General features: G+C 60.5%; 56 protein-coding genes (2 of these 56 only partly in view). 35 read left to right on the top strand and 21 right to left on the bottom strand.

Features of this window, described 5'->3' with window-relative positions; genetic code table 11:
• Positions 1-814, top strand: the 3' portion of a protein-coding gene (locus CLR77_RS04055) for an ATP-binding protein (RefSeq protein WP_097459281.1). Its footprint begins 647 nt before the window's first position; only the last 814 of its 1,461 coding nucleotides appear in the window; its start codon lies beyond the left edge, outside the window; its stop codon occupies positions 812-814.
• Positions 815-872: 58 nt separating this feature from the next.
• Here CLR77_RS04055 and CLR77_RS04050 read toward each other — a convergent pair whose 3' ends face one another.
• A complete protein-coding gene (locus tag CLR77_RS04050; protein WP_097459280.1) occupies positions 873-1,172 on the bottom strand; it encodes a hypothetical protein in 300 nt (99 codons plus the stop codon).
• A 439-nt stretch (positions 1,173-1,611) separates the two neighbouring features.
• Here CLR77_RS04050 and greB point away from each other — a divergent pair, with 439 nt between their 5' ends.
• The gene (greB, locus tag CLR77_RS04045) at positions 1,612-2,112 is read left to right on the top strand and encodes a transcription elongation factor GreB (RefSeq protein ID WP_097459279.1); all 501 of its coding nucleotides are present in this window, start codon (positions 1,612-1,614) and stop codon (positions 2,110-2,112) included.
• Between the two features lie 268 nt (positions 2,113-2,380).
• The gene (locus tag CLR77_RS04040; protein WP_097459278.1) at positions 2,381-2,833 is read left to right on the top strand and encodes a hypothetical protein; all 453 of its coding nucleotides are present in this window, start codon (positions 2,381-2,383) and stop codon (positions 2,831-2,833) included.
• A gap of 7 nt (positions 2,834-2,840) precedes the next feature.
• Here CLR77_RS04040 and CLR77_RS04035 read toward each other — a convergent pair whose 3' ends face one another.
• Positions 2,841-3,155 (bottom strand): site-specific integrase, encoded by a 315-nt coding sequence (locus tag CLR77_RS04035; protein ID WP_097459277.1) that lies wholly within the window; start codon positions 3,153-3,155, stop codon positions 2,841-2,843.
• Positions 3,156-3,296: 141 nt separating this feature from the next.
• A complete protein-coding gene (locus tag CLR77_RS04030) occupies positions 3,297-3,569 on the bottom strand; it encodes an acyl-CoA-binding protein (protein ID WP_097459276.1) in 273 nt (90 codons plus the stop codon).
• 219 nt (positions 3,570-3,788) lie between these two features.
• Here CLR77_RS04030 and CLR77_RS04025 point away from each other — a divergent pair, with 219 nt between their 5' ends.
• Positions 3,789-4,283, top strand: coding sequence for a DUF4442 domain-containing protein (locus CLR77_RS04025; RefSeq protein ID WP_097459275.1), 495 nt, complete (start codon positions 3,789-3,791; stop codon positions 4,281-4,283).
• Between the two features lie 19 nt (positions 4,284-4,302).
• On the opposite strand, the gene mdoH is transcribed toward CLR77_RS04025, so the two are convergent.
• The 5 genes from mdoH to pdsR all read right to left on the bottom strand — a co-directional run bounded on the left by mdoH (position 4,303) and on the right by pdsR (position 11,317).
• Positions 4,303-6,414, bottom strand: coding sequence for a glucans biosynthesis glucosyltransferase MdoH (gene mdoH / locus CLR77_RS04020; protein WP_097459274.1), 2,112 nt, complete (start codon positions 6,412-6,414; stop codon positions 4,303-4,305).
• Positions 6,414-6,662, bottom strand: a complete 249-nt coding sequence (locus CLR77_RS04015) for a hypothetical protein (RefSeq protein ID WP_097459273.1) — start codon at positions 6,660-6,662, stop codon at positions 6,414-6,416. The genes mdoH and CLR77_RS04015 overlap by 1 nt, the downstream gene beginning before the upstream one ends.
• Position 6,663: 1 nt before the next feature.
• Positions 6,664-8,205: a glucan biosynthesis protein G gene (locus CLR77_RS04010; protein WP_097459272.1), complete on the bottom strand. Its 1,542-nt coding sequence runs from the start codon at positions 8,203-8,205 to the stop codon at positions 6,664-6,666.
• 352 nt (positions 8,206-8,557) lie between these two features.
• The gene (locus CLR77_RS04005; RefSeq protein ID WP_097459271.1) at positions 8,558-10,606 is read right to left on the bottom strand and encodes an ATP-binding protein; all 2,049 of its coding nucleotides are present in this window, start codon (positions 10,604-10,606) and stop codon (positions 8,558-8,560) included.
• Between the two features lie 9 nt (positions 10,607-10,615).
• A complete protein-coding gene (gene pdsR / locus CLR77_RS04000) occupies positions 10,616-11,317 on the bottom strand; it encodes a proteobacterial dedicated sortase system response regulator (protein WP_097459270.1) in 702 nt (233 codons plus the stop codon).
• A 195-nt stretch (positions 11,318-11,512) separates the two neighbouring features.
• On the opposite strand from pdsR, the gene CLR77_RS03995 reads away from it, so the two are divergent.
• Genes CLR77_RS03995 through CLR77_RS03985 form a run of 3 tightly spaced genes read left to right on the top strand, consistent with a single transcriptional unit; the run spans position 11,513 to position 14,530 of the window.
• Complete coding sequence (locus CLR77_RS03995) at positions 11,513-13,639, top strand: marine proteobacterial sortase target protein (RefSeq protein WP_227519794.1); 2,127 nt, start codon at positions 11,513-11,515, stop codon at positions 13,637-13,639.
• On the top strand, positions 13,636-14,301 hold the full coding sequence (locus CLR77_RS03990) for a class GN sortase (protein ID WP_227519793.1): 666 nt from the start codon (positions 13,636-13,638) through the stop codon (positions 14,299-14,301). Before CLR77_RS03995 ends, CLR77_RS03990 begins: the two co-directional genes overlap by 4 nt.
• Entirely contained in the window at positions 14,279-14,530 is a 252-nt protein-coding gene (locus CLR77_RS03985; protein WP_097459268.1) for a YkoF family thiamine/hydroxymethylpyrimidine-binding protein, read from the top strand. The genes CLR77_RS03990 and CLR77_RS03985 overlap by 23 nt, the downstream gene beginning before the upstream one ends.
• An 8-nt stretch (positions 14,531-14,538) precedes the next feature.
• On the opposite strand, the gene CLR77_RS03980 is transcribed toward CLR77_RS03985, so the two are convergent.
• Positions 14,539-15,135 (bottom strand): TetR/AcrR family transcriptional regulator, encoded by a 597-nt coding sequence (locus tag CLR77_RS03980; RefSeq protein WP_097459267.1) that lies wholly within the window; start codon positions 15,133-15,135, stop codon positions 14,539-14,541.
• A gap of 110 nt (positions 15,136-15,245) precedes the next feature.
• On the opposite strand from CLR77_RS03980, the gene CLR77_RS03975 reads away from it, so the two are divergent.
• Positions 15,246-15,665 (top strand): PaaI family thioesterase, encoded by a 420-nt coding sequence (locus CLR77_RS03975; RefSeq protein ID WP_097459266.1) that lies wholly within the window; start codon positions 15,246-15,248, stop codon positions 15,663-15,665.
• 171 nt (positions 15,666-15,836) lie between these two features.
• Positions 15,837-16,517 carry a hypothetical protein gene (locus tag CLR77_RS03970; RefSeq protein WP_097459265.1) on the top strand — a complete coding sequence of 227 codons (681 nt, stop codon included), beginning with the start codon at positions 15,837-15,839 and terminating at the stop codon, positions 16,515-16,517.
• 35 nt (positions 16,518-16,552) lie between these two features.
• Here the strand turns inward: CLR77_RS03970 and mprF are convergent, their stop codons facing one another.
• A complete protein-coding gene (gene mprF, locus CLR77_RS03965; protein WP_097459264.1) occupies positions 16,553-19,201 on the bottom strand; it encodes a bifunctional lysylphosphatidylglycerol flippase/synthetase MprF in 2,649 nt (882 codons plus the stop codon).
• A 143-nt stretch (positions 19,202-19,344) separates the two neighbouring features.
• Between mprF and CLR77_RS03960 the strand changes: the two genes are divergently transcribed.
• The 3 genes from CLR77_RS03960 to CLR77_RS03950 all read left to right on the top strand — a co-directional run bounded on the left by CLR77_RS03960 (position 19,345) and on the right by CLR77_RS03950 (position 21,335).
• Complete coding sequence (locus tag CLR77_RS03960; RefSeq protein ID WP_097459263.1) at positions 19,345-20,781, top strand: AcvB/VirJ family lysyl-phosphatidylglycerol hydrolase; 1,437 nt, start codon at positions 19,345-19,347, stop codon at positions 20,779-20,781.
• Positions 20,782-20,803: 22 nt separating this feature from the next.
• On the top strand, positions 20,804-21,016 hold the full coding sequence (locus CLR77_RS03955; RefSeq protein WP_097459262.1) for a hypothetical protein: 213 nt from the start codon (positions 20,804-20,806) through the stop codon (positions 21,014-21,016).
• 79 nt (positions 21,017-21,095) lie between these two features.
• Positions 21,096-21,335 (top strand): YdcH family protein, encoded by a 240-nt coding sequence (locus CLR77_RS03950; RefSeq protein ID WP_097459261.1) that lies wholly within the window; start codon positions 21,096-21,098, stop codon positions 21,333-21,335.
• Here CLR77_RS03950 and CLR77_RS03945 read toward each other — a convergent pair.
• On the bottom strand, positions 21,332-21,676 hold the full coding sequence (locus CLR77_RS03945; RefSeq protein WP_227519792.1) for a DUF3301 domain-containing protein: 345 nt from the start codon (positions 21,674-21,676) through the stop codon (positions 21,332-21,334). The genes CLR77_RS03950 and CLR77_RS03945 overlap by 4 nt on opposite strands.
• A gap of 203 nt (positions 21,677-21,879) precedes the next feature.
• Here CLR77_RS03945 and CLR77_RS03940 point away from each other — a divergent pair, with 203 nt between their 5' ends.
• Positions 21,880-22,122, top strand: a complete 243-nt coding sequence (locus tag CLR77_RS03940) for a GlsB/YeaQ/YmgE family stress response membrane protein (RefSeq protein ID WP_097459260.1) — start codon at positions 21,880-21,882, stop codon at positions 22,120-22,122.
• 71 nt (positions 22,123-22,193) lie between these two features.
• The gene (locus CLR77_RS03935; RefSeq protein WP_097459259.1) at positions 22,194-22,601 is read left to right on the top strand and encodes an MAPEG family protein; all 408 of its coding nucleotides are present in this window, start codon (positions 22,194-22,196) and stop codon (positions 22,599-22,601) included.
• 29 nt (positions 22,602-22,630) lie between these two features.
• Here the strand turns inward: CLR77_RS03935 and CLR77_RS03930 are convergent, their stop codons facing one another.
• Positions 22,631-23,083, bottom strand: a complete 453-nt coding sequence (locus CLR77_RS03930) for a copper resistance protein NlpE N-terminal domain-containing protein (protein WP_097459258.1) — start codon at positions 23,081-23,083, stop codon at positions 22,631-22,633.
• A gap of 135 nt (positions 23,084-23,218) precedes the next feature.
• Here CLR77_RS03930 and CLR77_RS03925 point away from each other — a divergent pair, with 135 nt between their 5' ends.
• Positions 23,219-23,602, top strand: coding sequence for an MAPEG family protein (locus CLR77_RS03925; protein ID WP_097459257.1), 384 nt, complete (start codon positions 23,219-23,221; stop codon positions 23,600-23,602).
• A gap of 86 nt (positions 23,603-23,688) precedes the next feature.
• On the opposite strand, the gene CLR77_RS03920 is transcribed toward CLR77_RS03925, so the two are convergent.
• Positions 23,689-24,117: an OmpA family protein gene (locus CLR77_RS03920; RefSeq protein WP_097459256.1), complete on the bottom strand. Its 429-nt coding sequence runs from the start codon at positions 24,115-24,117 to the stop codon at positions 23,689-23,691.
• A gap of 314 nt (positions 24,118-24,431) precedes the next feature.
• Here CLR77_RS03920 and CLR77_RS03915 point away from each other — a divergent pair, with 314 nt between their 5' ends.
• The 3 genes from CLR77_RS03915 to CLR77_RS03905 all read left to right on the top strand — a co-directional run bounded on the left by CLR77_RS03915 (position 24,432) and on the right by CLR77_RS03905 (position 28,633).
• Complete coding sequence (locus CLR77_RS03915) at positions 24,432-25,892, top strand: rhomboid family intramembrane serine protease (RefSeq protein WP_097459255.1); 1,461 nt, start codon at positions 24,432-24,434, stop codon at positions 25,890-25,892.
• Positions 25,893-25,933: 41 nt separating this feature from the next.
• Entirely contained in the window at positions 25,934-27,649 is a 1,716-nt protein-coding gene (locus tag CLR77_RS03910) for a sugar phosphorylase (protein ID WP_097459254.1), read from the top strand.
• A gap of 177 nt (positions 27,650-27,826) precedes the next feature.
• A complete protein-coding gene (locus CLR77_RS03905) occupies positions 27,827-28,633 on the top strand; it encodes a substrate-binding periplasmic protein (protein ID WP_097459253.1) in 807 nt (268 codons plus the stop codon).
• A gap of 10 nt (positions 28,634-28,643) precedes the next feature.
• Here the strand turns inward: CLR77_RS03905 and CLR77_RS03900 are convergent, their stop codons facing one another.
• A complete protein-coding gene (locus CLR77_RS03900) occupies positions 28,644-30,707 on the bottom strand; it encodes a dehydrogenase (protein WP_097459252.1) in 2,064 nt (687 codons plus the stop codon).
• Between the two features lie 196 nt (positions 30,708-30,903).
• Here CLR77_RS03900 and CLR77_RS03895 point away from each other — a divergent pair, with 196 nt between their 5' ends.
• Positions 30,904-31,215 (top strand): GIY-YIG nuclease family protein, encoded by a 312-nt coding sequence (locus tag CLR77_RS03895; protein ID WP_097459251.1) that lies wholly within the window; start codon positions 30,904-30,906, stop codon positions 31,213-31,215.
• A 7-nt stretch (positions 31,216-31,222) separates the two neighbouring features.
• Here the strand turns inward: CLR77_RS03895 and CLR77_RS20100 are convergent, their stop codons facing one another.
• From CLR77_RS20100 to CLR77_RS03885, 3 genes are read right to left on the bottom strand one after another with little or no spacing between them, the layout of a single operon-like run.
• On the bottom strand, positions 31,223-31,363 hold the full coding sequence (locus CLR77_RS20100; RefSeq protein WP_158227113.1) for a hypothetical protein: 141 nt from the start codon (positions 31,361-31,363) through the stop codon (positions 31,223-31,225).
• The gene (gene cydB / locus CLR77_RS03890) at positions 31,363-32,361 is read right to left on the bottom strand and encodes a cytochrome d ubiquinol oxidase subunit II (protein ID WP_097459250.1); all 999 of its coding nucleotides are present in this window, start codon (positions 32,359-32,361) and stop codon (positions 31,363-31,365) included. Before cydB ends, CLR77_RS20100 begins: the two co-directional genes overlap by 1 nt.
• Before the next feature lies 1 nt (position 32,362).
• On the bottom strand, positions 32,363-33,763 hold the full coding sequence (locus CLR77_RS03885) for a cytochrome ubiquinol oxidase subunit I (protein ID WP_097459249.1): 1,401 nt from the start codon (positions 33,761-33,763) through the stop codon (positions 32,363-32,365).
• Between the two features lie 304 nt (positions 33,764-34,067).
• Here CLR77_RS03885 and CLR77_RS03880 point away from each other — a divergent pair, with 304 nt between their 5' ends.
• The 4 genes from CLR77_RS03880 to fghA all read left to right on the top strand — a co-directional run bounded on the left by CLR77_RS03880 (position 34,068) and on the right by fghA (position 39,590).
• Positions 34,068-36,008: a sensor histidine kinase gene (locus tag CLR77_RS03880; protein ID WP_198962649.1), complete on the top strand. Its 1,941-nt coding sequence runs from the start codon at positions 34,068-34,070 to the stop codon at positions 36,006-36,008.
• On the top strand, positions 36,005-37,375 hold the full coding sequence (locus CLR77_RS03875) for a sigma-54-dependent transcriptional regulator (protein WP_097459248.1): 1,371 nt from the start codon (positions 36,005-36,007) through the stop codon (positions 37,373-37,375). Before CLR77_RS03880 ends, CLR77_RS03875 begins: the two co-directional genes overlap by 4 nt.
• Positions 37,376-37,438: 63 nt before the next feature.
• Entirely contained in the window at positions 37,439-38,548 is a 1,110-nt protein-coding gene (locus tag CLR77_RS03870) for an S-(hydroxymethyl)glutathione dehydrogenase/class III alcohol dehydrogenase (RefSeq protein ID WP_097459247.1), read from the top strand.
• A 205-nt stretch (positions 38,549-38,753) separates the two neighbouring features.
• Entirely contained in the window at positions 38,754-39,590 is an 837-nt protein-coding gene (fghA, locus tag CLR77_RS03865) for an S-formylglutathione hydrolase (RefSeq protein WP_097459246.1), read from the top strand.
• Here the strand turns inward: fghA and CLR77_RS03860 are convergent.
• From CLR77_RS03860 to CLR77_RS03850, 3 genes are all read right to left on the bottom strand, one after another.
• Positions 39,541-40,824: a glycosyltransferase family protein gene (locus CLR77_RS03860; protein WP_227519791.1), complete on the bottom strand. Its 1,284-nt coding sequence runs from the start codon at positions 40,822-40,824 to the stop codon at positions 39,541-39,543. The two genes, fghA and CLR77_RS03860, sit on opposite strands and share 50 nt — an antisense overlap.
• A gap of 20 nt (positions 40,825-40,844) precedes the next feature.
• Entirely contained in the window at positions 40,845-41,639 is a 795-nt protein-coding gene (locus CLR77_RS03855; protein WP_097459245.1) for an HAD-IIB family hydrolase, read from the bottom strand.
• Between the two features lie 189 nt (positions 41,640-41,828).
• Positions 41,829-43,286, bottom strand: a complete 1,458-nt coding sequence (locus CLR77_RS03850; RefSeq protein ID WP_227519790.1) for a hypothetical protein — start codon at positions 43,284-43,286, stop codon at positions 41,829-41,831.
• Positions 43,287-43,545: 259 nt separating this feature from the next.
• Between CLR77_RS03850 and CLR77_RS03845 the strand changes: the two genes are divergently transcribed.
• From CLR77_RS03845 to CLR77_RS03825, 5 genes are all read left to right on the top strand, one after another.
• Positions 43,546-44,553, top strand: coding sequence for a YheT family hydrolase (locus CLR77_RS03845; RefSeq protein WP_158227112.1), 1,008 nt, complete (start codon positions 43,546-43,548; stop codon positions 44,551-44,553).
• Positions 44,554-44,616: 63 nt separating this feature from the next.
• Positions 44,617-45,387, top strand: coding sequence for an SDR family oxidoreductase (locus CLR77_RS03840; protein ID WP_097459243.1), 771 nt, complete (start codon positions 44,617-44,619; stop codon positions 45,385-45,387).
• 56 nt (positions 45,388-45,443) lie between these two features.
• A complete protein-coding gene (gene acnA, locus CLR77_RS03835; protein WP_097459242.1) occupies positions 45,444-48,116 on the top strand; it encodes an aconitate hydratase AcnA in 2,673 nt (890 codons plus the stop codon).
• Positions 48,117-48,472: 356 nt separating this feature from the next.
• Positions 48,473-48,820 carry a DUF2288 domain-containing protein gene (locus CLR77_RS03830; RefSeq protein WP_227519789.1) on the top strand — a complete coding sequence of 116 codons (348 nt, stop codon included), beginning with the start codon at positions 48,473-48,475 and terminating at the stop codon, positions 48,818-48,820.
• The gene (locus tag CLR77_RS03825; RefSeq protein WP_097459240.1) at positions 48,817-49,185 is read left to right on the top strand and encodes a PA4575 family protein; all 369 of its coding nucleotides are present in this window, start codon (positions 48,817-48,819) and stop codon (positions 49,183-49,185) included. The genes CLR77_RS03830 and CLR77_RS03825 overlap by 4 nt, the downstream gene beginning before the upstream one ends.
• A 21-nt stretch (positions 49,186-49,206) precedes the next feature.
• On the opposite strand, the gene CLR77_RS03820 is transcribed toward CLR77_RS03825, so the two are convergent.
• Positions 49,207-50,013 carry a TatD family hydrolase gene (locus CLR77_RS03820; RefSeq protein WP_097459239.1) on the bottom strand — a complete coding sequence of 269 codons (807 nt, stop codon included), beginning with the start codon at positions 50,011-50,013 and terminating at the stop codon, positions 49,207-49,209.
• Positions 50,014-50,145: 132 nt separating this feature from the next.
• Between CLR77_RS03820 and CLR77_RS03815 the strand changes: the two genes are divergently transcribed.
• From CLR77_RS03815 to CLR77_RS03785, 7 genes are all read left to right on the top strand, one after another.
• Entirely contained in the window at positions 50,146-50,685 is a 540-nt protein-coding gene (locus CLR77_RS03815; protein ID WP_097459238.1) for a YaeQ family protein, read from the top strand.
• 25 nt (positions 50,686-50,710) lie between these two features.
• A complete protein-coding gene (locus tag CLR77_RS03810; RefSeq protein ID WP_097459237.1) occupies positions 50,711-51,373 on the top strand; it encodes an alpha/beta hydrolase in 663 nt (220 codons plus the stop codon).
• Between the two features lie 45 nt (positions 51,374-51,418).
• On the top strand, positions 51,419-52,231 hold the full coding sequence (locus CLR77_RS03805) for a crotonase/enoyl-CoA hydratase family protein (RefSeq protein WP_097459236.1): 813 nt from the start codon (positions 51,419-51,421) through the stop codon (positions 52,229-52,231).
• Positions 52,232-52,460: 229 nt separating this feature from the next.
• Entirely contained in the window at positions 52,461-53,279 is an 819-nt protein-coding gene (locus CLR77_RS03800) for a PaaX family transcriptional regulator C-terminal domain-containing protein (protein ID WP_097459235.1), read from the top strand.
• A 23-nt stretch (positions 53,280-53,302) separates the two neighbouring features.
• The gene (locus tag CLR77_RS03795; RefSeq protein WP_097459234.1) at positions 53,303-54,262 is read left to right on the top strand and encodes a fatty acid desaturase family protein; all 960 of its coding nucleotides are present in this window, start codon (positions 53,303-53,305) and stop codon (positions 54,260-54,262) included.
• Between the two features lie 105 nt (positions 54,263-54,367).
• Complete coding sequence (locus CLR77_RS03790; RefSeq protein WP_097459233.1) at positions 54,368-54,964, top strand: GNAT family N-acetyltransferase; 597 nt, start codon at positions 54,368-54,370, stop codon at positions 54,962-54,964.
• Between the two features lie 21 nt (positions 54,965-54,985).
• Positions 54,986-55,087, top strand: partial view of a methyltransferase family protein gene (locus CLR77_RS03785; RefSeq protein WP_227519788.1) — the 5' portion only. The gene runs 510 nt beyond the window's last position; the window shows 102 of its 612 coding nt (coding positions 1-102); it begins with the start codon at positions 54,986-54,988; the stop codon falls past the right edge of the window.

The following is a 55,087-nucleotide window of genomic DNA, read 5'->3' as shown; positions in this document are numbered from 1 at the left end:
TGACTTCGACCAGCTGGCAGAAAATCTCAACCAGATGCTGGATCGGATCGTTCACCTGATGGAAGGCGTTCGCCACGTTTCCGACAGTATTGCCCATGACCTGAGAACGCCGCTGACCCGGCTGCGGACCCAGTTGGAAAATACCCTGCTGACGGTGCAGGATGAAGGTGCCAGGGATCAGGTCGCGCGGGCGGTGTCGGAGGCAGACCAGTTGCTGGCGACATTCAATGCCCTGCTGCGTATTGCGCGTCTGGAGATGACCGGTCGCTCCAACGATAAGGCACCGCTGCAACTGGGCCCCCTGGTCAAGGATGCCTGTGAGCTGTACGAGGTGCTGGCAGAGGAGAAATCCCAGTCCCTGGTGTTGGATATCCGGCAGGACGTGATGGTGGAGGCGGACCGTGATCTGCTGTTCCAGGCAGTCAGCAACCTGATCGACAATGCCATCAAATATACGCCTGAAAACGGGACGATCGACATCATGGTCGGCCAGGAGGGCAATGATGCCCTGTTGGAGGTGGCGGATAGTGGTATCGGGGTGCCGGACAGCGAGAAAAGTAAGGTTTTCGAGCGCTTCTATCGGGTCGCCAAAAGCCGCTCCTTACCGGGTAACGGTCTCGGACTCAGTCTGGTCAGTGCGGTGGTAGACATGCATCAGGGCCGGATCGAGCTGGCGGATCACTATCCCGGGAAGCCGCAGCCAGGGCTCAGTATTACGGTCCGCCTGCCACGCTTCCGGCCGGCGCGAAAGCGGGACCTGCTCCTCCCCGATAAAAACGCATCGCCACAGGACACGGAAGCAGACCGGGCCTGATAAACGCAAAACGGAGCCTTTCGGCTCCGTTTTGCATCTTACCCGACAGGACGTCGATTTAGACTTTCAGGATGCCGCGTACGCTGGCCATGGTGGACCGTGCCGGTTGCAACACCAGGTCAACACCGCCCATCGCCAGGCTTTCAATTTTGTCGAAGGCCTGCGCAAGCTGGAATTTCCGGTTTTCGAAGCGGGCTTTCAGACTGTCCGCCTCGCCCTCGAAATACTTCTGCTCGTTCATCAGGTAGGCGATCACGGTGTGTCGGTTGACCTTGCTCGTGATACCGAGGGAATCCAGACGATAGCCGATATCGTCGAGCCCGATGAGTGCGCGCTCCAACAGCTTGTTCATATCCATAGCGACTCCCCTTTGTCGATGTGCTTGAAGTGGTGGATGACAGGCGTTGTGAAAAGGCGTCCGCCGTTGCCGCTAGCAGCCTGACATGCGATGGGCGCATCGTAAAAAGAAAAAATAGAGTGCACAACCTACTTCACCTGGCGAACGCCTTTTGTCCGATCAGCATCTTACTAAAGCGTAATCGTGTGGCCACCGGGAGGTAAGGCGTGATCCGTAAGATAGATACTGCAAGCAAGGTCGTCACTACTTCACGATTCTTGTTCTGTGCTCTCTGATTGTTATTTGCTCCCTCCAAGACAGCGCTAGCCTTACCCCGCTCCTGCGGGGTTTTTTTTTGCCAACCTGCGATACACTGGCGGGCCGAAGCCTGGTTGATGGCAAGGGCTGAGGGTGCAGAGCATGCGCCGAATTTTCCGTAGACCTGGTCGAAGAGTCCGCAATGAGCCGATACCGTCCTCCCCAACCGCGTAGTGCACGCTATATCACACCCGAAGGTGCCAAGCGCCTGCGCGAGGAACTGCAGTACCTTTGGAAGGAGGAGCGACCGAAGGTGACGCAGGCGGTGTCCGAAGCCGCGGCACTGGGCGACCGGTCCGAGAATGCGGAATATATCTACGGCAAGAAGCGGCTTCGCGAAATAGACCGGCGAGTGCGCTACCTGACGCGGCGTTTGGATGAACTGAGTGTGGTGGACACCTTGCCGGAAGATCGCTCCCGGGTTTATTTCGGCGCCTGGGTCACCGTGGAGGATGAGGAGGGTGAAACTGCTACCTGGCGCCTGGTGGGACCGGACGAATTCGATCTGGAGAAGGGCTATCTGAGCATCGATGCGCCAATGGCTCGAGCGCTTCTGGGCAAGCGGGTCGACGATGAAATTCGCGTGGCAACGCCGCAGGGTCAACAGCTCTGGTATCTTGTTGAGATTCGCTATGAGGGGTAGCGTTTGCGTCGTGCGGGCAAAGCGGCAAGGGCGGCGACTTTTGCTGGCTGGCTCGAAAGGACAAGCGGTGGGCATTGCAGGCGGAACTTCAAACTTTGATAATGGTCACATTCTGTAACATTTTCTAATGAACTTGCTTTAACCGGTTATAAAATGTTCAGACGGCTATTTTGGTGAGAGCGTACCAATTGGCGTGGTGGACGGTAGTGATGATCGGTTAAGCCGTGCTTGAGGATAGGTTCGAACATCGTAAAACAGGGATCAGGCCATGAAACCGTTTCGAAAAGCACTCCTTCTCACCTCGCTGGGGCTTATGCTGGCCAGCGCCTCCACCGCCACCCTGGCGGATAGCAAGTCGCAGGACGTGCAGAAAGATGGCCCTTTCAAGCATAAGAAACTGAGTACTCTCGATACGATTCCGTTCAAACCGATGGATAAGACGGCGCTTTCCAATGCGGTGATCGAAGGCGGGCTTGAAGCGCCGGCTGCGGGTCTGTCGCAAGAGCCTCGAATCGTGTCGGAAGATCAGCCAGGTGCCGATCCGCTGGCGTTCCAGAACAAGCAGCAACGAGACGGTTCTACGGCACCAACTTTTCCTGTGACCTTCAACTATCGCGATCCTCGCTCGGTCCCCGGGGTCACGTTCACCGATGAACACAGCCTGCAATTACCCTCCAACCGGGTTTACCAGACCTCGCATTACAACGTTATTTCGCGTTGATGCTTGATCAGCCGGCCTGGGCGGCCGGCTGATCAACTGGCTGTCCGAGTACGCGTTCATAGAAGAAAGCCAGCGCTTGCTGTGCCTGGTTTATTCGCGCCCTGGACGCACTGAGGCGTCTTTCCAGATAGTCGAGAAACTGTTGCCGGTGGCTGGGCGCAAGCTGGTTTGCGTCGATCAATCCGTGATAGAGGATAAAGCGCGTGATCCAGTGGAGGTAAGTCTGCTGGGTGCGCTGATTGAGATGCAGGGGTTGCAGCGCACCGTATACCTCAGCCAGGAGGCCAGAGCGGCTTTGCTCGAGGGCTTCTGTCATGTCCATGGAAATTGAGTCCTACTGCGTTGTTATTGTTATGCTGCCTGTCGTCCATGACAGTGCGCTTAAAATCCCTGTAAAACATCAAAAATAGTTGGGGCGGCCCGAAACGGCGGCCGCCAGGCATGAAGGTGCCCCCTACTGGGGTTACCGGTGCTTCTGGCGGAGTTCTTCCAGGCGGTGGACATAGCGTTGCATGGCCTCGTCTGCGGAGAGGCCCTTGACCTTGTCCCAGGCATTGTATTTGGCGCGTCCGACGATATCCATCATGCCGGGCTTCTTGCCGCTGACATCACCTTCGGTTGCCTGCTTGTAAAGCGCATAGAATTCCAGCTTCAGCTCGTTGGAAGGCTGAAAGTCGCCCTCGGCGGTTTGGATGTAACGGACGGCGTCTTCGAATTGCGCTTTAAGGTCGCTCATGTTTCTTTCCTTTTTTGCGAGAGGGGTTCCGTCAAACCTGTTTCGGGCATGTGGTGGCTGCCAATCCGTTCAAACAGGCAGCAGCGGACATCTAAGCCGAAAGTCGTATTATATCGGGGACTGTGGCACCCGTCATGGTCACAGTGACCGGCCATTCCGGTCATTCGGCAAATCGGTTAGGCTTGGCTCCCTTTTCCGATCCCTGAAAGAGTCCATCTCATGAGTCAGGATAACAAGCTCAATCGTATCGTCAGTAAAATCAATCTGTTGCCATCGCCAGCCAGAACCCGGGCCTTGTCGTTGTTCTTCGGCAAGATGGTGCCCTTTACCGGCACCGCAGGTATCCGGATCGAAGCGTTGACCGATCAGCGCTGCGTGATAAGCCTTGCCAACCGCCGACGCGTTCGCAACCACATCGGCAGTGTGCATGCGGTGGCCTCGTTGCTGATTGCGGAGTCGGCCACGGGATTTCTGGTCGGCATGAATGTACCGGACGACCGGGTGCCGGTGATCAAGACAATCAAGGCAGATTTCGTCAAACGGGCCGGCGGCGACATGCGGGTTACCGCGACCTTGAGCGACGAGCAGGTGCGTTTGATCCGCGAAACCGAGAAAGGTGAGACGCCGGTGCAGGTCGAAATTCAGGATGGTGACGGTCGTGAGCCCATTCTGATCGAGATGATCTGGGCCTGGACACCGAAGCGGCGCTCCTGACAGCGTTTACCCGGAACGATCAGTCGGTTTCGATCCGGGTAATTCGCCGTTCCAGCAGTTGCCCCCAATAGGTATCCGGTGCCGCCCGCCAGACGGCGTTATGCAGCCAGACGAGGGACTCGCCATCTTTGGCCAGTAACGTCAGTTCTCGCCGGCTCAAGCCCTTGGGTCCATCTCGCAGGCAATGCTCGCGCAGTTGGCGGAAGCGCTCGCGCCTTACATCGTGGCGTGGCGGACGTGCCAGGGCGACGTGAACCGCGTTGAGGCGGGGATCGATAATGGCTTCCTCGAAGGCGATCAATCCCCTGTGCAGCGACGTCAGTAGCCGTCCTCCAGCCAGGTCTTCAAGCAATTGCGAGCCAAGGATCTCTTCGGGAGTAAGCATCAGTTTCCTGCGACGCAGCCATTGACCGACACCGACTCGACTGAGCAGGACCGAAGTCGGTGCAGCCAGCACCAAGGGTAATGCCACCGGCAGAGACCAGAAGAAGAACATGGGTTTCAGCCACCACGCGAAACCGGCCCAGGCTGCTGCAACCACGGTACCGGGAGCCTGGCTGATGAAGGCGGCCTTCCAGCCGGTTTCATCGGTCCGGTTCTGCCCCCCCCAATGCAAAGAAACATTGAAGAGGGCACCAAGGACATAGCGGCTGTGGGCCAGCATGCGGATCGGCGCCAGGAGCGTCGAGATCAGTATCTCCAGCGCAACGCTCAGGGTGAGGCGTATAAACCCGCCGTGGTCACGCCGTCGATGTGTCAGCAGTACGTCCAGGATTGCCAGTATCTTGGGTAGGAACAGCAATACGACGGTGCTGCCAGCCAGGCGGATTGCCCATTCCGGGTGCCATTCCGGCCACAGGGGAAACAGACTGTGAGCCGACGGGAAATAGTTGATGGGCCAGAGCGTCAGCCGTGTTGTCTCGATGGTGGTCAGCACCAGAAAGGCCAGCCACAGCGGTGATGCCAGGTAGGACATGATGCCGTTGAGAAAGGCCATGCGATGGGCAAAGCGAAGTTTTCGGCTGAACAGCATGAGCCAGAGGTGTTGCAGGTTACCTTTGGCCCAGCGCTTGTCGCGGGTGAGCTCGTCCACTAGGGTCGGCGGCGATTCCTCGAAGCTGTGGGTCAGCTCCGGTTCCATCCACACTTCAAAGCCGGCCCGGCCCATGAAGGCGGCTTCGACGAAGTCGTGACTCATGATCGGGCCCTTGAAAAGGCCCAATCCCGGGAGCTGCGGCAAGCCGCAATGGCGCATGAAAGGTGCCGTGCGAATCACCGCATTATGGCCCCAGTAGGCAGCGTCCCCCAGCTGGATGGCGGCCAGTCCCGTCGAGAAGAGCGGCCCGTAGAGATGATTGGCGAACTGCTGGACCCGGGCGAACAGGGAGCGGGCATTTACCAGCGTCGGCGCCGTCTGCAGGATGCCGACCTGAGGCTCCAATTGCATCAGCTGCACCATGCGGACCAGGGTGTCTCCTTCCATCAGGCTATCGGCGTCGAGCACAATCATATACTCGTAACACTTGCCCCAGCGCCGCAGGAAGTCCGCAATATTGCCGCTTTTGTAGTTGAGGTTGACCGTGCGGCGACGGTAGAACAGGCGCTCTTCTGCATTCAGTTCCTGGCAGAGCTGGTACCAGGCGGACTGTTCCGCGAGCCAGACTTCAGGGTCGCGGCTGTCGGACAGGATGAAAAAGTCGAAATCGTCGAGTCTGCCGGTCCGCTCCAGGGAGCGGTAAATGGCTCGCAGGCCGCCCAGTGTGCGCTCGATGGGTTCATGGTAGATGGGCATGACCACGGCGGTCCGGGCGAGGGCGATGGCGTCCCAGTCGGTCTTGCGATGACGTTTTACCAACGACAGGCAATCGCCGCCAAGGCGGCGCAGGACAAAGCCATACACCGCCGTCCAGAAGCCGATCGAGATCCAGGAAAAGAGCAGGGCGAACAGTGCGGCCATGCCCTTCTCCACCCAGGTGCCACCGTGGTAGGGCAGGATGGCGATCATGTAGTAGGTGCCTGCCAGCACCTGGGCCAGGACGACGAGTATCAGCAGGCCGCGCCTGAACGCCGCAAACAGGCGCCAGCGGGCGCTGCGCTGCGGGGACTCCGGAATCGCGGTCGACGGATTCATCAGTATCTGTCGTAGCCGATACTGGCGCGCTGGATTGTCGGATGTGCGGTCGGCAATGTCAGTGCCGAAACCGCGAAACGCCGGGGCAGCTCATCCATGACGGCTGTCAGCGGATCGTCGCTTTCCGCGATGGCGTGTCTCACCAGGTCCAGTGCCGAAAGCATGACCTCCTGTGTTGGCTCCACACCACACCAGTGCAGGTAGGCAAGCGCCCGCTCCAGGGCATATTCGCTGATGCTGCGTGTCATGTTATTCGCCTCCGGCCAACACGTTGTTATCGGCGGGCAGAAAGTAGCTCCAGGTCTCGCTCAGGGTTTGCTCGCCTTGAGCCAGATAGGCGCGTAGACCCAGCGGCTTGCCGTCCGCCGGCTTGGCGAGTATCGAAAGCCTCCAACCGTGTATGGGCGGTACGTATTCCGCAAATTGTTCGAGAATCTGGCCGCCATTCCGGGCGGTAACCCTGCCCACGACCGAGGCGTTGGCGCGGAGCTTGTCCAGGGGCCCGCCCTTGAAATCCACCAGTATCCGGTAGGCGCCCTTGACGTTGCCGCCACCGACCCGGTTGCCATCGCCGACAAAGGTGTTGATCGCATGGGCCATGGTTTCGCCGGCGATACCGGCATCGCCGAAGCTCAGGTTGTAGGCCAGGGTGACAGGCTTCTTCGCCGGCCAGGGCTGCAACGGACTCCAGAAGGCGGCGATGTTGTCGTTGGTTTCCTTGTCGGTCGGCAGCTGCACCAGCACCACCTGGCCCTTTCCCCAGTCGCCCTGGGGTTCCACCCAGATGCTCGGTCTTTGATCGTAACGGGCACCGAGGTCCTGGTAATCGGCAAAGGCAGTATGGCGCTGCATCAGGCCGAAGCCGCTAACGCTTTCGGTGCTGAAATAGTCCATCTGCAGCGTCTTGGGATCGATCAGGGGGCGCCAGAGCCATTCACCGCTCCCGCCGTTATGGATCAGAAGGCCGTCTGAATCATGCACCTGCTGCCGCCACTCGCCCCGGGGGCGCGGCGTATTTTCGCCATAGAAAAACATGCTGGTCAGCGGAGCGACACCCAGTAGCTTGATGGTCTGACGGGGAATCAGGACAGCTTTGACCTTCAGCAGGGTCTTCGTGCCGGGATAGACGGTGAACTGGTAGGCGCCGGTCACGCTCTTGCCGTTGAGCAGCCCATAGAACAGCATGGCGTGGGCATCGGGCGCCGGTCTTACCAGCCAGTATTCGACGAATGACGGGAACTGTTCCCCTGTCGGCAACCCCGTGTCGACCGCGACCCCGCGAGCGGAGCTGCCAAAGACGTTCTGTTTGCCTATGCCCTGAAAATAACTGGCACCGGCGAACATCAGGAACGGGGTTTGAACACTGGACTTTAGCAATGGGTAGGTCAGTTTGAAGCCGGCATATCCCAGGTCCGGGGGGACGCGCTTGCCCAGGTCATCGCTCGGGAACGAGAATTGGTTTTTGTCATAATTCAGCGGGCGAACGCCTTCGGAATTGATGGTGTTGATCTTCACCGCATGGGTGTAATAGAGCCCCGGCGAGACCATCGTTACCTGGAACCGCGAATGACTTTCCCGCCACAGGCTTTGCTCGGCGTCGAAGCGGATGTTGCGGTATTGGTTGAAACTCAAGTCCGTCATGAACTTGGGTATCGGTTCTGGGGCCTTGTAGGGCTTTTCAGCCAATGCCTTGGCCTTGGCAACGACATCGTCGAAACCGAATCCTTGTGCGGTCACAGAATACGAGGCGATGGCGACAAGGGTCAGGATAGAAAACATTATCCGACGCATGTTGTGCAACTCCTTGCTATGCGCGACCAGCAATGTACCGGCCTGCAGGCCTGTTCAGAGGCATGCACCATGTAAGCTCCAGTTCAACAGCTGCGACTCAGGGAATTGTATGCAGCGACGCGGGAACGACAAACTCCAACAAAGATGCGCAGTGGTTGTAATCCGTAATGCCCGCAGCCCATGGGCCGATTTCCGGTGCCGAGGGTGCGCGGCGATCCGCGTCAAGGGCGGTTATTCTACCCGAGCGAAGCGATTGATGCGCTAGTTGACGATGCGCAGCGGGTTGGCTGGCCGTGCTGAATGATACTTTTGTGACGGAGGACAATGCTTAGGTCGCCTGTACCGCGGTTGCTCAGTGCAGGGCCGGTAGCCGGACCCTGAAGATGGCACCGCGTCCGTCCGGACGGTTGCTGGCGCTCGCCTGCCCCCGGTGGAAGTCGGCAATCAGTTTGACGATCAGCAGCCCCTGGCCCAGATGACCATCGTCGCCCTGATGCCGGATCGATACAAAGGCGGCGAAGATGTCCCGGGTCATCCTCTCCGGCAAGGGGGGGCCTTCGTTATCGACTTCGAGGATCAAGGTTCCATCCTCGTGGCGCAGTCGCACTTCGATCAGGCCGCCGGCAGGCGTGAAATCGCGGGCATTGTCGACCAGTTTGTCGAGCATCTGCACGATCAGCTCCGGCGCACCGCTCATGGTGCAGGCGGCTGAGGGGCCGCGATAGTGGATACGGTGTCCGGGATCGAGGCTCTGGTAAGCCTGGGTGGCCATGCCGAGGACCTCTGCGAGGTCGAACAGCTCAGGTTCCGCGTGGGCAATGCTTTGTTCGAGCCGTGAGGCCTCGCTCATCGCCTGGAGGATGCGGCTCAGGCGGTCTGTGCCCTGGAGGGCGCGCTCGATATAGGGGTACTGCACGTTCGTCGGCTCGGTATGTCTCAGGTTGTCGAGGGACGAACGCACCACGGCGAGCGGCGTCTTCAGCTCGTGGGACAGTTTGCTGGCGAAGCTTTCCAGATAGTCCGTGTAGTGTTTGAGGTTGTCCACCAGGCGTGCGAATTGCCGGGACAGGTCGCCGACTTCGTCCTTGTGACGGGACGGCTTCAGGTAGCCGATCACACGACCGTCTTCATCCACGGTGGCAGCCACCTGGCGACGCAGGCGGGTGATGCGCCAGGACAGCCAACTGGCATAACCGAGAAGAATCAGCAGCAGGGCCATCATCAGCAGGAGACTGCGCGAGAGTACATGCCCCAGCGTCTGGCTGGAGAGGGAGAGCAGGTCGTTAACCGAATGCCGTATTACCAGCAGTGCCTGATCCTTACCGATCGAGACGGGCGCCACGGCGGTCAGCATGGCGTCCTCGTCCGGTGTGGAGCGGGTTGTTGCGTGTACGGCTCGGTGCTCTTGCAGCGCCCGACTGAAGAGCGGGCTAGTCAGACGCGAACCGTTATCTTCGAGCGGAAAGCCTGCCGGTTGCTGGGTGGCCAGCAGCATCCGCAGACCATTCAACATGATCTTTTCCAGAATCTGCAGGGGGCGCCAGTCGGTGACATCGGTGGTTTCGTCCGGAACCGGGCGCTGGGCGGATGACAGCAGCCATCCGTCGCGCTGGACCAACTGCACGGTTTCGCCCGACTGCAGGAAGGGGTGCAGGGCTTGCAGGAGATTGGCGCGGGCATATTCGAGCCGCGGCAGGGTTTGATTCTGGAGCCCCTCCTGGCCCAGCGACATGAGTGTGCCGTCCTGGTCAGGGCGTAGCACCGTGAAGCCGAAAGGTGTGCCGGCGGCGGGCAACGGCAGCTGCAGCTCGACGGTATAGCCGGTGGGGGTAGACTGCCAGAACCCACGAATATCGGTGTCCGTCGTTGCCGGATTCGGCCGGTCACGGACTTCGCCCCGCACCGGGCCGGGGGCGGAGGTCTGCAGCCAGCGTTGGGTCCGGTGATCGGGTGCTCCCCAGCTGAGACGGATTTCCTCGTGAGGGGTTTCCGGCGTATCCGGCTGCATGTACAGCACATTGTTGGTGTGTACGACGATCAGGAGGAAGAGATGGGTGCCGTCGGTCGCCGCCTGCCAGAAGACCCCCTGGCCCGCGTCGTGCAATGGCGGCATGGCATCCTCACCATGGGCGCCGGGCCAGTCATCGGCGTAGCCGTCGAGAATCAGCGCGTGGTCCAGTGGTTCGGCGTAGAGCACGCGCTGGCCGGGTTGCACGGGCTGCAATGTCGCCACGGCGGGCTGGTTTTGCAGGAAGAACGCCATCTGTGCCGCTTGCTGGCTGAGCGTGTCCATTTCCCGCGCGCGCAGGGCCGCGTCCAGCTGCGTGACGAACAGGAAGCTGGCCCAGGGAATCAGTACGGTGAGAAGGCCGGCAATCAGCAATTGCCGTCGCAGTGTCATGAAAGGGCCCTAGCCGTCATGCGTGTGCCACCGGTAACCCATGCCGTATAGCGTCTGGATCGCGTCGAAGTCGGCGTCGATCTGCTGGAATTTACGGCGGATCCGTTTGATATGAGAGGTGACGGTATTGTCGTCCAGCACCGTATTGGCAGCCTCCATCAGTTGGCTGCGACTGCGGACGTGCCCGGGATGCCGGGCCAGGGCGTGCAGCATCCAGAACTCGGTGACCGTCAGGTCGATCGGCTGGTTGCGCCAGGATACCGTCATGCGGTCGACGTTCAGGCGCAGATGGCCGCGCTCCAGATGTTCCTCCTGGTCCTGGCGGGCCTCCTGCCAGGCATCGACCCGTCGAAACAGGGCCGCGATTCGGGCAAACAGGTGATCCAGGCTCATATCCTTGGTGACGTAGTCGTCAGCCCCCAGGCGCAATCCCAGTACGCTATCCGTATCGCTGTCGCGTGCGGTCAGAAAGATGATCGGCAGCGTGGCGGAGCGGGCGCGCAGGTCACGACAGAGTTCAAATCCGGCGTCCACTTCGTCTCCCAGGCCGACATCGATGATGGCCAGCTCCGGCAACTGCTGCTGGAAGCTCGCCCAGGCGCTGGGCCTGTCGGCATAGAGGGCGACACTGTAGCCCCGGCGCTCCAGGGCATCGCGATAATTGGCGCGGATCGCGGGTTCGTCTTCAACCAGGGCTATACGTCTCTTCATGGGGGCTTCTGGCAAGGTTGGCGGATGATCGACGGTTGCGGTGTCTATTAAAACATGCCGGTGTTGCATCGCAAGCTTCGCCGATGTTCCTGCCACAATTGATCATAATTGAACCCTGGCGTTGTCCGATTTCGGCACGGCTTTGCCGCCTCGTCCTGGTGAACTATCCCCATCGAGATGAGGGAGCGGAACACCATGATCATTCGCCTGGGACAAGGGCAGCGGCTGCGAGGGGATTCAAGGCATCGTTTGTCAAACAACGCCGACTGGTGGCTGCGTCGGCTGGAAGACGTCAGCCTGGTGCTGGCGTTTCTCCTGTTCTGCGTTGTGCAGTCCGCGTTAGCCGACACCTTAGACGATGCCGGGACCGGGCAACTGATGTTGCACGGTAAAGGTAGCCACCAGTATCAGCCGGCCGACCTGCTGAATACCCACTATGACGTTCAGGTCAGTGGTTTGCTGGCGGACACCACGCTGAAACAGCAGTTCAAAAACACCACGCGGGATTGGCGGGAAGCCGTCTACGTCTTTCCCCTACCGCCGGATGCGGCGGTCTATCACCTGATATTGCACGTCGGCGACCGAATTATCGAAGGCAAGGTGGCGACACGGGAGAAGGCGCGCCGGCAGTATTCCGAGGCCCGGAGTGGCGGACACTCGGCGGTGCTGGTCGAGCAGCAGCGCCCGAACCTGTTTACCACATCGGTCGCCAACATCGCGCCGGGACAGCGGGTAACGGTCGAGCTGCGTTATCAGCAGCGTGTGGAATATCGGGACGGAACCTTCAGCCTGTCGATGCCGCTCACCCTCACGCCGCGGTATATGCCGGGTACCACCTTGCCTGAGGATACCGCGAATGTGCAGTGGCAGGACGGTTGGGCGAGGCCGACCGGCCAGGTGCCGGATGCCGACAGGATCAGTCCCTATACGATACCGGGCAATCAACTGCCGGATCAGGACCACCGGGCGACACTGCGCGTCGAGTTGGATAGCGGTTTCCCTATCGCCTCCGTGACCAGCCCCAGCCATCAACTGGAAACGCAATACCACGGCAATCAGGTCACGGTGACGCCGCAGGACGACCCGGTCAGTATGGATCGTGATTTCGTCCTGCACTGGCGCCCGGCTTTGGGAGTTTCGCCCGCGGCGGCGGTATTTCACGAAAACTGGGCGGGTGACGATTACCTGCTGCTGATGCTGCTGCCCGGTACCCAGTCTGCCGTGCACAGCCTGCCGCGTGAAACGGAGCTGGTGATCGACACCTCCGGGTCAATGGGGGGCGAGTCCCTGCGTCAGGCGAAAGCTGCAGTATCCCGGGCGCTGGACAGTCTGCGACCTCAGGATCGCTTCAATATCATCGCTTTCAACAGCACGACATCGTCCTTGTATGACCGCAGCCAACCGGTCACACCGGAAACGCTGGCGGCAGGCCACCGTTTTGTCGACGGGCTGCGGGCAGAAGGCGGTACCGAGATGGCTTCGGCGCTGATTCGTGCCCTGGAACCGCCCGCCACCGAGGGCTGGCTGCGACAGGTGGTATTTCTGACTGATGGTGCCGTCGGCAATGAGCAGGCGCTGTTTGGCCTGATCCATCAGCACCTGGGGGATGCGCGTCTTTTCACCGTGGGCATCGGTTCTGCACCCAACCGCTATTTCATGCGCAAGGCGGCCCGCTTCGGACGTGGCACCTACACGGCCATTTCCAGCGAACAACGGGTTGCTCAGAAGATGGATCGGCTGTTCCGTAAACTTCGCGCACCGGTGTTGAGCCACCTGACCCTGGACTGGCCGGCGGCGGAGGCCGAGAGCTATCCGGCACGGCCTGGTGACCTCTATCTCGGTGAGCCCTTGGTCATTGTGGTCAAGGGGGAGCCGGCTACAGGCATTCTCACGCTAAGTGGTCGTCAGGAGGAGAGTGGGGGCGGTGCGACCTGGGCGCAGACCCTGGACCTGTCCAGGGCTGCACCGGCAACCGGTATTCACCGCTATTGGGCCCGGCAGAAGATCGATGGCTTGCTCGATGAAATGGCCATGGGCGCGGATGCGGGGCCGATACGGGAAGAGGTCACCCAGGTCGCGCTCAGGCACCAACTGGTTAGCCCCTGGACCAGCTTCGTGGCCGTCGATCAGGAGCCGGTCCGCCCGGCAGATGAAACATTGGCCGGGGATAGTGTGGCCACGGTGCTGCCGGCCGGCTCTGATCCACACATGGCCCGATTTCCGCAAACCGGAACCGATGCGCCCTTGCTGATCGCATTGGGGCTGGCGGGGCTGATGTCGGTCATGGCGCTGGTGATGCTGCAAAGCAGGAGATGCTCATGAGCCTGCTGATTCGAGGATTGACGCTCGCCGCGAGCCTCTGTCTGCTCGCCGGCCTCTGGATTCCGGCCAAGGCCTGGCTGGCCCAACGACTGCTGGATCAGGCCTGGGCGGAAACCGATGCTGGTTTGGGGCCGGAAAAACCCTGGCCCTGGGCCGACACCTGGCCGGTCGCCCGCCTGACATTACCCCGGCAGAAATTGTCGCTGGTGGTGCTGGAAGGTGCATCCGGTCAAAGCCTGGCGTTCGGGCCGGGTCATCTGGAGGCCTCCGCCGCGCCGGGCACGGAAGGCACCATCGTGATTGCGGGTCACCGGGATACCTTCTTCCGCAGTTTGGCGAACATCCGCAAGGGCGACCCCATCGACCTGCAGGCGCCGCTCAAAGGCGCGGTTCACTATCGGGTGGTTTCGATGCAGGTGGTCGACAGCCGCAAGACCAAACTGGACCTGACGGCGGCCTCGCGGGGAGTGGATCGGCTCATGCTGGTGACCTGTTATCCCTTCGACGCCGTTATGCCCGGCGGGCCCCTGCGTTATGTGGTGACGGCTGTGCGTAACGGAACATCAGGTGCGATTGACGGCGCCGTACGGGAGGCGCAGTCTGTCAGGCATCATTCTCCGCCAGACCAGGGAGGCGCCCATGGAACTGTCAGTCGAACTTAGTTATTACCCGTTGGATGCGGATTACAAACCGCTGATCCGGGCCTTTATCGAGGCTCTCAAGACGTCGGGTTTGGATGTCTACAGCAACCGCATGAGCACCCAGTTGTTCGGCGACTTCGATGATGTGATGAGTGCCCTGTCACAGCTGATGAAGTGGTCTTTCGAACAGCATGGCAAGGCGGTTTTCGTCGCCAAGTTCCTGGAGGGGGATCGTCGTCCGCGGGACTAGCTTTCCCTTCAGACCGCCACCGATCTCCAGGCGGCATTGGCAAAGGTCCTGGCGTGCTGGCGGGGCGAATGCCTGACCCGTCCGGCCAGCCAGGCGCGGCAATAATCCTGGATCGGCCCGTTGACCAGGGCGTGATACAGGTCCAGCGGCAGCGGCTGTAGTACGCCTTGCTCGATGTGCGGCTGCAGCCAGTCGCGCAGGGCCATGAATTGCTTGCGATTGTTGTCTTTCAGGGCTTCTGCGGCGGCGCCCCGGATCACGCGGCCCCGCGCCGAGAAGATAAAGCGTGCCCAGTCCGGGTTTTCTGTCACCCAGTCGATATAGCTGGTAACCATTATCTCGATGCCATCGCGCGCATCGCTACAGGCGGCAAGCCCCTTCAGCAAAGGTTCCGAATAGTTGTGCAAGCCGTCCAGAAAGAGCGTGGAGGCAATGTCTTCCTTGTTCGCGAAATGATGATAGAGGCTTCCCGTGCTGGCACCGGACTTGTCGCGGATCATCTCAATGGTCGTGCCTTCGATGCCGTGCTCGGTGAAGCAGTCCAGCGCGGCCTGGAGGATGCTTTCGCGCCGGCTTTTGCCGCGTGCTTGACCTGTTTCGCTCATAAGTAGAATATCATTCTAGAATTTTGTTCTAGTCAGTATAGGGTGATGGGTCGGCCCTGGCCAGACCGGCCCCTACTTTTTGCGTCGGGTCTATCTCGGAGACATTGTCGATGTCGAACCTCACTGAATTTGGCCAGAGTATTTTGCAGCAACAGCCCTTTAGTCGTTTCCTGGGTGCCGAACTGGAAAAACTGGAGGCGGGGAGCGCCGTCGTCACGCTGGCGGTGAAGGAGTCTTTTCTGCAACAGCACGGTTATGTGCACGGCGGCGTGGTCAGCTATCTGGCCGACAACGCGCTGACCTTTGCCGGGGGCTCGACGTTTGGCGATGCGCTGACCGTGGAGTTCAAGATCAACTATGTGAAACCGGCGAAAGCACAGAGGTTGCGTGCGGTGGCTTCGGTCAGTGCCGGTGGCCGCCGGCTGGCTACCTGCCGCTGCGACGTGATTGCGGAAAATGACGGGGAAACCCCTTATGTCTGTGCCGTTGCCCAAGGCACCATCATGGCGTTAAAAAGGGAGGATGCTTAGTTATTTCCCGGTAATTGGGGTATACAGGTTGCAGGGCTACTTTTTTGCCGGTTCGCACATGTATCAGGGGGCTGAATGTCGAGCCACAAAGTCTGATACTCAGGGATGAAGCGCGGCTGCCTGTCGGCAAATCAGGCTCGACGGGGCAGCGGTGGTGGAAGGAGGCAGTCTATGACGTTGTCGGGAGTTGTCACCTTACTGGATGGAACGCTCGGCCGCTTTGCCGGTCTGGCGCTGTTGCTGACCTGGGTGGTCGGTGGCCTGTTGTTCCTGTGGCTGAGACGGCTCCAGCGGCAGGAGCATGAAGAGCTTTCCCAGACGCTCCGCACCTTGCGCTATGAGATCGATGAGGGGCGTCAGATGTTTTCAATGTCCCAATCCGCAATGTCTGGACAGCCCTCCAGGAATGGCAGCCGGGTGAGCCGGCCCCAGTACGAGATGGAACTGGAGGCCTATCGGGATATCTGGAACGCGATCAGCGAATTACACCGTGCGCTTGGTCTGTTCCTGCGCTCCGTCGACAACCGGGAGCGCGTCGATGAGTATCGGCAGCATGCCCGTGTCGCGGCCAAGGAGGCCAGGGATGTGAGTGGCCGTCTGATACCGTTTTACCATGAGTCGATCGAACCCCTCGTTACCGCCTTGCTCGATCGCTATATTTACCTGCATCTCAGCGCCTGCTCCTACCTGGACGGTCAGTCCGGCGAGTCGCTGCCGGAGCAGCAGGGCGTCACCCTGGCAATCCTGCGCGAGCGTACCCGCGCGCTTTTCGACGAAGAGGCTCAGCACCAGTTGATGGAATTGGCGAGGGCCATCCGGCGCCGTACGGTGGAGACACGCCTGTCTGACTGAGGTTTCTCGCAGGACAAGCCGTTCCCGGGCTACGATCACTTCTTCAGCAGGACTCGCATATAGCCTCCGGCAACCAGTGCCGCGATATCCAGCAGCAGGGTCTGGACGTTGCGGCCATGGGGGTAGGCCAGATAGGCACCGCGCCACTCCGGGCTGAACTTGTCCTTGTAGCGTCGCAGGCCCTTGTAGTTGTAGAGGCGGTTGCCGTACTTGTAAGCCAGGCTGGCCAGGCGCTCGCTACGGAAGGCGTAGGGGGTGTCGCCGACACCGGCAAGGGGTGCCATGCCCAGATTGAAATAGGTATAGCCCTGGTCCCGCCCATACTCCATCAGACGAACGAACAGAAAATCCATGGTACCGCCGGGGGCGTCCGGAACGTGGCGCATCAGGTCGACGCTGAATTCATATTTCTGTCCATAGCCCGGCATCAGGTTGGCGAACGCGATGATGTCGTCCTGGCGACGGACCACTGCGATGGGCGACGCTTCCAGATAGTCGCGCGTGAAGGCGCCCAGGGAGAAGCCTTTTTCGGCCCCCTGCCGTTCCTGCAGCCAGGCATCCGATATCTGCTGCAGCTGCTGCCAGAGGGATTCGGGCAAGGGGTGTTCCAGGATATCGAAAGTCAGGCCCTCCCGTTCCGCCCGGTTCACCGCGGCACGCAGGTCGCCTTTGCGTTTGCCGCTGAGCGTGAAATCGGTCAGTGGCACCAGGGCCTCCTCTCCCAGCTTGAACAGCCGGAAGCCGCAGTCGTGGTAGTGGTGCAACCGGTCCTCGTCCACTTCGTAAAACACCGGCACCCGGTCATGGCGATCGGCAAATTCGCGAAACTCCCGGATCGCCTGATCGATCAGCGCATCCGGTCCGACCGGATCTCCCAGCGCCACGAAGACATTTCGGATAGCGCCGAACTGGATCAGGACTTTCTCCTCCGCACCGTAGAAAAGATGCTTATCGCCCATAAAGGCCAGGTGGGAAAAGTTATTGCTGCCGTTGCGCTCGAAGAAACGCCGGGTCTGTTCGAGCTCCTCGGCCTTGGGTTTGTGCAGCGGAGGGCCCGGCATGCGGAACCAGCTCCAGCCGAGAAAGCCAAGCACGGTAATCGCCATCACCAGTACGCTTTGCAGGAAGCGGGTCGGGTGCATGACGCCGTAGCCCCAGTGGGCAAGGAGGTGCATCAGGTGTGAGTCGGTGGTCAGCAGGTCGCCCACCGCCATGAAAAGCGCCAGGGCCAGGATGAAACCGATGAACCAGTTGACGTTGCGACGGCTGAACAGAGCGTAAGTTTCGCGGTAAAAGAAGCGTTGCCGGCCCCTCAGCAGCACGGCGACCATCAGCAGGAACAGGGCTTCCTCATAGTCGATGCCCTTGATCAGGCTGAAGACCGCGCCCGAGAGGAGCAGAACCTGGGTCAGCCGGTAGGCGGAACGCACCTGTCCGGCAATGCCGCGCGCCAAGCCGACCAGCAGGACACCAATGGCGACGCTGACGAAATGAGACCCTTCTATGGCTGGTACGGGCAGATAATCGTGCAGCAGGGCCGTTCGCTCGGCGATGGAGGGGGAGGCCGAGGACAGTAACAGGACCAGACCGGCGGCAAAGGTCATCCAGGCCAGCACGCGGACGCCGAAGGATGCCAGCCAGCTGACGGGCAACTGCAGGATGCCCAGCAGGGGATAGCGTTGCAGACGGCTCGCCAGCCGGTTTCGGAGTGTCGGGCTGCGGACGGTCAGCAGTTCCGCGCCCAGATAGACGGCGATCAGCCAGGGGATCAAGTAGTAGAAGAGCCGGAACAGGAGAATGCCGGCCAGGGTGTCAGCATGGTTGGCGCTGCTGGAGAGCGTTAGCAGCAGGGCGCCGTCGAACACGCCCAGGCCGCCCGGCAGGAGGCTGGCAATACCGAGGGCGGCCGAGAGCACGAAGCCCGCGACAAACAGGGGCAGAGGTATCTGAACGCCGGAGACCCGCAGGCAGAGCCACAGGGTGATAGCTGCAAACAGCCAGTCCAGTACCGAAATACCGACCAGCCCCAGCCGATAGCGCAGGCTCAGCGGTGGCAGGGCGCGCAGAAAGCGCTGGTGCAACCTGCCGGATCCGGTCAGCAGGAAGAACACCGGCAGATAGAGTGCAAACAGCGCAACAACGGCGTAGACGATACCGCTGGCGGCCGGCATCTGGTGGATCAGCGACGGGGCCAGCGGCAGTGTCAGGGCGATCAGGGTGGACAATCCCAGGGGAACCGACAGCACCATCGTGCCCGAGTAGCTGGCGGCCTTGGCCCCGCCGATGCCTTCACGGGTCAGCAGCAGGTAGCGGATGCCGGAACCGGTCAGGCCGGACATCCCCGCCAGGTTATTGAACGTATTCGCAATCCAGGAATAGCGCAGGAGGCGTTGCCAGGGGATATGGATATTCAGCCATCTTGCGACGGTCCAGTCGTACAGATACATGGCGGAAACGGCGCTTATCCCCAGCCCGCAGAGTCCGACCAATTGCGCAATATCCAGGTCGCGCAGCTGACTGCGCAATTGGTGAATATCGAGCCCGCCGATCTCGCGAGCGAGCAGCCAGCCGACAACGGCCAGCAGGACGATAGGAACCAGGCGGCGCATCCAGAGGACGGTTCTGTTGAGACCTTCAGGGGCCGTCTTGGCCTCTTCGGGCAGGGCGTTGTGATTGGAACTCATCGTGGCCTGTCGTGTCTTTCTATAATTGCGGGTACGATGGTGCCCGACGGGTCTGGTTCCCTGCCATGCCCTGCGCCCGTCCTTGTCCGGATTTACTAGCGAGAGCCTGATAGTCCTGTCTTCTTAATGTTTGGAGCATTCGCATGAGGCGTTTGTCGACGCTGTTGTTACTGTTGTTATTACCGATCACCCTGATGATCGTAAACCCTGAAAGGGCCGAAGCACGGGACGATTCCACGACACTGACGTTTGGGGCCCTTGGTACCCTGCACATCTATCGGCCTGCCGGCGATCCCCAACAGGTCGTCCTGTTCGCGTCGGGTGACGGAGGGTGGAATCTTGGGGTACTGGACATGGCCCGTGCCTTGAGGGATCAGGGCGCCATGGTTATCGGATTCAGTACGCCGCATTATCTCGGTTCCCTGAATAAAAGGCACGTCTCCTGTCACTATCCTGCCGGTGATTTGGAGGCTGTTGCCCAGTTCGTTGAGAAATCCTTCCGTCTGCCGCATTACCATGCGCCGCTGCTGGTCGGCTATTCATCCGGTGCGACCCTGGTCTACGGCGCCCTGGCGGAAGCGCCGCCGGGGACCTTTATCGGCGGCATCAGCCTGGGCTTTTCCGACGACCTGGCAGTGCGGCGCCCCCTTTGTCGCGGCGCAGGATTGCACAATGTGCGCTCGAAGGACGGCAAGGAATACCTGCTGCGGCCCGGTGCCCTGGCGGTGCCCTGGATTGCGCTGCAGGGGGATATCGATCTGGATGTCAGTCCGAAGGCGGCCAACGACTTCGTCGCCCAGGTGAAAAACGGGGAAATCGTCAATCTGCCCCATGTCGGGCACGGGTTCTCCGTCAATCGGCACTGGATGCCGCAGTATCTTGCGGCGTACCGAAAAATCGTCGAGCAACAGGCGGCGGGGACGAAACAGGTTCTGCCGGTGGCTCTGGGCGACCTGCCCGTGATCGAGGTGCCGGCGACCCATCCGAAGGGAGATACGTTCGCCGTGATCCTGTCCGGGGACGGTGGCTGGGTGAGTATCGACAAGGACATCGGCCGGCAGCTGGCTGCCAGCGGCCTGCCAGTGGTGGGTTTCAACTCCCTCCAGTATTTCTGGTCACCGCGAAAACCGGCCGGTATGGCGGATGATCTGGACAAGATCATACGGCACTATCTCAATGCCTGGCATCGATCCAGGGTCATGTTGATCGGTTATTCGCGTGGTGCGGACGTTTTGCCCTTCATGGTCAGCCGCCTGTCGCCGGCCTTGCGCAAACGGGTGACCCTGGTCGGGCTGTTGGGGCCCAGCCTGAAAACCTCGTTCGAGTTCCATGTCAGCGATTGGCTGATGGACGCGGCCCATGGCACCGATCAACCCATCGGCCCGGAAGTCCACAAACTGGATGACCTGTCGATCCTGTGTGTCTATGGTGCGGATGAAACGGATACCCTGTGTCCCAGGTTGCAGGACATGAAAAATGTCAGAATGGTGAAAACAGAGGGTGGCCATCATTTTGACGGCGATTATCGGCATCTGGCCAGTCTGATCCTGCATCAGGCGGAGGTGGCGGATAACCCGTAACCAAACGAGCGGAGATTTCCTCATGAGCGACGCTGGCAGTGACGACAGGCAGGCGCCGGGCACGGCGCCTGCGGCAAAGACCGTCAAGGCGGGCTGTGGTATTCGATATGATCCCGAAACGTTGAACGAGGAAGTCGGGTTCGATTTCAGTGACGCCGCGTCGTTGTTGGCGGCTGACACTGCGCCGACGGAAAATCAATCGATCAGCCTGGAGAAAAAAGACGCGTCACCTTGACGAAGCTTAATGGCCCTCCGGCCCATCGGGTTGCTAGGATGGGGGCGTTGCGTCGGTTTCACGGAGGAGAGGTGAAGTTATGAACGTCGAACCCCATGACCTTGAGCATGAATTTCCCGAACACAAGGACGCGATTGCCTTACGCAAGACATCGGATGCCCATTTCGCGGGCCTTTACCAGCGTTACCGGACGTTGGATCGGGAAATCTGTCGTCTCGAAAATATCGAGCTGCCGGTGTCAGACAGGATGCTGGAAGACAAGAAAAAGGAGCGTCTGTTCCTCAAGGATCAGCTCTACGGTCTGTTGAACGCGAGCTAATCCTGGTCGGGCGCGGGGTCGGCGGGTTCCATCCGGTGCGGTTCGAGTTCGATCCAGTCGACGGCATGGCCCAGCATGATCACGCGTCCCCGGTAACGTTCGTCGCCGGTCGAGGTGAACTCGAACAGGAAGGAGCGCCAGACGCGAAGGCTGCCGCGGGCATCGCGCTTGAACCAGAATCCGCGCAACACCAGACTGTCGTCGAGCATGACGACATCGACCCGGCGGCAGTAGTCCTTAACGGCGCGGAATGCCTGTTCCTTGATGCCATGGGCGCTCCACCAATAGCACCCCGCCAGCGCCATCAGAAACAGCCAGAACAGTTGTGGCAGGTTCAGCATTAGGCTCCTCATCAACGCGAGACAGTCCGGGTGGCCCTGAAACATTCCGGGAATGATCCCAGCATAGGCCATGGGGTACCCTTTTGTCCCCGTGCTAGTCGGTATCGCGTATTCATCTCTGCAATGGCGGCTGGCAGACTGACAGCTTGCGGGGATGTTCCCCGTAAACGGTATAGGATGGCCACCTGAAGAGGGAGAACACCTTGGGACTGATACTTTTTCTGATCATCGGTGCTGTTGCGGGCTGGTTGGCCGGCGTCATCATGAAGGGCGACGGCTTCGGATTTTTCGGCAATATGGGGGTCGGTATTGTCGGTGCGCTGTTGGGAGGCTTCGTCTTCCGGTTGCTGGGATTGAGCTCCCATGGCCTGGTCGGCAGCCTGGTCACGGCAACCGCCGGTGCCCTGATCTTGCTCTGGATCGTGGGAATGACGCGTCGCCGTTAACTCCGTCCCTCCTCACGCCGGGATTTCTTGTTATTCTTCTGCCTCTTTTGCTCATCAAGGAGATTGTGTGAATGGTGATCCCGGTAACTGCGTTTTTCGCCAGCATAACGGCTCTTCTCATGCTTTTCCTCGCCTATCGTGTCACCGTCTTCCGGCGCCGTTTCAAGGTCGGCCTGGGTGATCACGGCGACCGGGAGTTCAATACCGCCATCAGGGCCCATGCCAATCTGGTGGAAAATGCGCCGATAACCCTGTTGTTACTGGGAATTGCCGAGCTCAACGGCGTCAATGCCTTTTGGATCTATGTGTTGGGACTGGTGTTCGTTGCCAGTCGCCTGTTGCATGCCTGGGGCTTTATCCGCAGTCAGGGCGGGGCGCACGTGGGGCGGCTCCTGGGCATGGTTGGCACCTGGTTTGTCCTGTTGGCGCTGGTGGTGCTCAATATCTGGAACGTCGCCATGGTGTCAGGGCGGTTCTGAACCCTTCGGTGTCCCTGACCCCTGGCATATCAGGGGCCAGGGACGCGAATACGACGCAAGCGATAGCTCAGTGTTGATTTGATGGAGCGCCCCTGGGCGTCCAGTTTGAGCAGGCTGCCGTCCGGCAACTGGCTGAAGAATTGCTCGGGCCGGGGTATTCCTCCGTCCTTTGCTTTTGGCTGCAGGACGATCATGCCCAGACTGTCCTCGTTGTGGCGCGGCACCCGTCGCCAGTGGCCTTCGCCGACGAAGGTTCGCGGCGAGGTGGTGGCACTTTGGTAGGTTTGGGTCAGTCGGTAAACGCTTGGCTGTTTCCAAAGCTGCAACTGCATACGGATACCTGGGCAGTCGGCGCAGGGTAGCAGGCCCGCCCAGGTGCCATAGGGCGACTGTCCGCTGGGCACCAGGCTGGAAGAGGCCTGACATCCAGCCAATACCAATATTGCCAGCAACATCGGCCATGCTCGGTGCAGTCCGTTCACGCGGATACCTTTCCTTCTTCATGATCCGTTTTCAGGGTATCGTGCCGCATTGCCGTTGACCAGAGGCCATGCGGCCAATGGTTTGCTGTGCGGTGCGTGACAGTTTACGCACCGAAATCAACTCAGGAGATCACCATGACGACTGCCTATTGGTGTGTGCTTTTTGCCTTATTGCTGCCATACGCCTTTACATTTTCGGCGAAATTCACGGGGCGAGGGTTCGGCCTGCGGACCAATCACGATCCGCGCCGTTTTCTCGAGCAGTTACAGGGCGCCCGTAAGCGGGCCCACTATGCGCAGCTGAATTCCTTCGAAGTGACGCCAGCGTTCAGCGCCGCCGTCATCATTTCCCATCTGGCGGGAGCACCCCAGCCCAGCATCGATCATCTGGCCCTGGCCTTCGTCATTAGCCGCGTGCTCTTCGGTATCTGCTATATCGCCGATTGGGCAGCGCTGCGCTCCCTGGTCTGGTTCTTCGGTATGGCGTGTATCGCCGGACTGTTCGTCGTGGCCTCCTGAGCCGTCTGCATCGGTCGTTTTCCGGTTGCGGGTGTCACCGGATCCCATCCTCCGGCAACACCCGTTCCCAACGCACCGGGCGAGCGTTACGGGGCAGTAAGGTACTGCAGCTCGATGCGCCGGTTATAGGCATAGTCCGACAGGGATTTCAGCGGTACAGTCGAGCCCCAGCCGACACAGTCGACCTGGGCTTCCCGGGCGCCGGCGCGGTGTATCAGGCGGGCTGCGGTGGTAGCCCTCAGGCGTGCGAGGAATTCGTTATATTCCGCCTTGCCCTCAGCATCGGCGTGTCCGTGGATGCGCAGTTTCTGATCGGGATGCGCCGCGAGATAGTTACCGTGTTGCTCCAGAACGGCGGCATCCAGGTCGGTGAGGCGATGGGCGTTGCAGGCATAGTAAAAAAGTGTCTGAACCGGCGCGGTCACGGTGGCAGGGGGCCGCTGGTGCAACAGGCTGCTGTCGATGCGTGCGGCGCGGGCCAACAAATCCGGATTGTCGAGCACCAGGGTAGTCATGGCATTGTCCTCATGTGAACTGGGCGAAATCGGGTGTTGATCGGGTTGATCGCTTTCGCCTGCCGCTGCCCGGTTTCGATGGCATGGGCGTGACAGGCATTGAACGGTGTCCCTGTAACGTTTCTGTGACATTGCCTCCTCCGTGTGAATCGATGTCTGCGTACAGGGCTATTTCAGCGCGCCAATCTGGCGGCGCTATGCTAAAAATGCGGATGTATCACGATAAAAAATGACGAATCGTGGCAGACCGACTGGCTGGAGGTGTATCTGGCGGGTCGTGTCTCGTCCGACACGACGACGGCTGGCTCTGGACAATGCTGATTATTCCCGCGGAACGCGAGATCGACTGGAGGCGCCCTCCCTGGGTCACGTTGGCGCTCATCCTGGTTAATGTCCTGGTTTTTACCCTCTATCAGGGGGAGGATTCGTCCAAGCTTGGCGCGGCGGTGAAAACCTACCTGGACGATGGTCTGTTGCCGTTGGAGCAACCACTGTATACCGATTACCTGCAGCGCGATATCCGATTACAGGGTGTCGATCGTAGCCAGGACCTGGAGGCCGTGGAGAAGGCCATTCACGATCACCGCCGGATCGCTTTGGCGGTGCGCCTGCTGGAGGACCGCGGCTTTTACGACTACGTTGGCGAAAATGGTCATCTCTATTGGTCGCCCGACCGCTATCGACGTTGGCTGGAAGCGCGCACAACCATCCAGCGACAATATATGGATCGCCTCAGCTACCGGGCCTTTGGCCTGATTCCTGCCCATATCGACCTGGCGGACCTGTTCGCCTACCAGTTCCTGCATGGCGGTTGGGAACACATCATTGGCAACATGGTGTTCTTGTTTCTGCTCGGTTTTACCGTCGAACGGGCGCTGGGAGCGGGTCGTTTCCTGGTCGCCTACTTGACCTGCGGCGTCCTGTCAGGACTGGTTTTTGCATTGGTCGAATGGGGCAGCGATCAGCCACTGGTGGGCGCTTCCGGCGCTATTTCGGGGCTGATGGGCATGTACGTGGCCATTTTTGGTGCGCAGCGTATCCGCTTCTTCTATTTCCTCGGCGTCTATTTCGATTATTTCACGGCGCCGGCGCTGGTCATGCTGCCGGTCTGGATTGCGAAGGAAGTGTTCGATTACACCGTCGGCGGTACCCGGGGTATCGCCTATATGGCTCATGCCGGCGGTCTGGCGGCCGGGGCCGGGCTCGTCTGGCTGTTCGGACGTAGTTGGTTGCAGGTGCGGGACAGTTTCTTCGATCCCGGAGAGGACGAACAGGAGGCCGCTTTTCGCAAGCAGTACGCCATAGCGATGTCCGAATTGGGGCATATGGCCTTCGAGACGGCGCAGTTGCAGTTCGAGGCGCTCTGGCGGCGTCATCCGGATCGCCAGGTATTGCTCGAACACCTGTACCAGCTGACAAAGCTGCGCCCGGATCTGCCGGCCTATCGGGAGCGTGCCCGGGAATTGATGGAGCTGGCCTTGCGCCGGGGGCAGCCGGACCTGTTGCTCAGGATCTGGCAGGAATACCTGAAGCTCGGCGAGATGCATTTCCCGCTGTCGGCGGAAGACCACAATCGCGTGTTGTTCGCGTGTCTCCGCGAGGGGAACCTGCGGGATGCCGAAAAGGCATTCGAACGGCTACGGCACAGTGACAATAGGGTGCTCACCGAGGAGGGCTGCCGCCTACTCATCGGTGAGCTGGAAAAACGTCAGATGCAGACGAAGGCCCGCGACTACCGACGGCTTCTGCAACAGTGGGAGACGCCGGCCGAGTAGCCGTCGCCAGCCGATAACGTTTGCCCGTATCGGAGGCATCCATGAATTCCCTGCCGAGTCGTCTACAGGCGCTGTTGTTCGCACTCTACGCCGATCGGGCGCCGGATATCAGCGATCGTATCCTGGCCAGGATCGCCCAGTTCATGGCGAATGAAGAGGATGCCGTGCCCGCGCGCTGGAGCGAGGACGATGTCTTGCTGATCACCTACGGTGACAGCGTTCAGGAGCCCGACCGTCCGCCGTTACAGACATTACGTAACTTCCTTAACGACCATTTGTCGGAATCGGTCAGCGGCGTCCACGTCCTGCCGTTTTTTCCCTTCAGCTCCGATGACGGTTTTTCGGTGGTGGACTACAGCGCGGTCGATGGTGCTCTGGGGAGTTGGGACGATATCCGGGGGCTGGCTCGCGACTACCGCCTGATGGCGGATCTCGTGATCAATCATGTCTCCCGGGAAAGTCTTTGGTTTACCGATTACCTTACGGGGCAGGGGCCCGGGCGGGACTACTTTATCGAGATGAGTCCGTCTCTTGATCTCAGCCAGGTGGTGCGTCCGCGTAGCCATCCGCTATTGGTGCCGGTGCAGACCCGGCGCGGTGTGAAATACCTTTGGGCGACCTTCAGCGACGACCAGATCGACCTGAATTTCGCCAACCCCGACGTGCTGCTGGAATTCATCGATATCCTGTTGCTCTACCTGCAGCAGGGTGCCGACATTATCCGTCTCGATGCCATCGCCTTCCTCTGGAAGCAATTGGGAACGCCCTGTATTCACCTGCCGCAAACCCATGCCGTGGTGAAGATCCTGCGATTGGTGATGGAGGCCGTGCGGCCGGGCGCCATTTTGCTGACCGAGACCAATGTCCCTCACCGGGAAAACCTGAGCTATTTCGGCGATGGTGACGAGGCGCACATGGTCTATCAGTTCGCGTTGCCACCGCTGGTGCTCTTTGCGCTTGTCAGTGGCGACGGTAGTGCCTTGAATGCCTGGGCTTCATCGCTGGATGCGCCACCGCCGGGGTGTACGCTCCTCAACTTTATGGCGTCTCACGACGGCATCGGGGTTCGGCCGATCGAGGGGCTTGTCGCACCGGAAGCGCTGGATCGCCTGCTCGACGCCATGCATCGTTTCGGCGGTTACGTCAGCATGAAGACCAACGGCGACGGGACTGAATCGCCTTACGAGATCAATATTGCCTTCTTCGATGCCTGCAAGGGCACCCTGCAGGGCGAGGATGGCTGGCAGATCCGTCGTTTCCTCTGCGCGCAGCTGATCATGCTGGCGCTGCGTGGCATCCCTGCCGTCTATATTCATTCCCTGCTGGCCACGCCCAACGACATTGAGGGGGTTGAGCGCAGCGGCCGGACCCGTGCCATCAACCGGCGTAAGTGGCAGCTCTGTGAGCTGGGGCCGGTGCTGGAGGCACCGTTCTCGCCGCAGCGTCAGGTTTTCGATGAGCTGCGCAGGCTTCTTGCCGTCCGCCGCAAGGAACCGGCTTTTCATCCTGACGCCCCGCAGAGGATCCTCGATCTGGGGCCGGATCTTTTCGCCGTGGAGCGGGTGGCCCTGAACGGTCGGCGGCGTCTGGTTGCGGTGCATAACCTGCAAGCCAGGCCGGCATCCCTGGACTGGCCGGCACTGGGGTTGGGCGAGACCGCACGGGATTGCCTGGGTGGAAGGGTCTGGCACGGAGAAGATGGCAAAACCGAGCTGCAGCCCTACCAGTGTGTCTGGCTGACCGCGACAGCGACCTGAATAATCACTATCGAGGGTTTCGGAAATCCCCTACCGGCATCTGACAAACGTTGACGTTTGCCGGTTGGTTCACGAGGCAAATTGGCTGAAACTGCTTGGCGCGCTGGCATTTTGCCATCGACGACGCTGCGGGTCCTGATAACCCCGGTGCGTCGACACCTCGTGGGATGGAAATAGATGCTTTCCGGTTTGTCGGGCTTCAACCGCTTTTGCAGAATGCTGCTGCTGGTGCTTTTGGGCACGCTGCCTGCGGTTGCACAGTCGAAGACGCTCGTCATCGGTGCCGATCTCTGGTGCCCCTATAACTGTACGCCCGGTTCGTCGCATCCGGGTTATGTGGTCGAGGTGGCGAGGGCTGTCTTTGAACCGTTGGGGATTAAGGTCGTTTACCGGAATATTCCCTGGCAGCGTGCCAAACGCATGCTGGAGAAGGGCACCCTTCAGGGACTGATTGCGGCGACACCGGCCAACATCGCCGATCTTAAGGTGGCTCCCGTCTTTCCCCGGGAATCCGTGGGGCGCATGCACAACAGTTTTTACACCCTGGCGTCCAGTCATTGGCAGTTTGCCAAGGCGCCATCGTTGGACGATATCCGTCTGGGGGTGGTAGACGGCTACGATTACGGTCCGCACGTCCAGCCCTATATCACGCGCTGGAAGGGCTCGGAACGCGTGCTTGCGATTACCGGCACGCACGCCGTCGCCCGCCTGCAAACGCTGATGCGAATGGGGCGGGTCGATGTGATATTGGAAGACGATGACGTCTTCCGTTATACGGCAGGACAGCTAGGGTTTGAGGATTACCGCAAGGCGGGTGCCGTGACGGCACCACAGGCGATGGACAACCTCTTCATCGCCTTTTCTCCTGTCGACCCGAAAGCGGCCGACTACGCAAAAATGCTCAGTCAGGGCGTACAGCGCCTGCGGCGTTCCGGTGAGCTGGCGCGCATTCTCAAGCGTTACGGCCTCACCGACTGGAAGTAACCCGTAAGCCTCAGGCGGCGCTGCTGCCTTTGCGTTTCTCCAGGGCCAGCTTGCGGACGCGCTCGAAGTCGGCGTCGCTGTAGACACCGTTGACGCCGGAGATCGATGCCAGCTTCATGCCGTGCTTGAGGCCGAGCTTGTAGATCTCCCGGACCTTTTCCCATTCGATGTTGCGCCCCAGGGTGAAGTTCTCGAAACGCCCTTCCATGGCCAGGACAATAGTCTCCGCCAGGCACGCATAGGCAATGCCCGGTGGCAGGCCGATGTCGCGCATCTTCACCTCGCCGGGCAGCTGGATCTCGCCCGATTCGATCACCAGAACGTCCGGTCTTTTCGCCACGTCCTCGGCGGAGATATCCAAGGGGCGGGCAATGTCGGTAATCACGCAGCCGGGTTTGACCTGCATGATATCCAGGATGCGTTTGCCTGCGCCGGAGGTGGCCGTAACCACCAGATCCATCTGCGGCAGATCCCGGTCCGGATGCGCAGCGATACGCACCTGGGCGGTCGGCGTCTCCAGCAGGATGCTTTCCTTGAGCGCCAGTAATTTTGCAGCTTCCGGCGAGACCAGAACGATTTCATCGACGGCTTTGGCCAGGAGCCGGGCGCAGACGGAACCGATGGAACCGGTGGCGCCGACCACCATGGCCTGACCCGCCATTTTCCCGCTGGGGCCCACGTCGACCAATCCGAGCCGCTTCAGTGCCTCATGGGCGGCCCACAGGGCTGCGGAGGCACTGTAGCTGTTCCCTGTCGTGATCGGTATGGGGGAGCGGCGGGCCACCGTGATACCGGCATCGCCAACAACCTTGGTAAAGGCACCCAGTCCCATGATTTGGGCGCCCAGCCGTTTTGCCATTTCTGCCGCAGCGACCAGTCGCTTGTAGGTGAACTCGGGACCGTGGGCGAGGATTTCCCGCGGTGTGCCGCCCACGGTGATCAGCCAGCCTTCGACCTCGGCGCCTGTGGGCGAACGGATACCGGATACCCGGGAGTAAAGGAACGGTGGCGTGTAGGCGACAACCTTCTCCACCACGTCCATGACTTTCGGGGGCGCGTAACGGGCCAGCAGGTCCAGGGGCGGCGCCTTGGTGATGTAGTGCTGGGACAGGGGATGTATGACGAACGCGAAACGGTTCACCCGGTGGTAGCCGCTGGGGAAGAGAATGCGGGGTTCGGCATCCTGTGCGGTGATGATATCCAGGTAGTCATCGTCCGTCAGCTTGTCGTGGGCCTTGCCCACGGCCGCCATGATCATCGCCTCAATGACGTTGACACCGACGGCCCGCTCGAACAGTTGCGGGGTGGTATCGATCACCATGTTGACGCCCTTGTCGCGCAATTGCTCCAGGCGCTCCGGCGAAATCGTGGACGTGATCAGTATCTTGCCTGCCAATTCTTCGAGGCTGAACGGTGCCAGTTCCTCATAGCTGGCGACGACCACATTGGCGTCGCGTACCGCCTGTTGCAGCCAGTGATGGCGCCAGGTTTCGTTCAGCGGCAGCTTCCGGCTCAGCGCCAGCGTCGAGCCCAGTAGCGAGAGACCGCCACCGGCGGACAGGGGCGTGCCGGCAGCCGTATACCACTCCAGCGCGTTGATTGAGGTCAGCATATTCGGCAGACCGGTCTGGCGTAGCGCATCGGCAAAAAGCAGGTTATCGCTGAATTCTGCCATCACCCGGGCCAGCCGGTAGTGGGTCTGGCCGCTAAAAAACAGGATGCGGGCATTGTCGAAGCAGCCTTTCATCTGGTTTTGCGCATGACGCACCGCCCACTCCTGGAGAATGCCGCGCAGGGTCTTCCCGGTGGTGACGGGAATTCGCGTGACCGACTTTTCCAGGCGCCAGGTGTCCGGCTGAACCACCGACCGCTGGCCGATCTGGTAGTGCTCAGGCATCTGGGCGAGGCCGATGGCGTCGGCCATGGGTTCCCACTCCTGGATCAACGCTTCGGCGCGCTTCAGGTCGCCATTGCAGCCCATGCGTACGATCCGGAAATCCTCATCCAGAAAGCGGGTATTGAAATCGTAATCCTGGTCAGCGTCGCCCAGGCTGATACTGATCACCGTCTTCATAGCGCTTCCCATTCCTGGGTATTATTGGATGGCGACACGGATGACAGGCGGCAGCCGCAGAGGGTACATTGCGGACCCCATGACGCCTGGGGTGTCGGTATCGGACTATTTAGACACGGTTGGGTGCCAGGCAGCATTTATCCAGATCAAGTTTCGCGTCGAAATCTACGGCGTGGGCAGTTGGTGAAAAGGTGCGATGACCGCGGACTGGTCGCTTTATCTCGTCAGGTTGGCCAACGGCCGGCTCTATACCGGTATCAGTCTCGACGTCGACAGGCGTTTCGAGGAACACTGCGCGGGCGCGCCAAAAGGTGCCAAGGCCTTGCGTGGTCAGGGGCCTTTGACGCTGGTCTTTCGGGAGGCGGTAGGTGACCGGAGTCGGGCGTTACGTCTGGAACTGCGGGTCAAGGCGCTGTCCCGGGCCGAGAAGGAACGCCTGATCCGGGGCGAGCGATGCCTGTCCGACCTGCTTCCCGGGAGCGCTGGAGGGCCCTCCCGGGAGGACTGAGCGAAACTCAGGAAATCAGCGCGGTCAGTGCATGCAGCGCGCCGGCAATCAGGGCGAGGCCCAGAACGCCCGCCACATAGAGTCCGGCGAACCAGCGCCAGGGGTGCCGCATGTTGTCGGTTTGCCCGTTCGGCCTGGATAGGTTCATCAGTAACCCTCCTCCATATCTTCCACTTTGCCCCTGAAGACCCGATAACCCCAGACGGTGTAGCTGAGGATGACCGGCACGAGAATGACGACGCCGACCAGGACGAAGATCAGGCTGCTGTCCGGCGAGTGGGCGTCCCAAAGTGTGAGCTGGTGCGGAACCACATAGGGGAACAGGCCCACAACAAGACCGGCAAAGCCGGTGATAAAGATCAGGACAGTTTGGGTGAAGGGGCGGTGTTCGTGCTGGATGTCGCCGAGATCGCGATAGAGCTTGATGCCCAGGAACAACGCCAGCAGCGGCAGTGGCCAGAGCCAGACGAAGTTGTAGCCGCCGAACCAGCGCTCGCGCACCAGGGGCTGATCGATCACCGACCAGAGGCTGACGATGGCCATGGCGCCCAGTACCAGCCAGACCAATCTTCGTCCCAGTTGTGCGGCGCGGGCGGTCATGGCTTCCCGTGTCTTGATCACCAGGAAGGTACAGGCCAGCAGGGCATAGCCCGCCATCAGCGCGAAAGCGGTGAAGATGGCGAACGGGCTGAGCCAGACGATACTGGCGCTATCAGGGGTGACATGATTGAGTCCCTGGATCACCGTACCCAGCATCAGGCCCTGGCAGATCGTCGCGACCGTTGACCCAGCAGAGAAGGCCAGGTCCCACCAGGCGAGGGAGCGATGGGACTTGAAGCGGTACTCGAAGGCGACGCCACGGAAGACCAGCGCCAGCAACATGATGACGATGGGCACGTAGAGTGTCGACAGCAACTGGGCATAGGCGGCCGGGAAGGCGGCGAAGAGGATCACTCCGCCGAAAACCAGCCAGGTTTCGTTACCGTCCCAGACCGGCGCGACGGCCCGCATCATGTGGTCGCGTTCCTGCTGGCTGCGGAACCAGGGGTAGAGAATGCCCAGGCCGAGGTCGAAGCCATCCAGGATCACATACATGCAGATGGCGAAGCCGAGGATCAGGTAGAAGATAAAAGGCAATGTGCTCATATCAGGCTTCCTTCCCGTTGAGTCCGCTCTGCCAGGACGCTGCTGGAGAGGTGTTCTGAGGGTTGCTGGCGACTTGTGCCTGCAGGGTCTCCAGCGACGGTGGCCCCTTGCGGATCAGCTTGCGGTAGAAGTGGACGAACACATAGCCGAGCAGGCTGTAGACGATGACGAACAGGATCAGCGAGAAGGCGACCCGCTGCGCCGGTAAGGGTGAAATGACATCTTTCGTCCGCAGCAGGCCTTCCACCAGCCAGGGCTGGCGGCCGGTTTCCACCACGTACCAGCCCGCCAGCGTGGCGACCAGTCCGCTGGGGGTCATCAGGCAGAGTAGCTTGAGGAAACGCGGATTTTCGGCGAATCGACCTTTGCGCCGCAGCCACAGCCCCCAAAAGGCGGTGGCGACCATCAGGAAGCCGATCGCGACCATGATCCGGAAGCTGTAGAACACCAGCGGCACGTACGGACGGTCTTCCGGCTTCACTGATTTCAGCCCCTGCACGGCGCCATCCCAACTGTGGGTCAGGATCAGGCTGCCCAGGTGGGGAATGGCCAGCGACCAGCGATCCTTCTCCTGCTGCATGTCCGGCCAGGCGAAGAGACGCAGTGCTGCCGGTTGCTCGACCTTGTCCCAGATCCCTTCCATGGCGGCCAGCTTGATCGGCTGGTGTTCTTTCACTTCCAGGCCGTGGAAATCGCCGACCACCACCTGCAGCGGTGTCAGGATCAGCATGACCCATAGCGCCATCGACAGGCCTTTGCGGGCGAACGCGATGTCCCGTTTTTTCAGCAGGTACCAGGCGGAAACGCCGGCAATCAGGAAGCTTGAGGTAATCAACGCTGCCAGGACCATGTGTACGAAGCGGTAGGGGAAGGAGGGGTTGAAGATGATCTGCCACCAGTCCGTGGGCACAAAGCGACCGTCCTGGATGGCATAGCCCGCAGGCGTCTGCATCCAGGAGTTGGCGGAGAGTATCCAGAACGCCGACAGCAGGGTGCCGATGGCCACCACCACCGTCGCCATGAAATGCATCTTTGGGCTGACGCGGTTCCAGCCGAACAGCATGACGCCGAGAAAGCCTGCTTCCAGGAAGAAGGCGGTCATCACTTCATAGGTCAGCAGTGGGCCGAGGATGGCTCCGACCTTCTCCGAAAAGGGCGCGAAGTTGGTGCCGAACTCGTAGGACAGCACGATGCCGCTGACCACGCCCATGCCGAAGGTGATGGCAAAAGGTTTGATCCAGAATTTTGCCAGCTGGAGATAACGCAGATTGCGGGTCTTCAGCCAGAGGCCTTCACAGGTGGCGATGAACAGGGCCAGGCCGATGGTCATCGCGGGAAACAGGATGTGAAAGCTGATCGTGAACGCGAACTGGAGCCGGGAGAGTGTTGCGGCATCAGGCATTGTCGCGTCTCCGTCTCAGCCAGGCGATACCGGCAGGCAACATCGCCAGGACCAAAACCGTCAACAGGGAAAGGCCGTCGCCCAGGAAAATGGAAGTTGTCATGGGGCTTTGCTCCTCGTCGTTCTTAAAGGGGTGGCGGAAGCCTGCGGCTATCCACCGGTGCCAATGCTTGAGAGGAGTGATTGCATGGCCCATGCCAAAACAATGGCTTAAAATAAAATATTGATTTAAATCAAAAAAAGTTTGATAGTGGGCAGGCGGTGTAAACGCCGTTAACAGTTGCGTTCGTTAAAGGTGTCAACGATGTTGTCATCCACGTTGTCTTCGTCTGTATTGCCTGAGTCCGTCCTACCGACTGCCGTAACCGCGTTTTCTGCGGCGATGTTGATCACCGCCGTCAGTGCCCTGGCAGTATCCGGTTGGCTATGGTGGCGCGCGCGCGGCCAGGTCGATTTGCGGGCGCTGGCAGGCTTTGGCGCCATGATGGCAGCTTGGTGCAGTGGGCATTGGCTGATCCAGCAAGGCGTTGTTGGCCTCGGCGTGACGCTGGTGTTGGCCAACCCCCTGATGCCGACCTTCTTTCTGCATTTCGCTGTCGCTTTCGTCGACCCGGAGCTAGGGTCCGAGTCCGGGCCGGGCAGACTGAGGCGCTTCATTCCCGTGCTGTACGCGCTGTCGCTGGCAGTGATGGTCGTCAGCCTCATGGCTGGTGGCGCAACGGCGGCGCCGTGGCTGGATTTCCCCGCCTTTTTTGTCCTGCGGCCGGCGGGCTGGTTCAACATGGCGTACACGGTGCTGGTCGGTATCCTGGCCCATGGCGTGCTGATCTGGGGCTTCCTGCATTATCGCGGCAACCGGCGCCGTTCGATTGTCGCCATGTTCCTGACCGGCGCGCTTGGCCTGCTGCTGGCAACCAGTTTCATTCTCCCCTCGCTGCGCATCGATGCCTTTCCCTACCCCATGCTGCTGCTGCCCAGCTATGTCGTGCTGCTGGTGTATGGCGTGGTCCGCTACCAGATGCTGGAGGTCAACGTCTGGGCCAACCGGGCGTTGCTCTGGCTGGTGATGATGCTGGTGCTTCTGGGCGTCATGGGGCTGATGAGTTCGATTGCCGGTCGGCTGGGTCTGGATGCCCTGTCTGAAGTGCCGGGGTGGCAGTTGTGGCTGTATTCGGTACTGGCGCTGGCAGTAACGATGCTGGTGTACCGGCCTCTGGGAAACTTTGCCCGGAGCCTGGTCTATCCCGGCAGCCGCCTTGACGAGACCCAGTTGGAACATTGGCTGAGCGAGTTGCGCCTGGCCACCAACTGGCGTGACCTGGCGGCCATCGCCACGGCGGTGCTGACCCGTCAGGTGGGTCTGTCCGTCAGGGTGTTGCTGGGGCCGGAAGGACGAGAAGGTCTCGACATTGGCCGCGAGCCGACGCTGCTGTGCGTCCGTGAAGGCGGCGAATGGACCTTCGAATTGTCGGGTTGGCAGGATTTTTCGCCAGGACAACGACTTACCGCTGAAGTGTTTGCGTCGTTGCTGGTCTCTATCTGTGCGGCGCTCGAACGCTCCCTGCGCCTGGCGCAGGCCGAGCGTCACCGGCTTGCCCAGCAGCATCTGGTTGAATTGGGCGAGCTGTCGGCGGCCATGGCCCATGAGCTGCGCAACCCCTTGAATATCATTGCCATGGCGTCAGCCCAATGCGATCCCCAGGGGCGGGCGCACATCAAGACCCAGATCGACCGCGCCGACCGCCTGATCCAGGACATGCTGGTGTATTCCGGGCGCCTGGACCTGCATTACCAGCCGGTACGCCTGCGTCCCATGCTTGAGGCGTTACTCTCGGGCCCGGAATGGCGACCCGTCCGTGTGGAACTGGTGATTGAGCCATCACTGACCCTGCGCGCCGATCCGCACCGGCTGCAGCAGGTCCTGATCAATCTGCTCGATAACGCGCGCGCTTTTGCCGGTAGCGATATCTCAGGCCCGGAGGGCGAGCCGCGCATCCGTGTCGAGGCGGATGAAGGGAATGGATCGGTCAAGCTGCGCTTCCATAACAACGGGCCTCCTATTGCCGAGGCCATCCGCTCCACTCTTTTTCGGCCTTTTATCAGTAAGCGGCAGGGGGGCAGCGGGCTGGGGCTGGCCATTGTCCGGCGCATCATGGAAGCCCACCAGGGTAACGTCTGCCATCGCGACGATCTGGGCTGGCCCTGCAGCTTCGAGCTGAGCTTTCCGATAGGTGAAAACCCATGAGTACACCGGCAAGGATCCTGCTGGTCGATGACGAACCGGCCTTTTGCGAACTCTGTGCGGGCTGGCTGTCACAGGCGGGCTATCAGGTTGCGACCGCTGGCGATCTTGAGGAGGCAGGGCGTCTTGTATCGCAGGTCGATCCTGATCTGGTATTGCTGGACCTGTCGCTGCCGCCGTCATTCGATCCGCAGCACACCTTGTCCAGTCTCGCCCGCTTCGGGGATCGTCCGGTGATCATCCTGACCGGTCACGCCCAGAGAGAGCTGGCACTGGAGGCCATCGACCGGGGCGCCTGGGACTTTCTCGCCAAGCCGGTCGATCCGGACATGCTGGCCGTGGTGGTGCGTCGTGCGGTGGGCAAGCACCAACTGACTCGGGAGCTGGACCGGCTCAAAGCAGCGGTGTCCAAGCCCGATGTCCTTAGCGGCCTGATCGGCGCCAGCGAAAACATTGCCGGTATTCGCTCGTTGATTGCCCGGATTGCGCCGACAGATGTCCCGGTGCTGGTGACGGGGCCATCAGGCACCGGCAAGGAAGTGATTTCCCGCGCCATACATGATCTCAGCAAGCGGCGGGAAGGACCATTTATCTCCGTACATTGCGGCGCTATTCCGCCGGACTTGCTGGAGAGCGAACTTTTCGGGTACAAACGAGGCGCGTTCACCGGTGCCGAACGTGACCGTATCGGTATGTTGGCCCTGGCGGATGGCGGCACGCTGTTCCTGGATGAGATCGGCGAAATGCCCGCCGGTATGCAGGTGAAGCTGTTACGTGTGTTGCAGGAGGGGACCTTCTATCCCGTTGGCGGGCGCGCGCAGGTACAGATTGATGTCCGCCTGATCTCCGCCACTAACGCCGATCTGCCGGAGCGTGTTGCCGGGGGGCAGTTCCGTGAGGACCTGTTCTACCGAATCAAGGGCGTAATGCTGCAGACCCGGGCCCTCGATGAGCGGCGGGAGGATATTCCGCTGCTGTGTGAACATTTCCTGGAGCGTTGGCGTATACAGCAGGGGCGGCGTCCGCAACTGGCGCCAACGGCGCGCGATTGGTTCCTGCGTCGGCGCTGGCCGGGAAACGTCAGGGAACTGAAGAATACGCTGGAGAGCGTGGCGGCAATCTGTCAGGGTGAGCAGATCACGCTGGACGATATTCACCTGTTGAATCCGGACAGTGTATCACCGGTGGCGGTTGGGGCTGAGGTATCAGCGCCAGGAGTTTCACTGGACGAACAGGTGCGGGCATTGGAAATCCGGTTGATCGGAGATGCATTGTCCCGGGCCGGAGGAAACCGTAGCCATGCGGCGCGGGCACTGGGCCTGTCGCGACAAGGATTGTTGAAGAAAATGGAACGGTATGGATTGAGTTGAGTCGGGACCGGAGCTAGAACGGTTATCGGGACTCAAAGGCACATCGAAACGAGGAGACTGGACATGAAATCACGTGCTGCCGTGGCCTGGGAAGCGGGCAAACCGCTGGTCCTGGAAGAGATCGATGTTGAAGGCCCGAAACAGGGCGAAGTATTGCTGCGCATGGTGGCGACGGGTGTCTGTCATACCGATGCCTATACCCTGTCCGGTGCCGATCCCGAAGGACTGTTCCCGGTGGTGCTTGGGCATGAAGGCGGGGCTGTCGTGGAAGCCGTCGGTCCGGGTGTGACCAGCGTCAGCGTTGGCGATCACGTGATTCCGCTTTACACGCCGGAGTGTGGCGAGTGCAAATTCTGCCGTTCGGGTAAAACCAACCTGTGTCAGGCTATTCGCACCACCCAGGGCAAGGGGTTGATGCCGGACGGCACCTCGCGCTTTTCACTGAACGGCAAGCCCATCCATCACTACATGGGCACCTCGACGTTCTCCGAATATACGGTGCTGCCGGAAATCGCGGTTGCCAAGATCAACAAGGCGGCGCCGCTGGATAAGGTCTGCCTGCTGGGATGTGGCATCACCACGGGCATCGGCGCCGTGCTGAATACCGCCAAGGTGGAGCCGGGTTCGACGGTGGCCGTGTTCGGCCTGGGCGGCATCGGCCTGAGCGTGGTGCAGGGCGCCGTGATGGCTAAGGCGGAGCGCATCATGGTCATCGACATCAACGAGGACAAGTTCGAGATGGCGCGGATGCTGGGGGCCACGGACTTCGTCAATCCCAAGAACTATGACAAGCCGATTCAGGAAGTGATCGTCGACCTGACCGACGGCGGCGTCGATTACTCTTTCGAATGTATCGGCAATGTGGATGTCATGCGTTCGGCACTGGAATGCTGTCATAAAGGCTGGGGTGAGTCGGTCATTATCGGTGTCGCCGGCGCCGGCGAGGAAATCCGTACGCGTCCTTTCCAGTTGGTCACCGGCCGGGTCTGGCGCGGTAGCGCCTTTGGTGGCGTCAAGGGCCGTTCCCAGTTGCCGGGCTACGTCGACCGCTACATGAAGGGCGAGATCAAGATCGATGAGATGGTTACCCACACCATGCCGCTGGAGGATATCAACCGGGCTTTTGATCTTATGCATGAAGGTAAGAGTATTCGTTCTGTAGTCGTGTTCTAAATCTGTACTGGTCTTCTAAATCTGCAGTGGTCTTCTAAATCTGTAGTGGTGTTCTAAAAAAGACTGTTCTAAAACGACTGTATAGGGGGCTGGCGGACCGGAAACCGTGTCCCACAGGTGCGCTTGAGGCCGTCCATGGCCTGGAGCGCGGCTCTGCCGGCGCCTTGATCCTCGGATATGATGTCGAAACGACTTTGAGGTCTTTATGGAATTGGTAGCGCAGAACCGGTCCTTTGGCGGCTGGGTACGGCGTTTTCGGCACCGGTCGAACGTGTTGGACTGCGATATGGTCTTCGGTATCTTCCTGCCGCCCCAGGCGGAGAAGCGCAAGGTGCCGGTCCTGTATTGGTTGTCAGGCCTGACCTGTACCGATGAGAACTTCATGCAGAAGGCGGGCGCGCAGCGACTGGCGGCTGAACTCGGTATGGCCATCGTCTGCCCGGATACCAGTCCGCGTGGCACCGACCTGCCCGGCGAGCACGACAGTTACGATTTTGGCTCAGGTGCGGGGTTTTACCTGAATGCGACGCAGGCCCCCTGGTCCCAGCATTACCGCATGTATGACTATGTCACCGACGAGCTGCCGCGACTGGTGCAGGCGGAATTCCCGGTTACCCGCAAGGCGGCGATCAGCGGGCACTCGATGGGAGGGCATGGTGCCCTGATCTGCGCCCTGAAAAACCCGGGACGCTACCTGTCCGTATCGGCGCTGGCGCCGATCTGCCACCCCAGCGACTGCCCCTGGGGGCGCAAGGCGTTTTCCGCCTATCTGGGTGAAGACAGAAAAGCCTGGGCGCAGTACGACGCAGCCATGCTGGTCGGTAGTGCCGAGGAGCGGCTGCCGTTACTGGTGGATCAAGGCAGGGAAGATGCCTTCCTCGACGAGCAGCTCAATCCGGATGCCTTGAAGCTGGCCTGCGATCAGGCCGGGCACCCGCTGACCCTGCGGATGCACGAGGGCTATGATCACAGTTATTTCTTCGTGGCCACCTTCATCGAGGACCACCTGCGCCATCACGCGCAGGCGTTGGGATTGATCTGACGTCGGGCGCTTGGTCGGCTGAGGGTCCGTTATCCGCCTCAACAGCCTCGTAGAGCAGTTCCAGCATATCCGGAATGGCGCTGGTAATGCGGCGCCACGACGGAATAAAGGGTTGCTCCATGGGATTCTCCAGGAACTGCTGGCCGGCATCGAGAATGTTGCGGGCGAACAGTTCCACGGCTTTTTCCTCTTCATGACGGTCGACATTGAGGCCGTTCATGAGCGCGTCGTCGTAATAGGTCTCGATGAAATCCAGGGCGATCCGGTAGTAAGTGGCCTTGAGGGTCCGGAAGGTCTCCTGGTTGAACTCGATGCCGGTCGTGGCGAGTTTGCGGAACAGGGCCTTGGCGATGTCCCGGCTCATCTTCGACAGCCCGGCTTGCGGATCTTCTTCGGACAGCGGCTGATGCTTGTGGTCGTAGGCATCGGCAATATCCACCTGGCACAGGCGCCGCGTGGAGTAACTGCGTTTGACCTCCGACAGCACCCCGATCTCCAGGCCCCAGTCGCTGGGAATCCGCAGGTCGTGGAAAACATCCACCCGCATGGAAAACTCGCCGGCCAATGGATAGCGGAAACTGTCGAGGTATTCGAGATATTCGTGGGTGCCGAAGATCTTTTTCAGCGCACGTAGCAAAGGCGTTACCAGCAAGCGGCTGACCCGGCCGTTGAGGCGATGGTCGGCCACGCGTGCGTAGTAGCCTTTGCAGAAGGCATAGCTGAAATCGGGGTTGGCAATGGGATAGGCCAGTCTGGCCAGCATGTCCCTGGAGTAGGTGATGATGTCGGCGTCGTGCAGAACCACGACCTCCGAACGTGCCGAGGCCAGGATATAGCCGTAACAGAACCAGACGTTACGGCCCTTGCCCGGTTCGGCGGGCGACAATCCCAGTTGTTGCAGGCGGCTGTCGAGTTCGCGCAGGCGTGGGCCATCCTGCCAGAGGATGCGAAAACGCTGGGGGAGTTTCGCAAAATAACGCTGTGCGGCGGCGAACTGTTCGGCGTCAGCGCGGTCCAGGCCGATGACGATTTCCTTGATATAGGGGACTTGGGACAATTCATCGACGATGCGTTGCAGGGCCGGACGTTCCAGCTCCGAATAGAGACAGGGGATCAGAACCGAGATCGGGCGCCGCTTCGAGAATTTCAGCAGGTCCTTCTCCAGTTCCTCGGTGTTCCGCTGTCGCAGATTATGGAAATTGGTGACGATACCGTTCTGATAGAAGTCGCCCATGATGGTTCTCCTCGCAAGGCTCAGCTCCAGCCGAGCTTGTCCAGCAGGTGGTCGATCGCCCATTGCCAGCCAGCCGGTCCCGATGAACGGGTCACCAGCAGTTGGGGATTTTCCGGCAGCGCCATGTCGGCGCTGTGGGCCGGAGCGACCAGAACGGGGTGATCGACCGCATTTAGCATCGGGATATCGTTGGGGCTGTCGCCCAAGGCAATCGAGACTACGGCCTCGCCCGATAACTGTTCCCGGTGCCGAGCGATCAAATGGCGAACGGCGTCGCCTTTGTCGGTCAGGCCGGATAGGGTCCAGAAACGTCCGCCGCGCTGCAGGCGTAAGCCGCGGCGGTTGAGGAAATCGACGAAGGCTGGCCAGTCTTTGTCGCTGCCCTCCCAGCAGAGGGGTTCGCTGGCCTGCCGTTGCCGGGCCAGGGCAGCGGCTTCCCGGTCCAGCCCGGTCAGCGACGCTATGGTTTCCGGCGTCATGTCACCGAAACCCTTGGCGGGGAAGCCTGCCGCCTGTGCGGCGGCGAGATGACTACGCAACGTAAGGTAGGGGGTGCCGACGACCTGGGTTTTCCAGCCGGAGCCGTCTTCCCGTGGCAGTCCGATAACGTTGCCGTTTTCGCCAATCAGGGGCCCCCGCAGGCCGATGCGGCGGGCGAGGACAGCGATTTCCGCAATGGTTTTGCTGGACACCGGAATCACCGGTACCTCAAGGCTGCGCAAGGTTTCCAGTGCACGGCCGGCCGGTTCCCAGGAATAGGTCTCGTGATCGAGCAGGGTGCCGTCCAAGTCGGTGAAAACCATTAATGGCATCATAGTGCTGGGCCTTTTCCGCGGGCGCTGATGTCAGGGCAGGAATCTGAAACATCAAGCGCCAAAAACGTGATACCCAAAACCATTGCGAGATCGGTGCCAGTTTTCAACCGATTGAAATCTGGGGGGAAAGGCTATTTTGGTGCGATTTCGTGCGCCATTGTGGTGCGTCAGTCCCCGGAGTGGGGCGCATTACTTGCTGCGGGTGGGTGGTTCGAGGCGTTCATGGTGGGCAACCTGCGCCAGGTAGTGCCCAATCTGGGCCTGCAGCGGATGTTGGCGACAGCGTTTCTCGATAAAGCGCAGGAACGCCTCCGCCTTGTCCCACTGGTGTAAGCCATTGGCGAGGGTGCGCGCGACCAGCAGATAGGCACTCGCGGTGTCCTGATAGTCCGGGAAACGCTTGTGGAAATCGCGCAACAGGCGTAACACCCAGCGATATTCGCCAGCATGGTAGAGCAACTGGGCGCACTGGAATGCCACGACCGGGTCGTTCAGCCGGAGATCCGGCTCCGTCTGGACCAGGCGGTTGAGGTAGTCGGCCAGTTTCCCGCCATCGTGCCCCTTGATCAGCCAGGGAAGAAGCCTCTGTTGCTGGCGGTACAGCTCGGCATGGTCATTACGCGCTTTCAGCAGCAGGTAGAGACGTTCGATCTGGGCGCCATCTCTCGGCTGCTGTTTGAGGTTTTCCAGCAGGAGACGCTGGACACGATCGTAATCGCCATCCTTGAGCGCCATGTCGATATCGGCTTCCCTGCGCTGGGCAGACGGGCGGTCCGCCGGGCCGGGCGTTGGGTTCTCTTCCGCGTCGGCGACGTAACCGAGCGCCTCCTGGTACTGATAGAGCACATAACCCAGCATATTGAAGAAGATGACCGTGAAGTAGCTGTTGAGAAAGCCCGCAACCGGATGCCCGACATAGTCGGGGAAGTGCCGGAGGGCGAAGTCCTGGGCGGCGCCGGCAGCCAGCGACAGCAGGACCAGATGCCCGTAAAGGACGAAGTAGGGCCAACCGATGCGAGTGATAAGGGTCATCAGAACCAGAGGATTGATGGCCGCCGGTAGGCGTTGCTCCATTGCCAGGACCATGATGGCTGCCGGCAGCGCGAGCACGCAGAAAGCCAGCACCAGAAAGGCCAGCACCTTGCCGCCGACATAGCCTGCGGCGAAGGTGGATAGACCGATGATCGCAAAGAGCAACAGTTGCAGGATGACGATGACGAAACCTCCGCGAAACGCCATTGCCAGCGGCGGCGCTGTGAAAGTCCCTTCGGCGGTTCTCGCCAACACGGCAAAATTGTATTTGAGCAGGGCTGCGGTCAACGCGAGCGTTACCAGTCCGCCGACCAGGTTACGCTGCACCAACAGGGGGACCAGGGTGCAAAGTACGATCACCAGCAGTGGGTCGGTCGACAACGGATAACGGAAAAAGGCAGGAATGCGGGCCCAGAACGGCGGGGCTTCGGCGGCATCGCCCAGGTAGCGCAGATTTTTCCCGCAGCGCGGGCAGGCGCCCCGGTGACGACGGCTGTCGGCGTCCGGTATACAGTTGGGGCAGTAGAACATCTGGCAGTCCGGGCAAAGCCAGCGTGCCGTTTCGACGGGATGATAATGACAGTAACGGTTGTTCACGCCTGCAAGAGCTACCATGCTGAAAGGGTTGTCCAGTGGCCGTCTTTCGGGAACAGGGACGACTTTGCCGTAACGTTAGCATGCCCGCGGTGTGGCGTCCCGATCCCTTCTGCGACAATGCCGGCTGAGCCGGATCGCCGCGGTCAACGTATTGCAAAGGGTTGTGGTTGAAAATGAACGCCTCTATCCCCATTCGTTAAAGTATATGGTTGATTCTGATCTCGCGATTCCCCTTGCTGAAGCTGCTGGACGCACTGTCCCGGCAAAGGATGCTGTCGTGCCTCGGCATGTGGAAATCGTGGAAGGGTGGCGACCCGCCTCAAGCCTCCGCAATCCTCACGTCCAGTCCATGCTGGCCTCGATTCCGCTGCGCCGCCCGGCGGTAAAGCGTCAATCACAGGCGCTACGGGTACGCTCGGAAGAGCGCATACTGTTGTGCCGGGATGGTATCCGCCTGCACGGTATGCTGTCGCGGCACGGCGACCGTCCACACCCGCTGGTGTTGATGATTCACGGCTGGGAGGGAAGCGCAGAGTCTCTTTATCTGTTGTCGGCGGCATCCGCCCTCTTTACCGCCGGGTTCGACGTTTTCAGGCTGCACTTGCGCGACCACGGGCCGAGTTATCCGCTGAATCGGCAATTGTTCAATGCGGGGCGCCTTGGCGAAGTGCTCGATGCGGTGTGTCAGGTGCAGGCGGAGGAAAAACCGCCGGCCTTCTTCCTGGCGGGTTTTTCGATGGGCGGCAACTTCACCCTGCGGGTCGCCGCGGCGGCAGAGAGCGCCGGTTTGCCATTGGATGGCGCCATTGCGGTGTCTCCGGTGCTGGAACCACGCAGCTCGCTTGAGGCGCTGGATCAGGGGCCCTGGTTGTATCGCCGTTATTTCCTGCATAACTGGCGAGAGGCGCTGCGGCGGAAATCGCGCTGTTTCCCGGACCTGATCGACTGGTCCAGGGTCGAAAAACTGGAGACTATCACGGCACTGACGGAGTATTGTGTCGAATACCATTCCGAATTTCCCGATCTGCAGGCCTACCTGAACGGGTATGCCGTGACCGGCGATCGCCTGAGTGACCTGTCCGTGCCCACCTGGCTGATCATGGCCGACGACGATCCGATCAATCCGGCCGCGGATCTGGCTCGCCTGGCGGGCAGTGAACGATTGCACGTGGTCCGTACAGGCTACGGTGGGCACTGTGGATTTATCGACGACTGGCGTTTCAATTCCTGGGTGGATCGTTTCCTGGTGCGGCAGTTCCGGGCACTTCTGCCGGCGGCACTGTGACTGGCCGGGTATCCTGAACTCTGTCCGGGGTTAACGTTCACTCTGGTACTGACAGGAGGAACGATGAGCGAAGATCGGCAAAAGCCTGTGGTGTTGGTCACGGGTGGAGCCCAGGGTATCGGCCTTGGGATTACCCGGCACCTGTTGCTGAATGGTTGGCGGGTGGCACTGCTGGATCTGGACGAAGAAGCCCTTCTGGCGCTGGACGACGAACCCCATGGGGATGCCCGTCTGGCGATTGCCGCGGATGTATCGCGGGAGGCCGAGGTGGCTGCTGCCGTGCAGCGGGTTCTCGACCAGTGGGGCCGGCTGGATGCGGTGATCAACAATGCCGGTATTGCCAACCCGGTCAGCGGTCCGCTGGCCAAGCTCGAACTGGACCATTGGCAACGCTGGCTGGACGTCAACCTCACCGGTGCCATGCTGGTCTGCAAGCACAGTATCGATGCCCTGCGCCGTAGGCGCGGGGCCATTGTCAATATCGCTTCCACCCGGGCCCTGCAATCCGAGCCTGATTGCGAAGCCTACGCTGCCAGCAAGGGCGGCCTGGTGGCCTTCACTCATGCACTGGCAGTCAGTCTTGGTGGTGATGTGCGGGTCAATGCCATCAGTCCCGGCTGGATTGCCGTGGACGATTTCAAAAAGCCGGCCCAGCGTCGGCCTTTGGCCCTGCGGCCGGAAGATCATGAACAGCATCCCGCCGGTCGCGTCGGACGGCCCCACGATATCGCCGCGCTGTGCGCCTTTCTGATCGGTCCCGAGGCCGGCTTTATTACCGGCCAGAACCTGGTGGTGGACGGCGGCATGACCCGCAAGATGATCTATCGCGACTGAGGAGGAGTCCGACTTTACGAGAAATGACCCTGAATTCCTGATACGGGAGGAGAGACATGTCTGCATTGGACAGCTTCAAGACACTCCGCACCTTGGAGGTCAAAGGTAAGACCTACCACTATCACAGCCTGCCGGACGCGGCGCAGTCCCTCGGCAATCTCGACCGCCTGCCGCGCTCGCTTAAAGTGCTTCTGGAAAATCTGCTGCGCCACGAAGATGGCGTCACTGTTACGACCGATGATATCAAGGCGGTTCACGCCTGGTTGGAAAAACACCGCTCGGACCGGGAGATCCAGTACCGACCGGCGCGGGTCCTGATGCAGGATTTCACCGGTGTGCCGGCGGTGGTCGACCTGGCGGCGATGCGCGACGCCATGGCCAGGGCCGGCGGCGATCCCGAACGTATCAATCCGTCCTCGCCGGTGGACCTGGTGATCGATCACTCGGTGATGGTGGACAAGTTTGCGACGGCGACCGCGTTTCAGGAAAACGTCGATATCGAGATGCAGCGCAACCAGGAACGCTATGAATTCCTTCGCTGGGGCCAGAAGGCTTTCGATAATTTCCGCGTGGTGCCGCCGGGCACGGGTATCTGCCACCAGGTGAACCTGGAATATCTGGGGAAGGTGGTCTGGCAGAAAACCGAAGACGGTAAGACCTTTGCCTATCCGGACACTCTGGTTGGCACCGATTCCCATACCACCATGATCAACGGCCTGGGCATCCTGGGCTGGGGTGTGGGCGGTATCGAAGCGGAGGCGGCGATGCTCGGCCAGCCGATCTCCATGCTGATTCCGGAAGTCGTCGGCTTTCGTCTGACCGGCCAGTTGAAGGAGGGCGTAACAGCGACGGATCTGGTGCTCACGGTCACCCAGATGCTGCGTAAGCGGGGCGTGGTCGGCAAGTTCGTCGAGTTCTTCGGCGGCGGCCTGGACCGCCTGCCGCTGGCGGACCGCGCCACCATCGCCAACATGGCGCCGGAATACGGTGCCACCTGCGGCTTCTTCCCGGTCGACCACGAGACGCTCACTTACATGCGTCTGTCGGGCCGGGACGATGAGACCCTGGCCCTGGTCGAGGCCTACTGCAAGGCGCAGGGCCTGTGGCGGGACGATGACAGTGCCGAGCCGGAATTTACCGATGTCCTTGAACTCGATCTGGGTACGGTGCAACCGTCGCTGGCCGGTCCCAAACGCCCCCAGGACCGTGTCGCCCTGACCGACATGAAGACAGCCTTCGAAGAGCTGATGGACTTTAGCGGTAAGGGTAATGAGCGGGAAAAGTCGGCACCGGTCGACGGCACCGATTACGGGCTCAGCCATGGCGACGTGGTCATCGCGGCCATTACCTCCTGTACCAATACGTCGAATCCCAGCGTACTCATGGCGGCCGGTCTGGTCGCCAAGAAGGCGGTGGAGAAGGGACTGCACCGCAAGCCCTGGGTAAAGACCTCCCTAGCGCCGGGGTCCAAGGTGGTGACGGATTACCTGGACCGTGCGGGGCTCACACACTACCTGCAGGAGTTGGGCTTCTATCTGGTCGGCTATGGCTGCACCACCTGTATCGGCAACTCCGGTCCGTTGCCGGAGGCTATCGGCAAGGCGGTCGATGAAGGCAATCTGATCGTTTCCTCGGTGCTGTCCGGTAACCGTAACTTCGAGGGGCGCGTGCATCCGCAGGTCAAAGCCAACTGGCTGGCCTCGCCGCCCCTGGTCGTGGCTTTTGCGTTGGCAGGCACCACGCGTATCAACATGCAGGAAGATCCCCTCGGTGAGGACGCTGCGGGCAATCCCGTCTATTTGCGGGATATCTGGCCGAGCAACCAGGAAATCGCCGAGATGGTGTCCCGGGTGGATGGTGAGATGTTCCGCAAGGAGTATGCGGAAGTATTCCGGGGTGACGACCATTGGCGCGGCATCCCGGTCGCCGAGGGGAAGACCTACCGCTGGAATACCCAGTCCACCTATGTGCAGCATCCGCCGTTCTTCGAGCAGATCGGCGAGCCGCTGAAGCCACCGGTGGATATCGAGGATGCCCGTATCCTCGCGCTGTTCGGTGACTCCATCACCACCGACCATATCAGCCCGGCAGGGTCCATCAAGCCGGATTCGCCGGCAGGTAAGTATCTGCAGGCGCATGGTGTGCAACCCAAGGACTTCAACAGCTATGGATCGCGACGCGGGAACCATGAGGTGATGATGCGGGGCACCTTCGCCAATATCCGTATCAAAAACGAGATGTTGGAGGGCGTTGAAGGCGGCTATACCCGTCATGTGCCGTCCGGTGAGGAACTGCCGATCTACGATGCGGCCATGCGTTACCAGGACGAAGGAACACCGCTGGTGGTGATTGCCGGCAAGGAGTATGGCACCGGTTCCAGTCGCGACTGGGCGGCCAAGGGGACCATTCTACTGGGTGTGAAAGCCGTGATCGCCGAGAGTTTCGAGCGGATTCACCGGTCCAACCTGGTCGGGATGGGTGTGCTGCCGTTGCAGTTCAAGGATGGCCAGAACCGGGAAACACTGAAACTGACCGGTAACGAGACAGTCAGCATTCTCGGTCTTTCCGACAACATCAAACCGGGCCAAACGTTCCAAGTGGCTATCGGACGGGAAGATGGCAGTCGCGAGACGGTGGATGTGCTGTGCCGGATCGATACGCTCAATGAGGTCGCTTACTATAAGAGTGGCGGCATCCTGCACCATGTGCTGCGGGACATGACCGCCTAGACCTTCCGTTCCCGGACAGGGGGTGATCCCAACGGATTACCCCCTGTCGCTTTTCCGTTCTGTGCCACGCCGTCTTCCGTAGCAAGAAGAATCTGTGATTCCGTGCCTGGTACGGGCCCCGTGTGGGGTTGTACCCTGCGACCTGAACGCGGCAGGTATGCGGAAATACATGTGTATTTTGCAGAATTTTTCACGCTGGAGTTGGGACAGCATGCCGAGCCGCACCGCATGTGTTTTAATGAATCGATTGCATTCCGGGGTTCCTGGGCCGAGGCGGTAGACTTTGTGCTGGGGGCATGGGATGGTGAATGACTGGGAATCGCCTGTCGGCGATAAAGCAAGTCGGAGGTCGGGTTGTGGATCAAAGTCTCGCCCTGAATGAGCAGGATGCGACCTTGCGCGAAAAGCTGAATCAGGAAACGTCGCGCATCCGCTGGGTTGAGCTGCAGCCGTTTTACGCGCGTGGGCAGGTGGTGCACGTGGCGACGGACATGAATCTTCTGGATGCGGCGATGGCTGTAGCACGGGACGATCGCCAACAGGTGGAGCTCTGGATGGCGGATGGGAGCGTGGCCGGGGTTAGCGACGAGCAGGCCCGCAGCTGGTTCGACGGCGACGCGGAGTTGTGGACGGTCGTGGTGGCGCCCTGGGTCCTGGTGCAGGATCGTGCCGTCTCGACGCCGTCTGCGGAAGCCGCGGTATGAAGCTCCATTATTTTCACGGCCCAGGTCCCTTGCGGGCGTTGATTTTGGGACGCGATGACCGTCGCGTGGAGCTGTATATCAAGCAGGTGGGTGACGATGCCTTTGCGTTGGTGGCGTTGGCTGGATCACCCGCGCAACATCCTGACCGCACCAAATGCCAGGGCCCGTTCCGTTCGGCGCCTCAAGCCGAGGCCGCCTTGCGCGGCATCGCCGGTTCCCTGTTGTCCCAGAATTACCAGATGGAGCGCCAGCATCCGGTTTGGAGTGTGCAGGCGCAAGGTCTGGCACGTCGTATTCGCGAGGAACGCGAGACCAACGTTGGCGATTACCGGTTCGACCCCGACCAGCACGAGCCCATCTGGTAGGGCCTTCTCTACATCGTCCGCTTACTCCGGCCAGAACACCCGGAGACTGTTGGCGTGGACGATGGGCAATAGCGCTTCGACACTCATCCCCTTGACGGCTGCCACCTTCTCCGCCACGAACGGAATATAGAAGGGTGCGTTTTCCCGACCGCGATAGGGTACCGGCGTCAGGAACGGCGCATCGGTTTCCAGCAGGATATGCTCCAGCGGTGTCATGGCGATGATGTCGCGTACGTTTTCCGCCTTGTTGAAGGTGGCTATGCCGTTGAAACCCAGGCACCAGCCGCTGTCGATGGCATAGCGGGCGAGGCCCGGCCCCGAAGTGAAGCTGTGGATGACGCCCCGGCGGCGGACAGCGTTTTCGAAATCCCGCAGGATGGCGATGGTGTCGTCGTCCGCGTCACGGCTGTGAATCACGACCGGCAAATCCAGGTCCGCCGCGATCTGCAACTGGCGGGCGAACACTTGGCGCTGGACCTCCCGGTCGGCGTGGTCGTAATAGTAATCCAGTCCGATCTCACCAATAGCGACGATCTTGTCGAGCGCGGCGGCGTGTTCGCGGATATCGGCCTCGACGGCGTCAGTGAACAGTTCGGCCTCATGGGGATGGATGCCCTGGGTGCCGAAAACGTTGCGGTGGGCAGTGGCGATCTGGCGTACCGATGCCAGGTTGTCCGGCGCCACCGCGATGGTGATGACCCGCTCGACATTGACCCGTTCCGTTTCCGCCAGGATATCCGCAACGGGCATCTCCTTGAGGTAATCCAGGTGACAATGGGTTTCGATGATCGGGTGGCTGAAAACCGGAATATCGCGCTTCTTGCTCATGGGACCGTTTATCGTGAAATGAAGGGGCAATTGTAACAGCAAGCAGAGATTGCGCCGAATGTCAGCGACGGTATGACGCGCTGGGGCTTGCTGGTATCCTGAGGCCCGCCCCCTTCTTGAACCGGATGACCGATGGCACTGAAAGCTACTGTCTTCAAAGCGGCGCTGCAAATCGCCGATATGGATCGTCACTTTTACCAGGATTTCAATCTCACCCTGGCCCGGCACCCGTCGGAAACCGACGAGCGCATGATGTTGCGTTTACTGGCCTTTGCCCGCCATGCCAGCGAGGCCCTGCAGTTTACCAAAGGGCTGAGTACGGATGATGAGCCGGATCTCTGGGAAAAGGATCTCAGCGGGGATATCGCGCTTTGGATCGATCTCGGACTGCCGGACGAATCCCGGGTGCGCAAGGCCTGTGCCCGTTCCCGGCAGGTGTGGCTCTATACCTATGGCGGGCGGGCTGCCAGTCTCTGGTGGCAGAAGAACGGAAGCCGTCTGGCCCGCTTCGATAACCTGCATGTGGTGAATATCCCGGCAGAAGTCTCAAGCGCGTTGGCAGCGCTGGCCGAGAGAACCATGCAGCTGCAGTGCAATATCCAGGACGGCCAGCTCTGGATCGGTGACGGTACTCAGACAGTGACCGTTGAGCCGGAATCCCTCTACCCCTAGTTCCCACTGATCACGGACCCTCGCTATGTCGCTGTTACCCTGTGTCGAGATCGAACCCCGTTCACCTGCGGATGCCACCGTTATCTGGCTCCATGGCCTGGGGGCCGATGGCCACGATTTCGAGCCCATCGTGCCGGAGTTACGGCTGCCTGAGAGTGCGTCCGTTCGCTTTATCTTCCCCCACGCGCCGTCGATCCCGGTCACGATCAATGGTGGCTACGTGATGCCGGCCTGGTACGACATCCTGGAAATGGATATCGAGCGCAAGATCGATGAGCGTCAGATCCTGGCTTCGGCGGATGCGATCCGAGCCTTCATCGACCGGGAAATCGAGCGGGGTATCGATAGCCGCAGGATCATTGTCGCGGGCTTTTCCCAGGGTGGGGCTGTGGCCTATCAGGTGGCCCTGACCTACCCGAAACGGTTGGGCGGCCTGCTGGCCCTGTCGACCTATTTCGCCACGCGGGAAACGATCAAACCCGACGACGCCAATCGTGATCTGCCGATACAGGTCTGCCACGGCAGCCTGGATCCGGTGGTGCCCGAGATCCTGGGGCGCCAGAGTGTCGAGCGACTTCAGTCCCTTGGCTATCCGGCGTCCTACAAGACGTACCCGATGGAGCACGGCGTTTCTCCCCAGGAGGTGACCGATATCGCCGTTTGGCTGAAGGCGCGCCTGTCGCTCTGATCCGTTGTTTCGATACAACCGCGAGGTTCTGCCCGGAGGTGTGCAATGACGACTGTTGCAGGCGATAACGTCAAGCTAGAACGACGTCCGCCGTTGCTGGTGGTGACGCTGAATCGCCCGCAGCATCGTAACGCTGTCGATGGACCCACGGCGCAGGCATTGGCCGCGGCCTTCCGGGATTTCGACAAGGATCCGGAACTGCGCGCTGCCATTCTGCGGGGCGAGGGGGACCACTTCTGTGCGGGTGCCGATCTCAAGGCGGTGGCGAGCGGTGATCCGGAGCGGATCAATCGGCTGGAAGCGGACGGCGACGGGCCTATGGGGCCGTCGCGGATGTTGTTGTCCAAGCCGGTCATTGCGGCGGTGTCGGGCTATTGCGTGGCCGGAGGGTTGGAGTTGGCGCTCTGGTGTGACTTGCGTGTGGCGGACGAATCAGCGGTGTTTGGTGTGTTCTGCCGTCGCTTTGGCGTACCCCTGATCGATGGCGGAACCGTACGGTTGCCACGCCTGATCGGTATGAGCCGCGCCCTCGACCTGATCCTTACCGGGCGACCGGTGGCGGCGGAGGAGGCTTTACAGATCGGTCTTGCCAACCGGATTGTGCCGGTTGCCGACCTGATGTCCGAGGCGGAAGCCCTGGCGCTGCAACTGGCGGCTTTTCCGCAGGCATGTTTGCGCCAGGATCGCCTGAGCGTCTATGAGCAGGCGTCATTATCCCTCGAGGAGGCGCTGGCCAATGAGTTTCGTCATGGTTTGAAAACGCTGGCCAGCGGCGAGGCCCAGGCGGGTGCCGGACGCTTTGGCGCCGGTACCGGGCGACACGGCGATTTTTCGGACGGACCTGATTCCCCGCAATAGTCCTTTCCTCTGACGGTTGTCCTTTCTGGCGTTTCCATCGTCCTGGGGTTCCTATCGTCGGCTGGCTGAACCATACGTCGGATAGAGCTGTCGCAGGTACGGTCTTATCCTGCCAGTGATTCTGTTTTTTTACCGCACGATGTAAAAAATTACTAAAATTGACTAAAAATTCCTGTATCAGTAATATTAATTTAATTACCTGATATTGGATTTTTTTGTAAGGTTAAATATGAAGCCCAAAGCCAAAAACCTCATCCTCGACTTGCTGCTGGCAGCCAGCGGCGAGCCGATCGAGGCGCGCCAGGCGGTGGAAGCCGGTGCGTTGTTCAATATCAGCGAAAACAGTATCCGGGTTGCGTTGGTGAGGCTGTCATCGGAGGGTCTGATTCAGGCGGCGGCGCGCGGAAGCTACCAGTTTGGCGATGCAGCCTCCGATATGGCGCGAGATATGGCTACCTGGCGGCATGCCGATGCGAGGATACGTCCCTGGAGTGGGGCCTTCGTCATGGTGTCCTGTGTGTCGATGGGGCGCAGTGACCGGTCGGCCCTTCGGCGTCGGATGCGGGCGTTGGATATGCTCGGGTTCCGGGAGCTGGAACAGGGGCTGTTCATACGACCGGACAATATCGATGGCGGGGTTGCTGGTGTCAGGAAGCGTCTGCATACCTTGGGGCTGGAATCCAGTGCCCCGGTGTTTCTGGCGAGCGATTTCGATGCGACCCGCGATGCCCTGGTTCAGCGGTTATGGGATGGCAAATCCCTGAACGGGGCTTATCACCGATTACGTACGCAGCTTGAGGCCTGGCTTGAGCGGGCTGAGGGGCTGGAGCTGGATGTGGCGGCAAGGGAAGCTTTTCTGCTAGGTGCCAAAGCCATTCGTCAGATCGTGTTTGATCCGTTGCTGCCGGAACCCTTTGTGGATGCTGCGGAGCGCCATCGCTTTATCGAAGTGACGCGTCGCTTCGACGAGGCTGGTCACGACATCTGGCGGCGGCGGTTCCAGTTTCACGGCGCGGGCCGCGCCGTTGAGGCCAAGTCCTTGCATTGATGACCTGTTGTGGAGTCGTACCGATGCAAAGCCGTCCCCGTATCAAGGAACTCTTCAGTCGCGAAGAGATTCAGGCCCTGACGCGTCGCTCTGATCTGGCAGGGTGGTGGGCGGTGCTTTCCACCTGGGCAGTCATTGCGGCGACTTTCGTTATGATGGCCCGCTGGCCGGGTATCTGGACGGTTGCAGTGGGGCTGGTGGTGCTGGGCGGGAGGCAGCTGGCGCTGGCGATACTGATGCATGAGGCGGCGCATGGCACCCTGTTTCGAACCCGGTTCCTCAACGAGAAACTCACTGACTGGCTATGCGCCCGGATTGTCTGGAACGATCTGCCCCGGTATCGGCGACATCACCTGCAGCACCATGCGCATACCAACCAGGAAGGCGACCCGGATCTGAGCCTGTCGGCACCTTTTCCGGTGACGCGTCTATCGCTGGCACGCAAAATACTGCGAGATATTATCGGGCTGACCGGTTTGAAAAGGATCGCCGGCCAGTTTCTGATCGATATAGGGTATTACGGCTTTACGGTGGCAAACGATGCCCGCCGCCGTTCGCGGGAAGGGCTGGGGCGCTGGGATTACGTCCGCGACGGCTTTCGCAATATGCGTGGGATGGTCATTTCGAATGCGATTTTGGCAATGCTTCTGTTAGCCGCGGGACAGGCCTGGTTGTATCTGGTTTGGGTGGCGGCCTATCTCACCACCTTTAGCCTGTTCGTGCGTATTCGATCGCTGGCAGAGCACGCGTTGACGGAAAACAGTGCGGATAGCCTCCGCAATACGCGCACCACCCGGGCTCATTGGTTGGCGCGGATGACGGTGGCTCCGGTCCGCGTGAACTTCCATATCGAGCATCACCTGATGGCGTCCGTGCCGTACTTCCGGCTGCCGCGTATGCACCGTCTGCTGAAAAACCGAGGCGTCGTTGCCGATCCTCCGGGTTATCTGCAGGTGCTGCAGCAGGTTTCCAGCGTTTCCTGAAAATTCCAGGCTTGGCAAGGCGGTGCCGTTACGACATGCTATGTGTCCGCCGGTACGTTGGTCGGCGGAATCAGACGGATTTTCGCCATTTGCCAAGGACCTGTCATGTCAGACTGGATCTACCCGGTCACACTGCGTGGCCGTCGTGTGACGCTCGAACCACTACAGCCGGAGCATTGTGAAGGTCTTCAGGCCGCCGCCGGAGATGGTGAACTCTGGCGTCTTTGGTATACCTCGGTGCCGACACCGGAAAACATGGCCGCGTCCATCGAGGAAGCACTCGAAGAGCAGGCGCAAGGCGTCAGTTTGCCGTTTGCGGTGAGGGACAATGCGTCCGGGAAGCTGCTCGGATCGACTCGCTACCTGCACGTCGAGGCGAGCCATCGGCGGCTGGAAATCGGGGCAACCTGGTATGCCCGCAGTGCGCAGCGCACCGGCATCAATACCGAGTGCAAGCTACTGTTGCTGACCCATGCCTTCGAAGAGCTGAAGGCCATTGCGGTCGAGTTTCGGACCCACTGGCATAACCGGGCATCGCGCGCGGCGATTGCCCGCCTGGGCGCCAGGCAGGATGGCGTTTTGCGTCATCATTACAAGATGGCCGACGGCAGTTTCCGCGATACGGTGGTTTTCTCGATCGTCGAACCGGAATGGTTGGCTGTGCGGCGTAACCTGCAGTTCATGCTCGAGACTCACGAGTAAGCCACCGGAGTCGGCAATCCCATGTCCGCCAGCGGCATCGAAAGTATCGTCCGGGATTTCCTGGCGCTGTATTTCCTGATGATCGGCCTGCATTACACCAGTATCAGTCTGGCGCTGTTCGAT

The organism is Mangrovitalea sediminis, assembly GCF_002514725.1.
Classification (GTDB): Bacteria; Pseudomonadota; Gammaproteobacteria; order Pseudomonadales; family Oleiphilaceae; genus Mangrovitalea; species Mangrovitalea sediminis.
This window is presented reverse-complemented; position numbering and strand designations above follow the sequence as displayed.

Bases quoted from the DNA above. Each gene is read 5' to 3' on its own strand.
- CLR77_RS03990 (WP_227519793.1), top strand. From the start codon at position 13,636: ATGAGCCTGCTGATTCGAGGATTGACGCTCGCCGCGAGCCTCTGTCTG.
- CLR77_RS20100 (WP_158227113.1), bottom strand. From the start codon at position 31,363: ATGAACCTATCCAGGCCGAACGGGCAAACCGACAACATGCGGCACCCC.
- CLR77_RS03870 (WP_097459247.1), top strand. From the start codon at position 37,439: ATGAAATCACGTGCTGCCGTGGCCTGGGAAGCGGGCAAACCGCTGGTC.
- CLR77_RS03820 (WP_097459239.1), bottom strand. From the start codon at position 50,013: ATGAGCAAGAAGCGCGATATTCCGGTTTTCAGCCACCCGATCATCGAA.
- CLR77_RS03815 (WP_097459238.1), top strand. From the start codon at position 50,146: ATGGCACTGAAAGCTACTGTCTTCAAAGCGGCGCTGCAAATCGCCGAT.
- CLR77_RS03875 (WP_097459248.1), top strand. From the start codon at position 36,005: ATGAGTACACCGGCAAGGATCCTGCTGGTCGATGACGAACCGGCCTTT.
- CLR77_RS03805 (WP_097459236.1), top strand. From the start codon at position 51,419: ATGACGACTGTTGCAGGCGATAACGTCAAGCTAGAACGACGTCCGCCG.
- CLR77_RS03955 (WP_097459262.1), top strand. From the start codon at position 20,804: ATGAGCGACGCTGGCAGTGACGACAGGCAGGCGCCGGGCACGGCGCCT.
- CLR77_RS03895 (WP_097459251.1), top strand. From the start codon at position 30,904: ATGACCGCGGACTGGTCGCTTTATCTCGTCAGGTTGGCCAACGGCCGG.
- CLR77_RS03935 (WP_097459259.1), top strand. From the start codon at position 22,194: ATGGTGATCCCGGTAACTGCGTTTTTCGCCAGCATAACGGCTCTTCTC.
- CLR77_RS03795 (WP_097459234.1), top strand. From the start codon at position 53,303: ATGCAAAGCCGTCCCCGTATCAAGGAACTCTTCAGTCGCGAAGAGATT.
- CLR77_RS03905 (WP_097459253.1), top strand. From the start codon at position 27,827: ATGCTTTCCGGTTTGTCGGGCTTCAACCGCTTTTGCAGAATGCTGCTG.
- CLR77_RS04035 (WP_097459277.1), bottom strand. From the start codon at position 3,155: ATGGACATGACAGAAGCCCTCGAGCAAAGCCGCTCTGGCCTCCTGGCT.
- CLR77_RS03910 (WP_097459254.1), top strand. From the start codon at position 25,934: ATGAATTCCCTGCCGAGTCGTCTACAGGCGCTGTTGTTCGCACTCTAC.
- pdsR (WP_097459270.1), bottom strand. From the start codon at position 11,317: ATGAAGAGACGTATAGCCCTGGTTGAAGACGAACCCGCGATCCGCGCC.
- CLR77_RS03970 (WP_097459265.1), top strand. From the start codon at position 15,837: ATGACGTTGTCGGGAGTTGTCACCTTACTGGATGGAACGCTCGGCCGC.
- acnA (WP_097459242.1), top strand. From the start codon at position 45,444: ATGTCTGCATTGGACAGCTTCAAGACACTCCGCACCTTGGAGGTCAAA.
- mdoH (WP_097459274.1), bottom strand. From the start codon at position 6,414: ATGAATCCGTCGACCGCGATTCCGGAGTCCCCGCAGCGCAGCGCCCGC.
- CLR77_RS03885 (WP_097459249.1), bottom strand. From the start codon at position 33,763: ATGCCTGATGCCGCAACACTCTCCCGGCTCCAGTTCGCGTTCACGATC.
- CLR77_RS03860 (WP_227519791.1), bottom strand. From the start codon at position 40,824: ATGGGCGACTTCTATCAGAACGGTATCGTCACCAATTTCCATAATCTG.
- fghA (WP_097459246.1), top strand. From the start codon at position 38,754: ATGGAATTGGTAGCGCAGAACCGGTCCTTTGGCGGCTGGGTACGGCGT.
- CLR77_RS04010 (WP_097459272.1), bottom strand. From the start codon at position 8,205: ATGCGTCGGATAATGTTTTCTATCCTGACCCTTGTCGCCATCGCCTCG.
- CLR77_RS03855 (WP_097459245.1), bottom strand. From the start codon at position 41,639: ATGATGCCATTAATGGTTTTCACCGACTTGGACGGCACCCTGCTCGAT.
- CLR77_RS03945 (WP_227519792.1), bottom strand. From the start codon at position 21,676: ATGCTGAACCTGCCACAACTGTTCTGGCTGTTTCTGATGGCGCTGGCG.
- CLR77_RS03790 (WP_097459233.1), top strand. From the start codon at position 54,368: ATGTCAGACTGGATCTACCCGGTCACACTGCGTGGCCGTCGTGTGACG.
- CLR77_RS03840 (WP_097459243.1), top strand. From the start codon at position 44,617: ATGAGCGAAGATCGGCAAAAGCCTGTGGTGTTGGTCACGGGTGGAGCC.
- CLR77_RS04040 (WP_097459278.1), top strand. From the start codon at position 2,381: ATGAAACCGTTTCGAAAAGCACTCCTTCTCACCTCGCTGGGGCTTATG.
- cydB (WP_097459250.1), bottom strand. From the start codon at position 32,361: ATGAGCACATTGCCTTTTATCTTCTACCTGATCCTCGGCTTCGCCATC.
- CLR77_RS03980 (WP_097459267.1), bottom strand. From the start codon at position 15,135: ATGAGCGAAACAGGTCAAGCACGCGGCAAAAGCCGGCGCGAAAGCATC.
- CLR77_RS03975 (WP_097459266.1), top strand. From the start codon at position 15,246: ATGTCGAACCTCACTGAATTTGGCCAGAGTATTTTGCAGCAACAGCCC.
- CLR77_RS03800 (WP_097459235.1), top strand. From the start codon at position 52,461: ATGAAGCCCAAAGCCAAAAACCTCATCCTCGACTTGCTGCTGGCAGCC.
- CLR77_RS03915 (WP_097459255.1), top strand. From the start codon at position 24,432: ATGCTGATTATTCCCGCGGAACGCGAGATCGACTGGAGGCGCCCTCCC.
- CLR77_RS03900 (WP_097459252.1), bottom strand. From the start codon at position 30,707: ATGAAGACGGTGATCAGTATCAGCCTGGGCGACGCTGACCAGGATTAC.
- CLR77_RS03920 (WP_097459256.1), bottom strand. From the start codon at position 24,117: ATGACTACCCTGGTGCTCGACAATCCGGATTTGTTGGCCCGCGCCGCA.
- CLR77_RS03995 (WP_227519794.1), top strand. From the start codon at position 11,513: ATGATCATTCGCCTGGGACAAGGGCAGCGGCTGCGAGGGGATTCAAGG.
- CLR77_RS03850 (WP_227519790.1), bottom strand. From the start codon at position 43,286: ATGGTAGCTCTTGCAGGCGTGAACAACCGTTACTGTCATTATCATCCC.
- CLR77_RS04025 (WP_097459275.1), top strand. From the start codon at position 3,789: ATGAGTCAGGATAACAAGCTCAATCGTATCGTCAGTAAAATCAATCTG.
- CLR77_RS04005 (WP_097459271.1), bottom strand. From the start codon at position 10,606: ATGACACTGCGACGGCAATTGCTGATTGCCGGCCTTCTCACCGTACTG.
- greB (WP_097459279.1), top strand. From the start codon at position 1,612: ATGAGCCGATACCGTCCTCCCCAACCGCGTAGTGCACGCTATATCACA.
- CLR77_RS04050 (WP_097459280.1), bottom strand. From the start codon at position 1,172: ATGGATATGAACAAGCTGTTGGAGCGCGCACTCATCGGGCTCGACGAT.
- mprF (WP_097459264.1), bottom strand. From the start codon at position 19,201: ATGAGTTCCAATCACAACGCCCTGCCCGAAGAGGCCAAGACGGCCCCT.
- CLR77_RS04030 (WP_097459276.1), bottom strand. From the start codon at position 3,569: ATGAGCGACCTTAAAGCGCAATTCGAAGACGCCGTCCGTTACATCCAA.
- CLR77_RS03810 (WP_097459237.1), top strand. From the start codon at position 50,711: ATGTCGCTGTTACCCTGTGTCGAGATCGAACCCCGTTCACCTGCGGAT.
- CLR77_RS03960 (WP_097459263.1), top strand. From the start codon at position 19,345: ATGAGGCGTTTGTCGACGCTGTTGTTACTGTTGTTATTACCGATCACC.
- CLR77_RS03925 (WP_097459257.1), top strand. From the start codon at position 23,219: ATGACGACTGCCTATTGGTGTGTGCTTTTTGCCTTATTGCTGCCATAC.
- CLR77_RS03880 (WP_198962649.1), top strand. From the start codon at position 34,068: ATGTTGTCATCCACGTTGTCTTCGTCTGTATTGCCTGAGTCCGTCCTA.
- CLR77_RS04015 (WP_097459273.1), bottom strand. From the start codon at position 6,662: ATGACACGCAGCATCAGCGAATATGCCCTGGAGCGGGCGCTTGCCTAC.
- CLR77_RS03985 (WP_097459268.1), top strand. From the start codon at position 14,279: ATGGAACTGTCAGTCGAACTTAGTTATTACCCGTTGGATGCGGATTAC.
- CLR77_RS03825 (WP_097459240.1), top strand. From the start codon at position 48,817: ATGAAGCTCCATTATTTTCACGGCCCAGGTCCCTTGCGGGCGTTGATT.
- CLR77_RS03950 (WP_097459261.1), top strand. From the start codon at position 21,096: ATGAACGTCGAACCCCATGACCTTGAGCATGAATTTCCCGAACACAAG.